The following is a 40,894-nucleotide window of genomic DNA, read 5'->3' on the forward strand; positions in this document are numbered from 1 at the left end:
TACGCCGCGTCCTCGAGGACCGGCTGACCGCCCTGGCCCGCGCCCATCAGGTGCCCGGTGCCCAACTCGCCCTGCACAGCGGCGGAATGACACTCGCCGTGGAGACCGGCGTCCTGGACGCGGACACCGGTGAGCCGTGCACCGCCGACGCGGCCGTGCCCATCGGCTCCATCACCAAGGCGTACACCGCGACCGTGGTGATGCTCCTGGTGGCGGACGGCGATGTGGAGCTGGACGACCGGCTCGGCGACCATGTGCCGGAGCTGCGGCGGTCCGGTCCGCCGTGCACGGTGCGCCAGGTGCTCAGCCACACCGCGGGGCTTCCGTCCGGACCCGACTCCGACCAGGTGGCCTCGCTGACCGCCGCGCGCTATCTGCTGGACCACTGCACCGACCGCACCCTGGTGATGCCCCCGGGGACGGACTTCTCCTACTCCAACGCGGGCTTCGTGGCCGCGGGCCGGCTGATCGAGACGGTCACCGGGATGAGCTGGCAGGAGGCCGTGCGGTCCGTTCTGCTCGATCCGCTGGGCACCGTGCCGTCCTTCATCGGCACGGCCGGCGCTCCGCACCGGCCCACGGCGCGCGGCCACTCGGCCAACAAGACCACCGGCAGAACGCGGCCGGTGCGGCAGAACCTCGCCCCCGCCGAGGCCGCGGCCGGCGCTCTGAGGGCCAGTGCCCTCGATCTGGTGGCGCTGGGCCGGGCCCATCTCGGCGACGGGGCCTCGGGATTGCTGCCCCGCGAGCTCGCGGAGGAGATGCGCCGCCCGGTGCCCGGCGCCGACCCCGGTGTGCTGGCCGACGGCTGGGGCCTGGGCTGGGGGCTCTTCCGGCACGGCGACAGCCTGTGGTTCGGGCACGACGGCAACGCCCAGGGCACCTCCTGCTTCCTGCGGGCCGATCCCGCCACGGGCGCGGTGGTCGGCTTCACCGCCAACGCGGGCACCGGCACCGAGCTGTGGAACGAACTGACCGATGTCCTCGGCGAGATCACCGGCGTCCGGGTGCCCCCCACACCCAGCCCACGGCGCCGGGCCACCCCCATGGCCGTGACCTCGCAGTGCACCGGGATCTACCTCAACGGCGACATCGAGTACCAGGTGACCATCAGCGACGGCGGCGGTCTCGCCCTGTCCGTGGACGGCGACCTCCCCGCGCCGCTGGTCTGCCACGAGGACCTCACCTGCGATCTGGTGGACCCCTCCTCCGGACGCAGGCTCCCCGGCGGGCGCTTCGTCCGCGATCCGCGGACCGGCGCCGTGGACCGGATCCAGCTCTCGGGCCGGATGGCCCGTAAGAGCGCCCTGGTCTGAGGGCCCACCGCCCCGCACACGGCCGTTCTCCCCACATCTCCCCCGGCCGGGCGCGGGCACACCGGCTCGGCGCCCGCCGGCCCGAGCCGCCCCCCATATCCGCCCGTTCAACCGCTCTGAAGGGCCACAACCCACCATGACGGACCACTACGAGACCTCATCGGTGTCCGCAACCCAACCCGTCCCGGACCTCCCTCCGGAGGCGTGGAACGCCACGGACCGCGCCGTCTCCCGCGCACCGCTCGGCGAGCTCTTCGCCGTCTGGGCGGAGCGCACCCCCAAGGCTCCGGCCCTGGTGGCGGACGGGCGCGAGTGGTCCTTCGGGGAGGTCGAGCGCTGGGCGAACCGGCTGGCCCACCATCTCATCGGGCAGGGCGTGGGTCCGGAGCGCGTGGTGGCGCTGGTGCTGCCCCGCTCGGCCGAACTGGTGGTGGCCGAGCTGGCGGTGGCGAAGGCCGGTGGCGCCTACCTCCCGATCGACCCCGCGCACCCCGAGGAGCGCCGGGCCATGATGCTGGCCGACGCCCGGCCGGTGGCCGTGCTGGACGACCCGGCGCGGATCCGGGAGCTGGGGGCCGGGGCGGGCCCGGATCACGCGCCCGGCCGGGGGGAACTGCTCGGCCCGCTGTGCCCCGAGCATCCCGCGTATGTCATCTACACCTCCGGCTCCACGGGGGTGCCCAAGGGCGTGCTGGTACCGCACGCCGGTCTGGGCAACTTCTCGGCCGCGACGGCGGCCCACTACCAGGTCCGGCCGGGCGACCGGGTGCTGCAGTTCTCCTCGCCCAGCTTCGACGCCTCCGTCCTGGAGCTGTGCTCCTCCCTGCTGGCCGGGGCGGCGCTGGTGGTGCCCCCGGAGGGGCCCCTGCTGGGCGCCGAGCTGGCGTCGGTCCTGCGGGAGAGGCGGGTGACCCATGCCCTGATCCCCCCGGCGGCGCTCGCCACTGTGCCCCCGGAGGAACTCCACGACGGGCTGTCCGACTTCCGCACGCTGATCGTGGGCGCGGAGGCGTGCCCCGCCGATCTGGTGGACCTGTGGGCACCCGGGCGGCGGATGGTCAACTCCTACGGCCCGACGGAGGCCACGGTCGTGGCCTCCTGGACGGACGCTCTGGCGGCGGGCTCCGGCGCCCCGCCGATCGGCCGTCCGCTGCCCAACACCCGGGTGTTCGTGCTGGACGAGGCGGCGCGGCAGGTGCCGATCGGGGTCACGGGAGAGCTGTGCATCGGCGGGGCGGGCCTGGCCCGCGGCTATCTCGACCGGCCGGGGCTGACCGCCGAGCGGTTCACCGCCTGCCCCTTCGGCCCGCCCGGCTCGCGGATGTACCGCACCGGTGACCTGGTCCGCTGGAACGCCGACGGCGAACTGGAATTCCTCGGCCGGGCCGACCAGCAGGTCAAGATACGCGGCTTCCGTATCGAACTGGGCGAGGTGGAGGCCGCGTTGGCCCGCCATCCCCAGGTGGGATCCGCCGTGGTCACCGTACGGGAGGACGAGCCCGGTCAGAAGCGGCTGGTCGCCTATGTGGTGCCGCCCAGCGGCGGGACCTCGCCGAAGGCCGCGGAGGTGCGTGCCGCGGTGGCCCGCGTGCTGCCGGCGCATATGGTGCCGTCCGCCTACGTCGTACTGGACGCGTTCCCCCTCACCCCGCACCGCAAGATCGACCGGCAGGCGCTGCCCGCCCCGCGCTCCGCGCCGGACGGCGACTCGCGCCACATCGCCCCGCGCACCCCCGCCGAGGAGGCCCTGGCCCGCATCTGGTCCGAGGTGCTGCCGGTGGACACCGTGGGCGTGGAGGACGACTTCCTGGGCCTGGGCGGCGACTCAATCCTCGGCGTGCGACTGCTGACCCGGATCCGGGCCGAGCTGGGCATGGAGCTCTCGCTGCGCGATCTGCTCGACGCCAGGACGGTGGCGCGGCTGGCCGGCAAGCTGCCCGCCGCGGCGGCCGACACGCCCGAGGCGCCGATCCCGCCCGCGCCGCGCGACCGTCCGCTGCCGCTGTCCTCCGCCCAGCGGCGGCTGTGGTTCCTGGACGATCTGACCTCCGGCGGAACCGAGTACAACACCGGGGCCGGACTGCGGCTCGACGGCCCGCTGGACGCGGCCGCGCTGCGCCGGGCGCTGGACCGGCTCGCCGCCCGCCATGACGCCCTGCGCACCACCTTCGCCACGGTGGACGGACACGGGGTGCAGCAGGTGGCCGCGCACGGGACCGTACCGCTCGAGCAGCTCGACCTCGGCGGGCATCCGGCGCGGCGGCGCGCCGAGGCGCTCGACGCCACGCTGACCGCCGAGCTGAACCGGCCCTACGACCTGAGACAGTCCCCGCTGACCAGGGCGCTGCTGATCCGGCTCGCCGACGAGGAGCACATCCTGCTGCTGGCGCAGCACCACATCGTCACCGACGGCTGGTCGGTCGGGCTGCTGGTGCGCGAACTGGCCGCGCTCTACGCCGCCGAGGTGTCCGGCACCGACGCCGCGCTCCCCCAGCCCGCCCTCCAGTACCCGGACTTCGCGGTGTGGGAGCGGAGCCGTCCCGCCACCGCAGGTGAGGACGCCGATCTGGAGTACTGGCGGGGCCGGCTGGCCGGGATACAGACGCTGGAGCTGCCCACCGACCGTCCGCGCCCGCCGGTGCGCACCACGGCGGGCGCGGTGCACCGCCGTGAGCTGCCCGCCGAGCTGGTGGCGGGGCTGGCCCGGCTCGGCAGGGAGCGGGACACCACGCAGTTCACCCTGCTCGCGGCCGCCGTCGCGGTGCTGTTCTCCCGCTACTCGGGCCAACGGGACATCGCCTTCGGCACCGTGACCGCCGGGCGCCACCGCAAGGAGCTGGAGTCGGTCGCCGGGTTCTTCGTCAACACCCTCGTGCTGCGCGCCGATGTGAACGGGGACAGCACGGTCGAGCGGTTCCTGGACGCGATGCGCGAGACGGTGCTGGACGCCTTCAGCCATGACCGGCTGCCGTTCGAGCGGGTGGTCGAGGAGCTGGCCCCGCGCCGCGACCCCAGCCGCAACCCGCTGGTGCAGGCGCTGGTCGTCCAGCAGAGCGCCATGGTGCCCGCCCAGGAGGCGGGGGGTGTGCGGATCACCGAGCACTCCCTGCCGCGCCCGGCCGCGCGGTTCGATCTGGTGCTGGAGTTCCTGCCCCGCGACGACGGCTCGCTGGGGCTGACCGTCGAGTTCAACTCCGATCTGTTCGACGCCGCCACGATCGAGCGGATGGCCGGGCATCTGCACCGGCTGCTGACCGCCATGGTGGCCGACCCCGGCGCCACCCTGATCGAGCTGCGGATGCTGGCCGACGCCGAGTGGCATGCGATGCTCGACGCCTGGAACGGGCCGGAGCGGCCCGCGGTCGAGGCCACCCTGCCCGGCCTCTTCGCCGCCCAGGTGGCGCGGCGGCCTACCGCCACCGCCGTGACCTGCGGGGACATCAGCCTCTCCTACGACGTGATGAACCGGCGCGCCAACCGGCTGGCGCGGCTGCTCATCGACCGTGGTGCCGGCCCCGAGCGGCTGGTGGCCCTCGCGCTGCCCCGCTCGGCCGAGCTCGTCGTCGTCCTGCTGGCGGTGCTCAAGGCGGGCGCCGGATATCTGCCGGTGGACCCCGAATACCCCGCCGAGCGCATCGCGTTCATGCTGGAGGACGCCGCGCCCTCGACCGTCCTCACCACCACCGGGGCGGCCGGCTGCCTGCCCGCGGACGCCGCACCGCTGCTGCTGGACGACCCGGGGGTACGCGCCCGGCTGGACGGGCTCGCGGACGGCGACATCACCGACGCCGAGCGGCTCCGGCCGCTGGTCCCGGCCCATCCCGCCTATGTCATCTACACCTCCGGATCGACCGGCCGGCCCAAGGGCGTGGTGGTCACCCACCGCAGTGTGGCGGAGCTCGCGGCCTGGGCCGAGGCGGAGCTGGGGCGGGAGCGGCTGACCGACGTGGTCGCCTCGACCTCGCTCAACTTCGATGTGTCGGTCTTCGAGATCCTCTGCCCGCTGCTGGCCGGCGGCAGCGTCGAGGTGGTGCGGGATCTGCTCGCCCTCACCGATCCCGAGGGGCGGCCGCGGGCGACTGGGCTGCTCAGCGGGGTGCCCTCGGTGTTCTCCCGGCTGCTGGGCGAGGATCGCCCGGCGGACTGGGCCCGGACCGTCGTACTGGCGGGCGAGGCGCTGCCCGCCCAGACCGTACGGGACATCCGGGAGGCCATGCCGTCCTGCCGGATCGCCAATCTGTACGGGCCGACCGAGGCCACGGTGTACGCCACCGGCTGGTTCTGCGACGGCCAGGCGCCCGCGCAGGCCCCGCCGATCGGCCGCCCGGTCGCGGGCACCCGCGCGTACGTACTGGACCCGACGCTGCGGCTGGTGCCGCCCGGGGTGACCGGTGAGCTGTATCTGGGCGGGCAGGGCCTGGCCCGGGGCTATCTGCGGCGGCCCGGGCTGACCGCCCACCGCTTTCTCGCGGACCCCTTCGGGGCGCCCGGCAGCCGGATGTACCGCACCGGTGACCTGGTCCGCTGGAACGGCGAAGGCCGGCTGGAGTACGTCGGCAGAACCGATTACCAGGTGAAGATCCGCGGCTTCCGCATCGAGCTGGGCGAGGTGGAGACGGCGCTGCTGCGCCACCCCGACATCGCCGAGGCGGCGGCCGTCGCCCGGGAGACGGACGGCCACCAGCGGCTGATCGGCTATGTGGTGGCCGCCGCGGGCGCGGAGCCCGACCCGGCGGGGCTGCGGCGGTTCCTGCGTCGCTCGCTGCCCGACTACATGGTGCCCGCCTCGGTCGTCGTCCTGGAGCGGATGCCCCTCAACCCCAACGGCAAGCTGGACCGCGGCCGGCTCCCCGAGCCGGACTGGGCCGAGGCCGCGGCACCGGGCTATGTGGCGCCCCGGACCGCCACCGAGCGGACCCTGGCGGCGGTCTGGGCCCGGATCCTGCGCGTGGAGCGCGTGGGGATGGAGGACAACTTCTTCTCCCTCGGCGGCGATTCGATCCTCAGCATCCAGTTGGTCTCCCAGGCACGGCAGGCCGGGCTCGCCATCACCTCGCGCGATGTCTACCGCCATCAGACGATCGCCGCGCTGGCCCTGCACCTGGACACCACCACGGCCCCGGCCGAGCCCACCTCCGAGGGGGACGAGACGGCCACCGGGGAGCTGCCGCTGACCCCCATTCAGCACTGGCTGTTCACCGCCGACCCCGAGCGGGCCGGCCACTTCAACCAGACCATCTCCCTGGTGCTGCCCGAGGATGTGGACGAGGACGCGCTGCGGCACGCCCTGGACGCGCTGGTGGACCACCATGACGCCCTGCGCTCCCGCTTCCAGCGGCGGGACGGCGGCTGGTACCAGCGGATCGAGGACCCGGCCGCCGTCCGCGTACCGCTCCAGACCACCGGCGCCGAGCACCTGGGCCGCTTCGACCTGGCCGAGGGGCCTCTGATGCGGGCGGTGCTCGACCGGGACGCCGGGCCGCGCCCGGTCCTCCACCTCACCATCCATCACGCGGTGGTGGACGGGGTGTCCTGGCGCGTCGTCCTGGAGGATCTCGACAGCGCCTACCGGCGGGCGGCCCGGGACGAGGGCGCCGGGCTTCCCGCGAAGTCCTCGCCGCTGCGCCGCTGGGCGCTGCGGCTCAACACCCATGCCGGGGAAGGCGGGTTCGCCGACGAGGAGGCGCACTGGACCGGTCTGGCCGGGGCCTGCGACCCCTCGCTGCCGACGGACCTGCACGGCACGGCCGGGGTAAGCGCGGTGAACACCTATGCCTCGGCCCGGTCGGTCACCGTCCGGCTCGGCCCGGAGGAGACCGCCGCACTCCTCCAGACGCTGCCCGAGGTCTACCGCACACAGGTCAACGATGTGCTGCTGAGCGCGCTGGCCCGGGTGCTGCGCCGCTGGACCGGGCGCGACCGGGTGCCGGTGGACGTGGAGGGCCACGGCCGGGAGGAGCTCTTCGCGGACCTGGATCTGTCCCGTACGGTCGGCTGGTTCACCACCCGCTTCCCGGTGGCGCTCGACCTTCCGGACGGCGGCTGGGGCGACGTCCTCAAGTCCGTCAAGGAGCAGATGCGGGCCGTACCACGGCGTGGTCTGGGCTATGGGGTGCGGCGCCATCTGCTCGATGACGCGGGCCTCCCCGACGGCCCCACGGCCGGGATCAGCTTCAACTACCTCGGCCGGTTCGAGGCGCCGGGCGGCGGCGACGGGCTCTTCCGCGGTCTGCACCGGGAGCTGGCCCTGGACGCCGACCCCAGCTCACCGCGCCCGCATCCGCTGGAGGTGGTGGGCCGGGCCTGGGGGGACCACCTGGAGTTCACCTGGTTCTACTCCGCGCGGCTGCACCGGGAGGAGACGGTCGCCCGGCTCGCCGGGGAGTTCCGCGAGGCGCTGTGCGAGATCGCCCGGCACGGCAGCGCGCCCGGCGCGGGCGGCCGCACCCCGTCCGACTTCCCGCTCGCCGCCCTCGACCAGGCCGCCGTGGACCGGCTGGCCGGGAACGGCGGCACGGTGGAGGACATCTACCCGCTCACCCCCACCCAGGCGGGCATGCTGTTCCACGCCTTGGCGCAAGGCGACCGGCGGGCCTACTTCCAGCAGCTCACCTTCGTCCTCGACGGGGTGCCGGAGCCGGCGGCGCTGGCCGCGGCCTGGCAGCAGGTCGCCGACCGCACCCAGGTGCTACGCGCCCGGGCGGTGTGGGAAGGGGTGCCGGAGCCGGTCCAGGTGGTGGAGCGCGGGGTCCGGATCCCGGTGGCCCTGCTCGACTGGCGTCATCTGTCCGGCCCGGACGAGCGCCGGCAGGAGCTGGGGAGGTTCCTCGCCGAGGACCGGGAGCGCGGGCTCGACCTGGCCGCCGCCCCGCTGACGCGGCTGGCGCTGGCCCGGCTGTCGGAGACCGAGGTCCAGGTGGTGTGGACGTTCCACCATCTGATCCTGGACGGCTGGAGCCTGTTCCAGGTGCTCTCCGATGTCTTCCACTGCCACGCACGGGCGCGTGACGGGGCGTCCGGCGCGGCCATGGCCACCGGGCTGCCCGGCCGCCGCCCGTTCGGCGACTATGTGGCCTGGCTGCGGGAGCGCGACGGGGCCCTGGCCGAGCAGCACTGGCGGGCCCGGCTCGGCGATCTCACCGAGCCCACCCCGCTGCCGTACGACCGGGAGCCCACCGAGACCCATCACGCCGAGTCCACCGAAGACCTCCGCGTCACCCTGCCCGCCGCCACCACCCAGCGGCTCCAGACCCTGGCACGGGACGAGGGGCTCACCCTGAACACCGTGGTGCAGGGCGCCTGGGCGCTGCTGCTGGCCCGCCGGTCCGGCCGCGAGGACGTGGTCTTCGGGACCACGGTGTCCGGACGGCCGCCGGAGCTGCCGGGCGTGGAGACGATGAACGGGCTGTTCATCACCACCGTGCCGACCCGCCTCACGGTTCCGGCCGGGTCCACCCTGCTGTCCTGGCTGAGCACGGTGCAGTCCGGGCAGACCGAGGACCGGCGGTTCGACTTCGTACCGCTCACCCGGCTGCGCTCCTGGACCGCTCTGCCCGAGCGGGTGAACCTCTTCGACTCCATCGTGGTCTTCGAGAACTATCCGATCGGCGGGGACCTCGCCGCCGCGCACGGCCTCGCCCTGCGCGAGCTGAACGGCGTCGAGACCACCAACTACCCGCTGTCCCTGGTGGTCTACCCCGGCGAGGAGCTGGCGCTGCGGCTCGGCTACGACCCGGCGCTGTTCGACGAGGCCACCGCCCGGCGCATGGCGGAGCACCTGACGGTGCTGCTGACGGCCATGGCCGACACCCCGGACCGGGCGCCCGCACACCTTCCGCTGCTCACCGCCGCCCGCCGCGACCAGGTGCTCCGGGAGTGGAACGACACCGCGGTCCCGCTGCCCGAGTCCACGGTGGCCGGGCTGTTCGCCGAGCGGGTGCGGTGTGCGCCGGACGCGACGGCCCTGGACGGCGAGGCGGGCCCGGTGAGCTACCGGGAGCTGGACATCCGCGCCAACCGGCTGGCCCACCGCCTCATCGGCCACGGCGTCGGCCCGGAGCGCCCGGTGGCCGTCCTGATGGACCGGTCGGTGGAGCTGGTGGTGGCGCTGCTGGCGGTCGTCAAGGCGGGCGGGGCGTACGTACCGCTGGACATCCGCGCCCCCGGGGACCGGCTGCGGAGCGTGCTGGCGGAGGCGGGCGCGGAGGTGCTGCTGACCGACCACGCGTGGGAGCGCACGGCGGCGACCATCTCGGACGCCGCGCGGACCCTGCTCGTGGAGCCCGACGGCGACGACGGCCCGTCGCAGCCGCCGAACGTGGCGCTCTCCCCCGACAACGCCCTGTATCTGATGTTCACTTCGGGCTCCACCGGGCGGCCCAAGGGCGTCGCGGTGCGCCACCGCGATGTGACCGCCCTCGTCGCGGACCGCGCCTTCGCGGACCACGACCGGGTGCTGGTGCACTCGCCCCAGGCGTTCGACGCCTCGACATACGAGCTGTGGGTGCCGCTGCTGCGCGGCGGCCGGGCCGTGCTGGCGCCCGCCGGGGACGTGGACGCGGACACCGTGCGCCGGGCGATCGCCGAGTACGGGGTGAGCTGTCTGTGGCTGACCGCCGGGCTGTTCCGGCTGCTGGCGCAGGAGGCGCCGGAGTGTCTGCGCGGCGCCCGGGAGGTGTGGACCGGCGGTGAGGCGGTGCCCCCGGGCGCGGTGCGCCGGGTGCTCGTGGCCTGCCCGGACCTGACGGTGATGGACGGCTACGGGCCCACCGAGACCACGACCTTCGCCACCCGGCGCCCCTTCCGCGCCGGGGAGGAGCTGCCGCGCTCGCTGCCCATCGGACGGCCGCTGGACAACACCCGGACGTACGTCCTCGACGGCGCCCTCCAGCCGCAACCGCCGGGCATTCCCGGGGAGTTGTACATCGCGGGCGCCGGGGTGGCGCGGGGCTACCATGGCCGCCCCGGCGCCACCGCCGAGCGGTACATCGCCGATCCGTTCGGGCCGCCCGGCTCCCGGATGTACCGCACCGGGGACATCGTGGCCTGGACGGACGACGGTGAACTGCGCTTCGTGGGCCGCGCCGACGACCAGCTGAAGGTCCGGGGCTTCCGCATCGAGCCGGGCGAGATCGAGGCCGCGCTGACCCGTCACGAGGCCGTGGCGGAGGCGGTCGTCGCGCTCTCCCGGGTGGGCGATCGCACGCTGCTGACCGGCTACGCGGTGCCGGTGGTCGGGGCCGAGGTGCCCGACGCCGGGGAGCTGCGGTCCTTCCTGGGCGGCCTGCTGCCCGACTACATGGTGCCCTCGGCGTTCGTCACCCTCGACGCGCTGCCGCTCACCCGCAACGGCAAGGTGGACCGCCGCCGGCTGCCCGCGCCCGACCCGGCGGCGGCCGGGACGGCGGGGTATGTGGCGCCCCGTACCGACACCGAGCGGGCCCTCGCGGAGATCTGGGGCACCCTGCTGGGGCGGGAGCGGATCGGCGCCGAGGACAACTTCTTCCATCTGGGCGGGGATTCGATCCTCAGCATCCAGGTGGCCTCCCGCGCCCGGCAGGCGGGGCTGGCCTTCACCCCCCGCGAGCTCTTCCGGCACCCGACCATCGCCTCGCTCGCCGCCGTCACCACCCCGACCGCGGCGCCCGCCGCCGACACCGGGCCGGTGACCGGTGAGGTGCCACTCACCCCGATCCAGCACTGGTTCTTGCGTCTGCGGACCGACCGGCCCGGCCACTTCAACCAGTCCGTGGTCGTGGAGCTCCAGCGGGAACCGGACCTCCGCGCGCTCCGCGCGGCGCTCGACGCGCTGCTGGTCCACCATGACGCGCTGCGCATGCGGTTCGAGCCCGGCGCCGACGGAAGCCCGCGGCAGTACTGCCCGCAGCCGGACCTGACGGCCCCGGCGCCCCTGCGGGAGCACGACCTGTCGGGGCTCGACGCGGACCAGTGCCGGGCCGTCGAGGACGCGGCGATGGCGGAGGCGCAGGCCGGGTTCGACCTGGCGCGGGGTCCGCTGCTGGCCGCGCGGCTGTTCCACCGCGGAGAGGCGCAGCGGCCGACGCTCTTCCTCACCGCCCACCACCTCGTGGTGGACGGTGTCTCCTGGCGGGTGCTGCTGGAGGATCTGAACACCGCGTACCAGCGGCTGCTCGCGGGCGGGCGGGACGGCCTCGGCCCTCGCACCACATCCGTACGGGACTGGTCCCGAAAGCTCACCGAGCACACCGCCGCCGGTGGTTTCGACGCCGAACTCCCCCACTGGCGGGCGGTGACCGCGGAGTGCGCCGCGGGGCTGCCCGTGGACGGCGAGGGGGACAACACGGTGGCGTCCATGGCCTCGGTCACCGTCCGGCTGGACCGGGAGCGCACCGAGGCGCTGCTGCGGCAGGTCCCCGAGGTCTACCGCACCCGTGTGGACGATGTGCTGCTCGCGGCGCTGGGCCGGGTGCTCGCCGACTGGACCGGGCGGCGCCGGATCGCCGTGGACCTGGAGGGCCACGGCCGGGAGGAGCATCTGCTGGACGGGGTGGACCTGTCCCGCACCGTCGGCTGGTTCACCAGCCTCTATCCGGTCGCCCTGGACGTCCCGGGCGGTGGCTGGGGCGAGACGCTGAAGTCCGTCAAGGAGCAGCTGCGGGCGGTGCCCACACGTGGCATCGGCCACGGCGCGCTGCGCCACCTCTCCCCCGACTCCGGGCTCCGGGGCGCGGCGGAGCCCGGCATCAGCTTCAACTACCTCGGACAGTTCGACTGGTCGGCGGCGGATGACGACACCGGTCTCGTCCGCACCGTACGGGGCGGTCTGAGCGGTGACGCCGCGCCCGACACGGCCCGCGCGCATCTGCTGGACGTCGTGGGCCGGGTGGAGCGCCGGTGCCTGGAGATCACCTGGTACTACGGCTCGGGGACGCACACCGAGGAGACGGTGGCCGGGCTGGCGCGGGGGATGCTCCGCGCGCTGGAGGAGATCATCGGTCACTGCGCCGATCCCGCGGCGGGCGGCCGTACCCCGTCGGACTTCCCGCTGGCCCGGCTCGACCAGACCGCGGTGGACCGGATCGCCGCCGACGGCCGGGCGGTGGAGGACATCTATCCGCTGACCCCGACCCAGGCCGGGATGCTGTTCCACGGGCTGATGGACCCGGCGTCGGACGCGTATGTCAACCAGGTCCAGCTGACGCTGACCGGGGTGGGCGAGCCACAGGCGCTGGCCACCGCGTGGCGGCGGACAGTGGACGCCAATCCGATCCTGCGCACCCATCTGGTGTGGGCGGACACCCCGGAGCCGCTCCAGGTCGTGACAGACCGGGCGGCGCTCCGGATCGTCCACCACGACTGGACGCGGCGGCCCGAGGAGTGGCGCGAGGCCGAGCTGGACCGGATGCTCGCCGAGGACCGGGCCGAGGGGATCGACCTGGCCACTGCGCCGCTGATGCGGCTGGCGCTGATCCGGCTGTCCGCCGACGAGGTGCGGATCGTCTGGACCTTCCACCATGTGCTGCTCGACGGCTGGAGCGCGGCACAGGTCTTCGACGAGGTCTGCGAGCGGTACGCGGCGCTGACCTCGGAACGGGCGCCCGTGGTGCCCGCCCGCCGGCCGTTCCGCGAGTACCTGGGCTGGCTCGGCGACCAGGACACGGCGGAGGCCGAGCGGTACTGGCGTACGGCGCTGGCCGGGTTCACCTCGCCCACCGAACTGCCGCGCGACCGGCCCGCGCCGGAGGCGCACCGCAGCGCCTCCTCGGGCTCGCACCGGGTCACGCTGAGCGCCGAGGAGTCCGCCCGGCTCCGGATGACCGCGCAGCGGGGCGGGCTGACCATGAACACGGTGGTGCAGGGCGCCTGGGCGCTGCTGCTCTCCCGGTACAGCGGGGCTGACGACCTGTGCTTCGGCACCACCGTCTCGGGGCGGCCGGCCGCGCTGCCGGGCGTCGAGTCCATGGTCGGGGTGTTCATCAACACCATCCCCACCCGGGTCCGGGTGGCCGGGGAGAGCGGACTGCTGGACTGGCTGCGGGAGCTGCAGTCGGCGCAGTCGGAGTCCCGGCTCTTCGAGTTCGTGTCCCTGGCGCAGCTGGGGAGCTGGAGTGAGGTGCCCGGCGGGGTGAGCCTCTTCGACTCCATCGTGGTCTTCGAGAACTACCCGTTCGACAGCGAGGCCATCGCGGCCCACGGTCTGGGCATCCGGCAGGAGCGGGATGTGGAGCCCACCAACTACGCGCTCAGCGTGGTGGTGGCGCCCGAGGAGCGGCTGTCGATCTGCCTGGACTACGACCCCGACGCGTTCGACGCCCCGACGATCGAGCGGCTGGGCGGCTGTCTGCGGAATCTGCTGGTGGAGATGGCGGCCGATCCGGAGCGGCGGCTGGATGAACTGCCGCTGGTCGGCGAGGCCGAGACACGCGGCATCCTCGACCGCTTCAGCGGCCCGGTCTCCGCGGCGCCGGACGCGGTGCTGCCCGCGCTCTTCGATGCGCAGGCGGCCCGTACGCCGGACGCGGTGGCGGTGATGGGCGACGGCGGACCGCTGACCTACCGGGAGCTGAACGAGCGCGCCAACCGGCTGGCCCGGCTGCTGATCGCCGCGGGCGCCGGGCCGGAACACTTCGTGGCCCTGGCCCTGCCGCGCACACCGGAACTGGTGGTGGCGGTGCTGGCGGTGCTCAAGAGCGGGGCGGCCTATCTCCCGGTCGACCCGGCGTATCCGGCGGAGCGGATCGCCTTCATGCTCGGCGACATCGCCCCGGACACGGTGGTGACCACCGGGGAGGTGGCGGACCGGATTCCCGCCGGAGCGGGTGGCGGCCGGATCCTGCTGGACGACGCGGAGCTCCGGGGGCGGCTGGCCCAACTGCCCGCCCAGGACATCGGCGACGCCGAGCGGCGCTGCCCGCTGCTCCCCGGCCATCCGGCGTACGCCATCCACACCTCGGGGTCGACCGGAACGCCCAAGGGCGTCGTGGTCACCCATGGGAGCGTGGCCGCCCTGGCGGCGTGGGCGCGGGAGGAGTTCGGCGCCCAGGGGCTCTCCCATGTGGTGGCCTCGACCTCCCTCAACTTCGATGTGTCGGTCTTCGAGATCCTCTGCCCGCTGCTGGCCGGTGGGGCCATCGAGATCGTCCGCGATCTGCTCACGCTGGCCGAGCGGAGGGAAGGCTGGACGGCGAGCCTGATCAGCGCCGTGCCCTCGGCGCTCGGGCAGGTGCTCGGCAAGGGGTCGGTCTCGGTGACGGCGGGCACCGTGGTGCTGGCGGGCGAGGGGCTCGCCGCCCGCACCGTGAAGGAGGTCCGGGCGGCCATCCCCGGCTGCCGGGTGGCGAACATCTACGGGCCCACCGAAGCGACCGTCTACGCCACCGCCTGGACCTGCGACCCCGCCGATCCGGACCGCACCCCGCCCATCGGCGCCCCGGTGGCCGCCACCCGGGCCTACGCACTGGACGCGCGGATGCGGCCGGTGCCGGTCGGGGTGCCGGGAGAGCTCTATCTGGCGGGGCCGGGGCTCGCCCGGGGGTACTTCGGCCGGCCGGGGCTGACCGCGCAGCGGTTCACGGCCGATCCGTTCGGCCCCGCGGGCGGCCGGATGTACCGCACCGGCGACCTGGTCCGCTGGGACGAGCGGGGGCAGCTGGAGTACCTGGGCAGAACCGACGACCAGGTCAAGGTGCGCGGTTTCCGTATCGAGCTGGGCGAGGTCGAGGCCGCGCTGGCGCGCCATCCCGGTGTCGCCGGGGCGGCCGCGGCCGTCGTCGACACCGGCGGTCACAAGCGGCTGGCCGGCTATGTGGTGCAGGTCCCGGGCTCCCCGCCGGTGGACACCGCCGCGATCCGCGCCTTCCTCGCCACGAGTCTGCCGGACCATATGGTCCCCTCGGCCGTGGTCGTCCTGGACCGGCTGCCGCTGGGGTCCAGCGGCAAGCTGGACCGGCGTGCGCTGCCCGCGCCCGTCTGGGCGGCCCGCGCCACCGGCCATGTCGAGCCGCGCACGGAGACCGAGAAGGCCCTCGCCGCCATCTGGGCGGAGGTGCTCGGTGTGGAGCGGATCGGCGTGGAGGACAACTACTTCGCCCTCGGCGGCGATTCCATCCTCAGCATCCAGATCGTCTCCGCCGCCCGGCGGGCCGGGATCGAGCTGACCCCGCGCCATCTCTTCGTTCACCAGACCGTGGCGGACCTGGCGGCGGCCGCGCGGGAGGCCCCGGCCACGGCGACCGCGACCGAGCGGGGTCCGGTCGTCGGGGAGGTGCCGCTGACCCCGATCCAGCACTGGCTCTTCGACCAACTCGACGCCACGGCGGGGCACTTCACCCAGTCGGTCTCGGCCGAACTGACCGCGCCGGTGGACGAGGGCGCGCTGCGCACCGCCCTGTCCACGGTGCTGACCCACCATGACGCCCTGCGGCTGCGCTTCGAGCGGACCGAGAACGGCGCCGTGCGCCAGCACAACGCCCCGCCGGACGCGGAGCCGGCTTGGGACGTCCACGATCTGTCCGTCGTGGCGCCGGAGCGGCGGGACGCGGTGATGCGGGAGACGGCGGGGCGGATCCGGGCCGGGTTCGATCTGGCCCGGGGACCGCTGCTGCGCGCCGTGCTCTTCACCCGGGGCGAGGCGGAACGGCCCGTACTGTTGCTGACGGCCCACCACTTGGTGGTGGACGCCGTCTCCTGGCGCATCGTGCTGGAGGATCTCGACACCGCCTACCGGCAGATCGTCGCGGGACGGACACCGGAGCCGGGCCCCAAGACCACGTCGTTCCGCACCTGGGCGCTGCGTCTGACCGAGCACACCGCCGCCGGGGGCTTCGACGCCGAGCGCGACCACTGGGCGGCCTCCCACGGCGCCGCCGACCTCCCCACGGACGGCGAGGGCCCCAACACCGCCGCCTCGGAGGAGCAGGTGACCGTCCGGCTCGACGCCGAGGAGACCCGTCTGCTGCTGCAGGAGGTGCCGGGCGCGTACCGGACCCGGGTCAACGACGTGCTGCTGTGCGCCCTGGGACGGGTGCTGGCCCGCTGGACCGGCCGGGACACGGTGGCGGTGGCCCTGGAGGGGCACGGCCGGGAGGAGATCTTCGGCGGGGTCGATCTGTCCCGTACGGTCGGCTGGTTCACCAGCATGTTCCCCGTCGTACTGGAGGCCCCCGCCTCCTCAGGGCTGGAACGGACGCTGAAGGCCGTCAAGGAACGGCTGCGGGCGGTCCCCGGGAACGGCCTGGGCTACGGCGCGCTGCGCCATCTGTCCGGCTCGGCCGCCGCCGGGCTTCCCGCCGCCCCGAAGATCAGCTTCAACTACCTGGGCCAGCAGGACTGGGAGCCCCCGGCGGGTGGTCTGCTGCACGCCCTGACCGGTGGGCTGGAGGGCGATATGAGCCCGGAGGCGCCCCGGCCGCATCTGCTCGATGTGATCGGCCAGGTGGCGGACCGGCGGCTCGAACTCAGCTGGTCCTACTCCCGGTCGCTGCACCAACGCGCCACGGTGCGCCGGCTCGCCGAGGAGATGGCGGAGGAGCTGCGGGCGATCGTCCGGCTGTGCACCCGCCCGGACGCGGGCGGGCGGACACCGTCGGACTTCCCGCTGGCCGCTCTTGACCAGGAGACCGTCGACCGGTTGGCGGGCGACGGCCGGGACGTGGCCGATATCCATCCGCTGACCCCGACCCAGTCCGGGCTGGTCTTCCATGCCCTGGCCCAGCGGGGCCAAGGGCTCTATGTGGAGCAGGCGACGTTCGTCCTGGACGGGGTCGGCGACTCCGGAGTGCTGGCCGCCGCCTGGCAGCATGTCGTGGACCGCACCCCGGTGCTGCGCGGCGCGGTGGTGGTACACGATGTGCCCGAGCCCCTGATGATCGTCCGCCGCACCGCGGCCGTACCGGTCGAGGAGCTCGACTGGAGCGGCCTCACGGAGGACGAGCGCACGGCCGAGCTGGAGCGGCTGCTGGACCGGGACCGCGCCCGCGGGATCGAGCTCACCGCGGCCCCGCTGCTCCGCGTCACCCTGGCCCGGCTCTCCCCCGGTGAGGTGCGGGTGCTGTGGACCTTCCACCATGTGCTGCTGGACGGCTGGAGCGTCTTCCAGGTGCTCGGCGATGTCTTCGCCGCCCATGCCGCCCTGGCCGCCGGTGAGCAGCCGAGACTGCCGGCCCGCAGGCCGTTCGCCGACTATGTGGCCTGGCTCGCCCGTCAGGACCGCACGCGCGCCGAGGCGCACTGGCGGCAGGCCCTGGGAGGATTCACCTCTCCCACTCCCCTCCCCTATGACCGCAGGCCGACGCCGGAGATCGCCACCCGGTCCTCGCGCTGGCTGTCGCACCGGCTCGGTGAGCGGGACACCGCCGCACTCCAGGACTTCGCACGGCGGCACCGGCTCACGCTGAATACGATCGTGCAGGGCGCTTGGGCCTTGCTCGTATCTCGCTTGAGCGGTGAGTCGGACGTCTGCTTCGGGACGACGGTCTCCGGGCGGCCGGCGGAGCTGCCCGGCGCGGACGACATCACCGGCATCTTCATCAACACCCTCCCGGTGCGGTGCGCGGTGGACGGCACCGCCGGTACCGCCGCCTGGCTGCGCGAGCTCCAGGCCGAGCAGGCGGACGCGCGCGGCTTCGGCCAGGTGCCGCTGGCCCAGCTGCGGGGCTGGAGCGAACTGCCCGCCGGGGCGGACCTCTTCGAGAGCCTGGTGGTGTTCGAGAACTACCCCATCAACAGCTCCGCGGCGGCCGAGCACGGGCTGCGGGTGCGCGATCTGAACGCCCTGGAGTCCACCAACTACGCGCTGACCGTGGTGGTCTCGCCCGGATCCGAACTGTCCGTGGAACTCGGCTACGACCCACGGCTGTTCGAGGAGTCCACCGCCGGGGCGCTGGCCGACCGGCTCACCCATCTCCTCGGCGCGCTGGCCGCGGCCCCCGACGAACTGCCGCTGGACCGCATCGACATCCTTCCGGCCGCCGAACGCCGCCGCCTCCTGGTGGACTGGAACGACACCGCCCGGCAGCTGCCCCGGGCGACCTGGGCCGAGCTCGTCGAGGCGGCGGCGGACCGCCGGCCCGACGCGACGGCGGTGGACTCCCCCGGCCTCCGGCTGACCTACGCGGAGCTGGACGGCCGGGCCAACCGCCTGGCCCATCACCTCATCGGGCAGGGCGTGGGCCCCGGCCGGATCGTCGCGCTGGTGCTGCCCCGCTCGGTGGAGTCCGTCGTCGCCCGGCTCGCGGTGGCCAAGGCCGGTGGCGCCTATCTGCCCATCGACCCCGACTACCCGGCCGAGCGCGTCGAGCTGATGCTCAAGGACTCCGCCCCGCATCTGGTGATCGAGCGGGCCGCCGAGGCCGAGGCGCCGGACGGCCCGGCGCACCGCCCCACGGACGCGGACCGGCTCACCGCCGTCCACCCGGACGACCCCGCCTATGTGATCTACACCTCCGGGTCCACCGGAATGCCCAAGGGCGTGGTCGTCACCCACCGCGGGATCGCTGGGTTCGCCGCCGCCGAGGCCGAGCACTTCCAGGTGCGGCCGGGCGACCGGGTGCTGCGGTTCTCCTCGCCCGGTTTCGACGCCTCCGTGCTGGAGCTGTGCATGGCGCTGCCGTCCGGGGCCACGCTGGTGGTGCCCGAGCCCGGCCCGCTGCTGGGCGGCCATCTCGCGGACGTGCTGCGGCGGCAGCGGATCACCCACACCCTCATCCCGCCCGCCGCCCTCGCGACACTGCCCCCGGGGACCGAGCGGGAGCTGCCCGATCTGCGGACGCTGATCGTGGGAGGGGACGCCTGCGGCGCGGACCTGGCCGCCCGCTGGGCGCCGCACCACCGCATGATCAACGCGTACGGACCGACCGAGACCACCGTGGTGGCCACCTGGTCCGAGCCGCTCCACCCCGACGGCACCCCGCCGCCGATCGGGCGGCCCATCCCCAACACCCGAGTGCATCTGCTCGACGCGCGGCTGCGCCCGGTGCCGGTGGGGGTGGCCGGCGAGCTGTGGGTCAGCGGTCCGTCGCTCGCCCGCGGCTATCTGGGCCGTGCCGGGCTGACCGCCGCCCGGTTCGTCGCCGACCCGTTCGGACCGCCCGGCTCCCGGATGTACCGCACCGGTGACCTCGCCCGCTACGACGCGGAAGGCCGCCTGCACCATCTGGGACGCGGCGACCACCAGCTCAAGCTGCACGGCCATCGCATCGAGGCCGGTGAGGTGGAGACCGCGCTGTGCGGCCACCCCGCCGTCGCGGAGGCCGTGGTGACGGTGCGGGAGGACGAGCCCGGGGTGCGCCGGCTGGTGGCCCATCTGGTCCTCGCACCCGGGGCCGGTGCCCCGGCCGACACCGAGTTGCGCACCCATCTGGGCCGGACGCTCCCCGGCCCGATGGTCCCGTCGGCGTTCGCCGTGCTGGACCGGCTGCCGCTTAACGAGAACGGCAAGACCGACCGCGCGGCGCTGCCCGCGCCCGGCCCCGCCACCATCACCGCCGCACCGGCCGCCCACATCCCCCCGCGCACCCCCACCGAGGAGGTCATCGCGGAGATCTGGTCGGAGGTGCTGGAGGTGTCGCCGGTCGGCGCGGAGGACGAGTTCTTCGCCCTGGGCGGTGACTCGGTCCGCAGTCTGCTGATCGCCTCCCGCGCCAAGGAGGCGTTCGCCGTCGATCTGACCCCGCGGGACATTCTGACCGCGCGCACCGTCTCCGCCCTCGCCGACCTGGTCGAGGAGCACATCCTGCGCGAACTCGAAGACGCCGCTTCCGGCGGCAGCGACCACGACGACCGGTGAGGAAGGACGACATGACGTCTTCGAGGAAGGACCGCGCTTCCGCCCTGCCCGAGGAGCTGCGGGAGGCGCTGCGCCGCCGCCTCGCGGGCAAGGCCGGGCGCGCCGACGCCATCCCCCGCGCGGACCGCGCGCGGCCGCTGCCGCTGTCCTTCGCCCAGGAGCGGCTGTGGTTCCTGCACACCCTCCAGCCGGAGGAGGCCGGGTACAACAGCGCGCTGGCGCTGCGGCTGACCGGCGCGCTGGACGTGGCGGCGCTCTCCCGGGCGCTGGATGCCCTGGTGGAGCGCCATGAGGCGCTGCGGACCACGTTCGACGACCTCGACGGCCGGCCCGCCCAGGTGGTGCGCCCGGCCGCGCCCGTCCCGCTGCCGGTGGCCGGCCTCACCGGCGACGACCGGGATCCGGAGGCGCTGGACCGGCTGCTGCTGGCCGAGTACGCCCGGCCGTTCGAGCTGCGGACCGGTCCGGCGCTGCGGGCGCTGCTGATCCGCCTGGCCGAGGACGCGCATGTGCTGCTGCTCACGGCCCATCACATCGTCACCGACGGCTGGTCGATGGGGGTGCTGCAGGACGAGCTGTGCGCGCTCTACGACGCCGGGCCCGGCGCGGACCCGCTGCCCCCGGTGCCGGTGCAGTACCCGGACTTCGCCGTGTGGCAGCGGGAGCGGCTCTCCGGGGCCGCCCTGGACCGCCAGCTCGACTACTGGAAGGGGCGGCTGGACGGCGTCGTCCCGCTGGAGCTGCCCACCGACCGGCCCCGGCCCGCTGCGCCCACCTCGGCGGGGGCGATCCACGAGTTCACCGTGGGCCGCGCCACCGCGGACCGGCTGCGGGCGCTCGCGGCACACGAGCGGACCACGCTGTTCACGGCGCTGGTCGCCGCCTGTCAGGGGCTGTTCGCCCGCTGGTCGGGACAGGACGACATCGCCATCGGCACCGTCACCTCCGGCCGTGGCCGCACCGAACTCGAGCGCGCCGTCGGCTTCTTCGTCAACACGGTGGTGCTGCGCTCCGCGGTGGACACGGCCCGTTCCTACCGTGAGCTGCTGGCCGACGCCGGGGCCACGGTGCTGGACGCCTTCGCCCATGACGAGGCGCCGTACCAGCGGCTGGTGGAGGCCGTGGGGGCGCGCCGGGAGGCGGGCCGCAATCCGCTGTTCGATGTGATGGTCCTGCTGCACAGCGCCCCGAGGAGCGCGCCCCGGCTGTCCGGCCTGGCCGCGACGAGCGTGGCCGTGCCCCGGCGGTCGGCCACCTTCGACCTCAGCGTCGAATTCGTCGAGGACGGGGAGGAGTTGCGGGGGCTGCTGGAGTACAGCACCGAGCTGTTCGATCAGGCGACCGCCGAGCGGATGGCGGGACATCTGCTGGTGCTGCTGGACGGGGTGGCCGCCGAACCGGACCGGCCGGTGCGCGAGCTGCCGCTGCTCACCGACGGGGAGCGACGGCGGATGACGGCCGTCGGGCACGGCCCCGCGCTCGCGGTCGAACCGGCCGCGTTCCCGGCGGTGTTCGAGGCGGCGGCGGCCCGTACCCCGGAGGCCACGGCGCTGGTGGCCTCCGACGCCACCTACGACTTCGCGGAGCTGAACGCCGCCGCCAACCGGCTGGCCCACCATCTGATCGCCCAGGGCGTGGGCCCGGAGCGCGTCGTCGGGGTGAAGCTGCCCCGGACCTCCGACATGATCGTGGCGATCCTGGGTGTGCTCAAGGCGGGCGGGGTCTATCTGCCTCTCGATCCCGGACTGCCCGCCGAGCGCCTCGCGTTCCTCCTCGCCGACGCCGAGCCCGCGCTGGTGCTCGACGAGACCGCCCTGCGCGCCGTCCCGGCCACGCTGCCGGTGGCGAATCCCACGGACGCGGACCGGACCGCCGCACTGCACCCCGACAGCGCCGCCTACGTCCTGTACACCTCGGGCTCCACCGGCCGCCCCAAGGGGGTGGCCGTGGAGCACCGGTCGCTGGTCAATCTGCTGGTCGGCCACCGCGAGGGCTTTGTGGCCGAGGCGGGCGGCGGACCGCTGCGCGCGGCGCTGACCGCGTCGTTCTCCTTCGACACCTCGCTGGAGGGATTGCTGCTGCTGGCCGACGGCCATGAGCTGCACCTCATCGACGAGGCCAACCGGCTCGACCCGGCCGCGCTCGTGGCGCGTGTCGCCGAGCACCGTATCGACTTCCTCGACCTCACACCCTCGTATCTGCGGCAGCTCCTCCCGGCCGGGCTGCTGGACCACCCCCGGCACCGGCCGCGGGTGCTGATGCTGGGCGGCGAGGCCATCGGTTCGTCGCTGTGGTGGCGGCTGGCGGACACGCCGGGGACGACGGCGTACAACTTCTACGGTCCGACCGAGTGCACCATCGACGCGCTCGCCGCCCGGATCGGCGGCGCGGGGCGTCCGGTGGTGGGCCGCCCGCTGGGCAATCTGCGCGCCCATGTGCTCGACTCCCGGCTCCAGCCGGTGCCGGTGGGGGTGGCGGGTGAGCTGTATCTGGCGGGTGAGCAGGTGGCCCGGGGGTACCGGGGCCGTCCGGGGCTGACCGCGTCCCGCTTCGTGGCCGATCCGTACGGGCCCGCCGGGAGCCGGATGTACCGCACCGGGGACCTGGCCCGCTGGACCGCGGACGGGGAGCTGGACTACCTCGGCCGGGCCGACGACCAGGTGAAGATCCGGGGCCACCGGATCGAACCGGGCGAGGTCGAGGCGGCGTTGCTCGATCTGCCGGCCGTCGCGGAGGCGGCCGTCGTCGCGGTGACCGACGACCGCGGCCACGCCCGGCTGGCCGCCTACTACGTGCCCGCGCCCGGTGGTGAGCCGCCCGCCTCCGGTGAGTTGCGCGCGGCTCTCGGGCGCACCCTGCCCGGCCATATGGTCCCCGGTGCCTTCGTCGCCCTCGACGCCATGCCGCTCAACACCAGCGGCAAACTGGACCGCCGGGCGCTGCCCGCCCCACGGCTGGACGCGGACCGGCCGGAGCGGGACACCACCGCGCCGCGCACCGAGGCGGAGCGGGAGCTGGCGCGGATCTGGGCCGAGGTGCTGGGCGCCCGGACGGTGGGGGTGAACGACAACTTCTTCGAGCTGGGCGGCGATTCGATCCTCAGCATCCAGATCGTCTCCCGCGCCCGCCAGGCCGGACTCGCGCTCACCTCGCGGGATGTCTTCCTGCACCAGACCATCGCCGAGCTGGCCGCCGCCGTGGCACCGCGCAACGCGCCCGAAGCCGCCGGGGACGAACCGGCGGAGGTGGCGGGCCCGGCGCCGCTCACCCCGATCCAGCACTGGTTCTTCGCCACCCATGGCCCGCTGCGCCACTTCACCATGTCGATGGTCCTCGATCTGCCGTCCGACCTGGACGAGGGCGCACTGGAGGCCGCGCTGGACGCCGTGGTGGCGCACCACCCGGCCCTGCGCACCCGGTTTGTCCAGGGCGACGGCGGCGGGTGGCGGCAGCTCGCGGACGGCGCGCCGGGCGGACCGGTGCTGCGCCGCCACGATCTGTCGGGGCTCGGCGGTGCCGAGGAGACGGCGGCGGCCGAGGCGGCCGCCGAGGCCGCCCGCGCCGAACTCGACCTGACCACAGGGGCGTTGCTGCGGGGCGCCCTGCTGCTGCGCGGGGCGGGGGCCCGGCCGCGGCTGTTCCTCACCGTGCACCACCTGGCCGTGGACAGCGTCTCGTGGCGCATTCTGCTGGGCGATCTGGAGAGCGCCTACCGGCAGGCGGCCGCCGGGGAGCCGGTGCGCCTGGAGCCCGCCTCCACCCCCTTCACCACCTGGGCCCATCGGCTGGGCGAGCGGGTGCGGGAGGGCGAGCTGGACGGCGATCTGCCGTACTGGGAGGGCGTACGGCGGGCGGGCGGCGCGGACCTTCCGGTGGACCGTCCCGGTACGGCCACCGCCGGGTCCACCCACACCGTGCGTGTGACGCTCGACCGCGAGGTCACCGACGGGCTGCTGCGCCGGGTGCCCGGCGTGTACCGGACACAGATCAACGATGTGCTCCTCGGCGCGCTGGGGCGGGTGCTCGCCGGGTGGACGGGCGAGGACCGGGTGCTGGTGGCCATGGAGGGCCATGGCCGCGAGGAGCTGGACGCGGCCGTCGATCTGTCCCGGACCGTGGGCTGGTTCACCACGCAGTACCCGGTGGCGCTGACGCTGCCCGGGGACGGCTGGGGCGCGGTGCTGAAGTCGGTGAAGGAGCAGCTGCGCGCGGTGCCGCACCGGGGGCTGAGCCATGAGGCGCTGGCGTATCTGAGCGCCCCGGACTCCCCCGCGCGGGCGCTCGCCGACGGGCCGCTGCCGGGCATCTGCTTCAACTACCACGGCCAGTGGGACTCGGGCGGGGACGGCGGCGCGTTCACGCTCACCGGGGAGAGCCTGGGTCGGGATCTGGCCGCCGACGAGCCGTCGGTGTATCCGCTCGATGTGTCCGCCGTGGTGGCGGACGGTGAGCTGGAGCTGACCTGGCTGTACTCCGACCGGGTCCACGACGTGGCCACGGTGCGGGGGCTCGCGGACGGGATGCTCACGGCGCTGCGGGAGATCGTGGCGCACTGCGACGGACCGGACGCGGGCGGCCGTACCCCTTCCGACTTCCCGCTGGCCCGGCTGGACCAGGCCGCCGTCGACCGGCTGGTGGGCGACGGACGCCGGATCGAGGACGTCTATCCGCTGACCCCGCTTCAGGAGGGCATGCTCTTCCACCGGCTGGTCGGCGGCGAGGAGGACGTCTACCTCGACCAGGCCACGCTGATCCTGGACGGGGTGGGCGACCCGGAGGCGTTCGCCCGCGCCTGGCAGGAGACGGTGGACCGCACACCGGTGCTCCGTACCGGCGTCGTCTGGGAGGGTGTCGGGCGGCCGCTGCAGATCGTCCGCCACCGGGCCGAGGTGCCCGTGACACAGCTGGACTGGCGCGGGCTGCCGGAGGAGCGGCGCGAGGCCGAGCTGGAGCGGTTCCGGGCCGAGGACCTGGCCCGGGGCATCGATCTGACCGCACCGCCGCTGATGCGGCTGGCCATCGCCCGGCTGACCGGCGCCCGGGTGGCGCTGATGTGGACCTCGCACCATCTGGTCCTGGACGGCTGGAGCCTGGCGCAGGTGTTCACCGAGGTGTGCGAGCGGTACACCGCGGCCGCCCAGGGCCGTGCTCCGGCGCTCCACGCCCGCCGCCCGTTCCGCGACTATCTGCAGTGGCTGGACGGGCGGGACGGACAGGAGGCCGAGCGCCACTGGCGGGATGTGCTCGCCGGTTTCACCGCCCCGACCCCGCTCCCCGCCGACCGCAAGGCCGTGGAGTCCCACCGGGCCCGGTCCTCGGCGACCGTGGCGGTGTCGCTCACCCCCGAGGTGTCGGAGGAGCTGCGCCATACGGCCCGCAGCGGCGGCCTGACCGTCAACACGATCGTGCAGGGCGCCTGGGCGCTGCTGCTGTCCCGGTACGTCGGCGAGGAGGACGTGGTCTTCGGCACCACGGTCTCGGGCCGCCCGGCGGAGCTGGCCGGGGTCGAGTCGATGGTGGGGATGTTCATCAACACCCTGCCGACCCGAGTGCGGGTGGACGCCGCCCGCGACACCGGGGACTGGCTGCGGGACCTCCAGATGGCGCAGTCCGCCTCCCGGCGCCATGAATCCGTCTCGCTGGCGCAGGTGGCGGGCTGGAGCGAGATACCGGCCGGGACCCCGCTCTTCGATTCGATGGTGGCCTTCGAGAACTACCCCTTTGACGACTCCTCGGCGCGCGAGGCGGGCCTGCGGATCGTCGAGGTCCGCTCGATCGACGCCACCAATTTCGGCCTGAGTCTGCGGGCCCGTCTCTCCGACCGGCTGGGCTTCGACCTCGGCTATGACCCGGGGCTGTTCGACGCCCGGACCGCGGCCGCGCTCGCCGACCGGCTGTGCCTGCTGCTCACCGCGATCGCGGCCGACCCCGACCGTCCGCTGCGGGCGCTTCCGTGGACCACCGCCGAGGAGCGGCGGCGGATCCTGGTGGAGTGGGGCGGCGACGCGGCCCCGGAGGCGCCGGAGCGGACGCTGGTGGACCTGTTCGAGGAGCAGGCCGCCCGCACCCCCGGGGCCATCGCCGTCTCCTGCGCCGGGGTGTCGCTGTCGTATGCCGAACTCGCCGCGCGGGCGGGCCGGTTGGCGCATCGGCTGATCGCCGAAGGCGCCGGGCGGGAACGGTATGTGGCGCTGGCGCTGCCCCGTTCGCCGGAGATGATCGTGGCGATCGTGGCGGTGCTGAAGACGGGGGCGGCCTATCTGCCCCTCGACCCGGACCAGCCGTCCGGCCGGATCGCCCGGATGCTCGCCGACGCCGAACCGGTGGCCCTGCTGACCACCTCGGCCCTCGCGGCACGGCTGGGTGCGGACGACGACGCGGACACCGCCGTGGCCCGGCTGTGCCTGGACGACCCCGCCCTGATCGCCGATCTGGAGCGCCGGCCCGCCGCCCTCCCGGCCGGTTCCGGGCCGCTCCCGGAGAGCCCCGCCTACGCCATCTACACCTCCGGGTCCACGGGCGTGCCCAAGGGCGTGGTGATCCCGCACTCCAATGTGGTCCGGCTCTTCTCCCGGACCCGGGAGTGGTTCTCGTACGACGCGAGCGATGTGTGGACGCTGTTCCACAGCTACGCCTTCGACTTCTCCGTCTGGGAGATCTGGGGGCCGCTGCTGCACGGCGGCCGGCTCGTGGTGGTCCCGTACGCCGTCTCCCGCTCCCCGGAAGACTTCCTGCGGCTGCTGGCGGACGAAGGGGTGACGGTGCTCAGCCAGACGCCGTCCGCCTTCCAGGGGCTGATGCGCGCCGACGAGGAGCACCCGGGGGCTCAACTCGCGCTGCGCCGCGTGGTGTTCGGCGGCGAGGCGCTCGACGCGCGGCGGCTGGCGGGCTGGTACGCGCGGCATCCGGACACCGCGCCGGTGCTGGTCAACATGTACGGGATCACCGAGACCACCGTCCATGTCACCTACGCCCCCCTCGACTCCGCGGCGACGTCCGTCGCGGCGGCCACCGCGAGCGCCATCGGTACCGGCATCCCCGATCTGCGGGTGTATGTGCTGGACGAGCGGCTGGAGCCGGTGCCGCCGGGGGCGGCCGGCGAACTGTATGTGGCGGGGGCCGGGCTCGCCCGGGGCTATCTGCGCCGCCCGGGGCTGACCTCGTCCCGCTTCGTGGCCGATCCGTACGGGCCCGCCGGGAGCCGGATGTACCGCACCGGCGACCGGGCCCGGTGGAGCGCGGACGGGGAGCTGGAGTATCTGGGCCGCGCCGACGACCAGGTGAAGATCCGCGGCTTCCGGATCGAGCCCGGGGAGATCGAGGCCGCGCTGGCCGCCCATCCGGAGGTCGGCGACGCGGTGGTGACCGTGCGGGAGGACCAGCCCGGGGTGCGGCGGCTGGTGGCCTATGTGGTGGCCGCCGGTTCGGCCGCGCCACCGCGGGCCGGTGAGTTGCGGGAGTTCCTCCAGCGGTCGCTGCCCGCGCAGATGATCCCGGCGGCGTTCGTGGCGCTGGACGCGCTGCCGCTGACCGCCAACGGCAAGCTGGACCGGCGCGCGCTGCCCGCGCCCGGCCTGGACGGCTTCGCGGCGAGCGCCGAGCGGATCGCCCCGCGCACCGAGGCCGAGCGGACGGTGGCACGGGTGTGGGCCGAGGTGCTCCCGGTCGAGGAGGCCGGGGCGACGGACGACTTCTTCGCCCTGGGCGGCGATTCGATCCTGGCCATCCGGGTGGCCTCCCGGCTGCGGACGGCCTTCGGCACCGAGGTCACCCCGCGCGCGCTGTTCACCCACACCACCGTGGCCGAGCTCGCCGCCGCGCTGAGCGCGCCGGAGGACGGCGGGACGGCGGAGGTTGGCGCGACGGCGGAGGTTGGCGGGGCTGCGGACACCATCCCGGCCGTGCCACGGGACGGGGAGCTGCCGCTGTCCTTCGCGCAGGCGCGCCTGTGGTTCCTGGACTCCTTCGACGGTGGCGGCACGGAGTATGTGACGCCGTTCGCGCTGCGGCTGCGCGGCCGCCTGGAGACCGCCGCACTGCGTACCGCCCTGGACGCCCTGGTGGCCCGGCACGAGCCGCTGCGCACCACCTTCGCCGAGGTGGACGGCCGCGGGGTGCAGCGGGTGCACGACCCGTACCCGGTGGCGCTGCCGGTGCACGACCTCACGACCCGCCCCGTGGCCGAGCGCGAGCGGGAGCTGGAGCGGCTGCTGGAGCGGGAGGGCGCCACCCCCTTCGATCTGCGCACCGGGCCGCTGCTGCGGGCGTCCCTGATCCGGCTGGACGACGAGGAGCACGTCCTCACCCTGACGATGCACCACATCGTCACGGACGGCTGGTCCACGGCCGTCATCAGCGCCGATCTGAGCGAGCTGTACGGCGCGGCGGTCAGGGCGCGGCGACCCGCCCTCGCCCCGCTGCCGCTGGGGTACGCCGACTACGCGGCGTGGCAGCGCGATCCGCTCGGCGGCGCGGCGCGGATGGCGCCGCAGCTGGAGTACTGGCGGGCGCGGCTGGCGGATCTGGCGCCCCTGGAGCTGCCGACCGACCGTCCGCGGCCGGCCGTACAGACCAGATGCGGGGCGCTGCTGGAGCTCACCCTGCCCGCCGCGCTGGTGGAGCGGCTGCGCGCGGCCGGGCGGCGGCGCGACGGCACCCTCTTCATGACGCTCCTCGCCACCTGCCAGGTGCTGCTCGCCCGCTGGTCGGGGCAGGAGGACATCGCGGTGGGCACCGTGACCTCGGGACGGGAGCGGCCCGAACTGGAGCATCTGGTCGGGATGTTCGTGAACACGCTGGTGCTGCGCACCCGCGTGGCGGCCGACGAGTCGTTCGAGGAGCTGCTCACCCGGGTGCGGGGCACCGTGCTGGATGCCTTCGCCCATCAGGACGTGCCGTTCGAGCGGATCGTGGACGCGCTCCAGCCGGAGCGGGACACCAGCCGCACCCCGCTCTTCCAGGTCATGGTGGCGTTGCACAACGTGGGCGCCGAGGTGCCCGACCTGCCCGGTCTCACCGTGGAGGCCGTCCGGGTCCCGGGCCGGACCGCCGGTTTCGACCTGGGCTTCGACTTCGTGGCGGGCCTCGGCGGCCTGACCGGCTTCGTGGAGTACAACACCGATCTGTTCGACGCGGCCACCGTGGAGCGGATGGCCCGTCAGCTGCGGCTGCTGCTGGAAGCTGTGGCCGAGGACCCCGCGCTCCGGGTGGGCGAACTGCCGCTGCTGACCGCCGGGGAGCGGCGGACGGTGCTGGAGGAGTGGAACGACACCGCGCTCGCCGTGCCGGACACCACCTTCCCCCGGCTCTTCGAGGAGCAGGCCGCCCGCACCCCGGGCGCCACCGCGATGGTGGCCTCCGACGCCACCTACGACTTCGCGGGGCTGAACGCGGCCGCCAACCGGCTGGCCCACCATCTGATCGCCCTGGGCGTGGGCCCGGAGAGGGTGGTCGCGGTCAGGCTTCCGCGCACCGCCGCGCTGATGGTGGCCCTGCTCGCGGTCCTCAAGGCGGGTGGTACCCAGCTGTACGTGGACCCGGGGCTGCCCGCGACACGCGCGCGGTTCCTGCTGGAAGACGCGGCACCCAAGGTCGTCCTCACCCCGGAGGTCCTGCGCGACGCGCCCCTCGACGGGCTGCCGGACACCGATCCCACCGATGCGGACCGGCTGTGCCCGCTGCTGCCCGGGCACACCGCGTACATCACCTACACCTCGGGGTCCACCGGCCGCCCCAAGGGCGTCGCCGTCGAACACCGTCAGCTGGTCAACCTCTGCCTCGACCACCGGGCCGGGCTCATCGCCCCGCACCAGGCCGAGGCGGGCCGTCCGCTGCGCTCGGCGCTGACCGCCGCGTTCTCCTTCGACACCTCCTGGGAGGGCGCGGTGTTCCTGGCCTCGGGCCAGGAGGTGCACTTGGTGGACGACGCGGTACGGCTCGACCCGGCCGCCCTCGTGGCCCTGGTCGACGCCCGTGGCCTGGACTTCCTCGACGTCACCCCGTCGTATCTGCATGAGCTGATGGCGGCCGGGCTGTTCGCCGGGGACCGCCACCGCCCCCGGATCGTCATGGTGGGCGGCGAGGCCCTCGGGGCGGCGCTGTGGCGGGAGCTGCGCGCGGTGCCGGGCGTGGCGGCGTACAACTTCTACGGGCCCACCGAATGCGCCGTGGACGCGGTCTACGGCGACCTGGCCGGTCTCGGTGACCGTCCGCTCATCGGACGGCCCGGCCGCAATCTGCGGGCGTACGTCCTGGACGGCGCGCTGCGGCCGGTGCCGCCCGGCGTCCCCGGTGAACTCCATCTGGCCGGGGCACAGGTCGCCCGCGGCTATCTGCGCCGCCCTGGGCTCACCGCGGCGCATTTCGTCGCCGACCCGTACGGCCCTCCCGGCAGCCGGATGTACCGCACCGGTGACCGGGCGCGCTGGACGGCGGACGGGACGCTGGAGTTCCTGGGCCGCGCCGACGAACAGCTCAAGATCCGTGGGTTCCGGATCGAGCCCGGCGAGATCGAGGCCGCGCTGCTGGGCCATCCGGCGGTCCAGGAGGCGGTGGTGGTGGCCCGCGAGGACACCGGCCACCGGCGGCTGGTGGCCTATCTGGTGACCGCCGAGTCCCACGATCCCGCCGAATCCCGCGATCCCCTCGACTCCCCCGATCCGGTGGAACTGCGCGCCCTGCTCAAGCGCACCCTGCCCGACTACATGGTCCCGGCCGCCTTCGTGACGCTGGACCGGATGCCCCGCACCGACAGCGGCAAGGTGGACCGGCGCGCACTGCCCGCTCCCCCGGACCGGCCGGAGCGGGGCTCGCCGTATGTGGCGCCCCGGACCCCCGCCGAGACCGTGCTGGCGGGCGTGTGGGCCGAGGTGCTGGGCGTCCCCGAGGTGGGGGTGGAGGACAACTTCTTCGCCCTGGGCGGCGATTCCATCCTCAGCATCCAGATCGTCTCCCGCGCCCGCCAGGCCGGGCTGACGCTCACCTCCAAGGACGTCTTCCGCCACCAGACCATCGCGGAACTCGCGCTGAGCGTCGAGACGGCCCGGCGGCAGCCGCTCGCCGAGCCGTCCGGGGCGGTGGCCGGACCGGCGCCGCTGACGCCCATCCAGCACTGGTACCTGGACGGGCGGCGGCCCGGCGACCGGCACCACTTCACCATGAGCCACCGGCTGGAGCTCACCGGCGACCTCGACGAGGCCGCCCTGCGGCAGGCGGTGGACGCCCTGGTGGCGCACCACGCCGCGCTGCGCACCCGCTTCCTGGTCGTCGACGGGCAGTGGCGCCAGGAGGTCCTGCCCACCGCCCCCGGCGGTGTCCTGGAGCGGCACGACCTGTCCGGTCTGGACGACGCGGCACGCGCCGAAGCCGTACGGGGGGCCACGGTCGCGGCCCAGACGGGGCTGGACATCGCCGAGGGGGCCGTGCTGCGGGCGCTGCTGTTCACCTTCGGCCCCGGGCAGGCGCCCGAGTTGCTGCTCACCGCTCACCATCTGGTGGTGGACGGCGTCTCCTGGCGTGTCCTGCTCGGCGATCTGGAGACCGCCTACCGCGGCGCCGCCGCCGGTGGCGCGCCCACCCTGCCCCCATCGAGCAGTGCCTTCACCCAGTGGGCCGCCCGGCTGGCGGACCATGTGCGCTCCGGCGGGCTCGACGCCGACCTGGAGTACTGGACGGGCGTGGCACGCTCCGCGCCCGCCGCGCTCCCCGTCGACCATGAGGGCCCCAACACCCATGAGACGGCGGCCACGGTGACCACGGTCCTCGGCCGTGCCGAGACCGAGGCGCTGCTGCGCCAGGTCCCCGGTGTCTACCGGACGCGGATCAACGACGTACTGCTCGCCGCGCTCGGCCGGAGCCTGGCGCGCTGGACCGGCGGGGACACGGTGCTGATCGGAGTGGAGGGGCACGGCCGCGAGGATCTCTTCGAGGACCTGGACCTCTCCCGTACGGTCGGCTGGTTCACCGCCGAGTACCCGCTCGCGCTGGCCGTCGACGCCGGGGCGGGGTGGCGCGACACCCTCCGGTCCGTCAAGGAGCAGCTGCGGGCCGTTCCGCACCACGGGCTCGGCCACGGAGCGCTGCGCCATCTGGCCCCCGAGGACTCCCCGGCCGGGGAGCTGCGGGGCGGTCCATCGCCGCAGATCGTCTTCAACTACCACGGCCAGTGGGATGTGGCCGCGCCCGGCGAAAGCGCCCCGGTCCTGTACCGCACCGCCCTCCCCGTGACCGGCCAGGACGCCGCGCCCGGGGAGACCCGCCCGTGTCTGCTGGAGGTCACCGGGGCGGTCCAGGACGGGCGGCTGGAGCTGGGCTGGAGCTATCCGGCCCGGATGTACGACGAGGCCACCGTGCGCCGGGTCGCGGAGGACTGTCTGACCGCGCTGAAGGAGATCGTCGCGCACTGCGCGGAGCCCGGCGCGGGCGGACGCACCCCGTCCGACTTCCCGCTCGCCCGGCTCGGCCAGCGCCAGGTGGATCTGATCGCCGGTGACGGCGGCGCGGTGGAGGACGTGTATCCGCTGACCCCGCTCCAGGCGGGCATGCTCTTCCACGGTCTCGTGGACACCGGTGGCGCCTACTTCGACCAGATCGCCATCCGGATCGGCGGGGTCGCCGACCCGGACGCCTTCGCGGCCGCCTGGCAGCGGGTGGTGGACCGTACGCCGGGCTTACGCAGCTCCGTCCGCTGGGAGGGGCTCGCCGAGCCGGTCCAGGTCGTCCACCGCCGGGCCGACCTGCCCACCGTCCGGCTGGACTGGCGGGAGTTGACGCCGTCCGCGCGGGAGGAGGCGCTGCGGCGGCTACTGGCCGAGGACCGCGCCGCCGGGATGGAGCTCACCTCGGCCCCGCTGAGCCGGATCGCGGTGGCCGGGCTGCCCGATGACGAGGTCATGCTGGTGTGGACCTCGCACCATCTGATGCTCGACGGCTGGAGCACCGGCCAGATCTTCGCCGAGGTGTGCGAGACCTACGCGGCCCTCGTGGCCGGGCGCTCACCCCAGCCGCCCGCCCGCCGGGCCTTCCGGGACTTCCTGCGCTGGCTGCGTGAGCAGGACCAGGAGCGTGCGGAGCAGCATTGGCGCGAGGTGCTGTCGGGGTTCGGCACCCGCACACCGCTGCCGTACGACCGGCCGCCGCGGGAGGCGCATCGCACCACCTCGACCGCGCTGACCCGGCTGGAGCTGACCGAGGAGGTGTCCGCCCGGCTGCGGGAGACCGCGCGCGGCGGCGGGCTGACGGTCAACACGGTGGTGCAGGGCGCGTGGGCGCTGCTGCTGTCGCGGTACGGCGGTGTGCGCGACGTGGTGTTCGGCACCACCGTCTCGGGCCGTCCGGAGGGGCTGCCGGGCGTGGAGACGATGGTCGGCATGTTCATCAACACGGTCCCCACCCGGGCCGTGGCCGAGGGCGGCCGTGAGGTCGTGGCGTGGCTGCGGGAGCTCCAGGAGCAGCAGACCGAGTCCCGCCGCTTCGACTTCGTCGCACTCCCCAGGATCCAGGCCCTCAGCGCGGTCCCGGCCGGTGAGGCGCTCTTCGACAGCATGGTGGTGTTCGAGAACTACCCCTTCGACGAGGCGTCGGCGGCCGGTGCCGGAATCCGGGTGCTGGAGGTGCGGGCCGAGGACTCCACCAGTTTCCCGCTATGTCTGCGCGCCTATCTCGGCGACCGGCTGGGCTTCGACCTCGCCTACGATCCGGCGCTGTTCGACGCGGCCACGGTGGAGCGGGCGGCGGCCCATCTGGCGACGCTGCTCACCGGGATCGCGGACGGCGCCGGGCGGTCGCTGGACGAGCTGCCGCTGCTGACGGAGGCGGAGCGCCTGCGGGCGGCCGGCGAGTGGAATGCCACCGCCCGGCCGCTGCCGGAGGGTTCGCTGGCGGAGCTGTTCGCCGAGCGGGTCCACCGGGCCCCGGACGCCGTCGCCGTCACCGACGGCGCCACCTCGCTCAGCTATGCCCAACTCGACGGATGGGCAGGGCGGTTGGCCGGACATCTGCTGCGGTCCGGGGTGCGGCCTGAGGACCGGGTGGCGCTGCTCATGGACCGGTCGGTGGAGCTGGTCGTGGCCCAGCTCGCGGTGGTCAGGGCCGGTGGGGTGTATGTACCGGTGGACGTCCGTGCCCCGCGCGATCGGCGGCGGACGCTGCTGGACCAGGCGGGCGCCGCGGTCGTGCTGGCGCCGGAGGAGGTGGCCGCCGCCCGGGAGGGCGAGCCGGTGGCGCCCGCGGTCCCGGTGCACCGGGACCAGCTGGCGTATGTGATGTTCACCTCCGGGTCGACGGGTGTGCCGAAGGCCGTGGGGGTGCGCCATCGCGATGTGGCGGCGCTCGCCCTGGACCGTGCCTTCGCCGGTGGCGGGCATGAGCGGGTGCCGCTGCACTCGCCGGTGGCGTTCGACGCCGCCACCTACGAGATGTGGGTGCCGCTGCTGAACGGTGGCCGGGTGGTGGTGACATCGGACGAGCTGGACGCCGCCGCGGTGCGCCGCCTGGTGGCCGAGCAGGGGGTGACGGGGCTCTGGCTGACCGCCGGGCTGTTCCGGCTGCTGGCCGGGGACGCGCCGGACTGCTTCACGGGGCTGCGCGAGGTGTGGACCGGCGGCGATGTGGTGCCCGCGGCCTCGGTGCGCCGGGTGCTGGACCGCTGCCCCGGGCTGACCGTGGTGGACGGCTACGGACCGACCGAGACCACGACCTTCGCCACGTACTTCCCGATGTCCCGCGCCGGCGAGGTGCCCGAGGTGGTGCCGATCGGCCGGCCGCTGGACAACATGCGGGTCCACGTCCTGGACTCCAGGATGCGGATCGTGCCGCCGGGTGTGGTCGGCGAGCTCTTCGTCGCCGGGGAGGGGGTGGCGCGTGGCTATCTCGGCCGTCCCGGTCCGACCGCCGCGGCGTTCCTCCCCGATCCGTACGGGCCGGCCGGGGAGCGGATGTACCGCACCGGCGATCTGGCGCGGCGACGCCCGGACGGCACGGTGGAGTTCCTCGGCCGCGCCGATGACCAGGTCAAGATCCGTGGCTTCCGGATCGAGCCGGGCGAGGTGGAGGGGGTACTGGCCGGGCATCCCGAGGTGGCGGATGTCGCGGTGGTGGCCCGCGCGGACGGCCCAGGCGGCAAGCGGCTGGTGGCCTATGTGGTGGCCGCCTGCGACGCCCCGGTGGAGGGTGACCTGTTGCGGGCGTACGCGGCCGAGCGGCTGCCGGACTACATGGTGCCGTCCGCCGTCGTCCCGCTGGAGGCGCTGCCGCTCGGCCCCACCGGGAAGCTGGACCGCGCGGCGCTGCCCGCCCCGGCCCCGGACACCCGCCGCACGCCCTACCGGGCGCCGCGCGAGGGGGCCGAACGGGCCGTGGCGGCGGTCTGGGCCGAGGTGCTGGAGGTCGAACGCGTCGGCGCCGGGGACAACTTCTTCGAACTCGGCGGCGACTCGATCCTCTCCATCCGGCTCACCTCACGGCTGCGTGAGGTGCTGGGGGTGGAGCCGTCGCCCCGCCTGGTGTTCACCCATCCGACCGTCGCCGCCCTGGCCGAGGCGCTCGGTCGCGCGGACGGCCGCGGCGCGGACCGGCCCGCCCCGATCACACCGGTGGCCCGGGACGGCGAGCTGCCGCTGTCGTATCCGCAGCAGCGGCTGTGGTTCCTGGACTCCTTCGCCCCCGACAGCGCCGAGTACATCACCCCGCTGGCGCTGCGGATACGGGGAGCCCTCGATGTGGCCGCGCTCAGCGCGGCGCTGACCGCGCTGGTGGCCCGGCACGAGTCGCTGCGGACCACCTTCGACGCGGTGGACGGCCGCGGGGTGCAGATCGTGCACGACCCCCGGGAGATCCGGCTCGACCCGTACGATCTGTCCCATCTCCCCGCCGCCGAGCGGGAGTCGGAGCTGCGGGAGCTGCTGGCGTACGAACGGGCGCGCCCGTTCGATCTGCGGCGCGGCCCGCTGCTGCGGACCGGGCTGATCCGGCTCGGCGCCCAGGAGCACATGCTGAGCCTGACGCTGCATCACATCATCACGGACGGCTGGTCCACCGGTGTGCTCACCGGCGATCTGCGGGAGCTGTACCGGGCGGCGCTGAGCGGTGAACCCGCGGCGCTGCCCCCGCTCCCGGTGAGTTACGCGGACTTCGCCGCCTGGCAGCGCACCGAACTCACCGCCCCCCGCACCAGTGAGGAACTGGCCTACTGGACAAGGCAGTTGGCCGGGGTGCCGCCGCTGGAGGTGCCCACCGACCGGCCCCGCCCGGCGGTGCGGACGAAGAACGGCGCCACCGTGGAGTTCGCGGTGCCCGCCGGGGTGAGCTCGCGCCTGAAGGAGTTCGGGCGGACGCGGGGCACCACCCTGTTCATGACGCTGGTGGCGGCGGCCCAGATCCTGCTGGCGCGGCTGTCGGGCGGGCGGGACATCGCGGTGGGCACCGTCACCTCGGGGCGGGAGCGCCCCGAGGTGGAGCGGCTGATCGGCTTCTTCGTGAACACCCTGGTGCTGCGCTCCACCGTCGATCCGCACGCCCGCTTCGGCGACTTCCTGGCCGAGGTGCGCGGCACCGTCCTGGACGCCTTCGCCCATCAGGCGGTGCCGTTCGAACGGGTGGTGGACGAGGTGCGGCCGGTGCGGGACACCAGCCGGACACCGCTGTTCCAGGCGATGGTGGTGCTCCAGAACGCCCCGGGCCGGACACTGGAGCTGCCCGGTCTGGAACTGGCGGACGTGGAACTCGACACCCAGACCGCCGCCTTCGACCTCACCTTCGAGTTCGCCGAGGCCGAGGAGGGTGTACTGCGCGGGCTGATCGGCTACAGCACCGACCTGTTCGACGCCTCGACGGTGGAGCGGATGGGCACGGCCCTGCGGGCGCTGCTCGCCGGGATCGCCGAGGATCCGGACCGTCCGGTGGGCGCGCTGCCGTTGACCACCCCGGCCGAGCTGCGGCGCACCCTGGTCGAGTGGAACGACACCCGCCTGGAGGTGGACCGGGCCACGCTGCGCGAGCTGTTCGAGCGGCAGGTGGCCGTCTCCCCGGATGCCACGGCCGTGCGGTACGGGAAGGGCGATCTCACCTTCGCCGAGCTGGAGGTGGCCGCGAACCGGCTGGCGCACCGGCTGATCGGCCGGGGCGTGGGGCCGGAGCGGCTGGTGGCGCTGGTGCTGCCGCGTTCGGTGGAGATGCTGGTGGCGCAGCTGGCAGTGGCGAAGGCGGGCGGTGCGTTCCTGCCGGTCGACCCCGGCTATCCGAAGGAGCGGGTCGCGTTCATGCTGCGGGACGCCGCGCCCTCGGTGGTGCTCGACGACGCGGCCTCGGTGTGGGCCGAGGAGGGCCCCGCCGGGCCACCGCCACTCCGTGGCCTGACGCCGGACCATCCGGCGTATGTCATCTACACCTCCGGGTCCACCGGTGTGCCCAAGGCGGTCGTGGTCACCCATGCCGGGCTCGCCAGTTTCTCGGCCGCCGCGGCCGCGCACTACGACGTGCGGGCCGGGGACCGGGTGCTGCAGTTCTCCTCGCCCAGCTTCGACGCCTCCGTCCTGGAGCTGTGTGTCTCGCTGCCCCGTGGCGCGGCGCTGGTGATCGGCGACGAGGGCCCGCTGCTGGGCGAGCGGCTGGCCGAGGTGCTCCGCGGGCGGCGGATCACCCATGCGCTGATCCCCCCGGCCGCGCTGGCCACCGTGGAGGAGGCGGATCGGCGGACGGGGCTGCCGGATCTGCGGACCCTCATCGTCGGCGCCGACGCCTGCTCCGCGGAGCTGGTGGACCGCTGGGCGCCGGGGCGGCGGATGGTCAACTCCTACGGCCCGACCGAGGCCACGGTGGTGAGCACCTGGTCCGGGCCGCTGACCGCCGGGTCGGGGGTGCCGCCGATCGGCCGGCCGATCCCGAACACCCGGGTCTACGTACTGGACGAGGCGCTGCGCCCGGTGCCGGTGGGCGTTGCCGGGGAGCTCCATGTGGCGGGCACGGGCCTGGCGCGGGGCTATCTGGGCCGTCCCGGGCTGACCGCCGCACGGTTCGTGGCCGATCCGTTCGGCCCGGCCGGCGGCCGGATGTACCGCACCGGCGATGTGGTGCGGTGGACCGGCGACGGTGAGCTCGTATTCCTCGGCCGGGCCGACGACCAGGTCAAGGTGCGGGGCTTCCGGATCGAGCTCGGCGAGGTGGAGAGCGCGCTGCGGCGCAGCCCGGAGGTGCGGGAAGCGGTGGTCGCCGTACGGGAGACCGCCCCGACCCCGGAGCAGCCCTCCGGCGGGAAGCGCCTGGTGGGCTATGTCGTCCCGGCGCCGGGTACCTCGCCGACCGCCGCCTCGCTGCGCGACGTCCTGGGGCGGACCCTTCCGTCCCATATGGTGCCGTCGGCGTTCGCCACTCTGGACGCCCTTCCGCTCACGGCCAACGGCAAGGTGGACCGCCGGGCGCTGCCCGATCCGGATCCGGCGCCCGTCACCTCCGGTGCGGGCCATGTGGCCCCGCGCACCCCGATGGAGCGCCGGATCGCGGACATCTGGGCCGATGTGCTCGGTCTGGAACGGGTGGGCGTGGAGGACAACTTCTTCGAGCTCGGCGGGGACTCCATCCTCAGCATCCAGGTGGTCTCCCGCGCCCGGCAGGCCGGGCTGCGGCTGACCACCAAGGATCTGTTCACCCATCAGACGGTGGCGGGGCTCGCCACCGTGGCCACGGCCGAGCGGGACGAGGGCCGTGCCGGGCCGGTGACCGGATCGCTTCCGCTCACCCCGATCCAGCGCTGGTTCTTCGCCACCCACACCGTGAATCCGCGCCACTTCAACCAGTCCACGCTGCTGGAGCTGCACCAGGAGCCGGACGAGAAGGCGCTGGAGGGGGCACTGGCCGCGCTCCTGGTCCACCATGACGCACTGCGCACCCGGTTCACCGAGGACGGCGGCGAGTGGCACGGCCACGTCCCGGAACCGGATGGCGACGGCGCCGTCCTGGACCGCCACGACCTGTCCGGTCTGCCGGCGCGGGAGGCGGACGCGGCGATGGAGAAGGCGGCCGACGCCCTCCACGCGGGCTTCGACCTGGGCCGGGGGCCGCTGCTGCGGGCCGCGCTGTTCCGGTTCGGCGAGGCCCGGCGGCCGTTCCTCTTCCTGACCGCACACCACCTGGTCATCGACGGGGTGTCCTGGCGGATTCTGCTGGACGACCTGGACATCGCCTATCAGCAGGGCGTGCGGGGCGATCCGGTGGACCTCGGCACCAGGACCACCGCGTTCCGCGACTGGGCGCGGCGGCTCGCGGAGCATGTGGCCGAGGGTGGCCTGGACCATGAGGCCGACCACTGGTGCGAGGCACTCGACTCCCGGCCGCTGCCGGTCGACCATCAAATGGCCACGCCCGGGCCCGAGATCGGTACGCTGCCGGTCGAGTTCGACGAGCGGGACACCGAGGCACTGCTGCGCTCGGCGCCCACGGCCTACCGCACCCGCATCAACGATGTGCTGCTCGCCGCGCTCGCGCTGGCGCTGTCCCGCTGGACGGGCCAGGAGCGGGTGTCGGTGGAGCTGGAGGGCCATGGGCGCGAGGACATCCTGGACGGTGTCGATCTTTCCCGTACGGTGGGCTGGTTCACCACCATGTATCCGGTCTCCTTCGAGCTGCCGGACCTCCCCGACGGCGGGCCGGCCGACTGGCGAGGGCTGGTCAAGTCGGTGCGGCGGCGGCTGCGGACCGTCCCGGGCAACGGCTTCGGCTTCGGGGCGCTGCGCGCCTTCGGCCCACCCGAGCTGCGCGAGCGGCTGTCCCGGCACGGCGCCGGGCCGCAGATCGTGTTCAACTACCTCGGCCAGTGGGACGCCCGGTCGGCCGAGTCCCAGGGCGGTCTGGTCCATGCCGAGCACGGCTCGTTCGGCCAGGACCACGATCCGCGCGAGGGCGGTTCCCATCTGCTGGAGGTGGTGGGCGCGGTGCAGGACGGCCGGCTCGGCTTCACCTGGCGCTACCGCCCCGATGTGCACGAGAGGGCGACCGTGGAGGCGGTGGCCGGGGACTTCGCGGAGGCGCTGCGCCGGATCGCCGGGGACTGCCGGGGCGCCGTATGACCGCGGCCCCGCCGGTGTCGCCGCCGGTGCCGCTGTCGCGCAACCGGGACTACCGGCTGCTGTGGGGCGGTCAGGCGCTCTCGGAGTTCGGCTTCCACACGGCGCTGATCGCGTTTCCGCTGCTGGTCCTCGCGCTCACCGGCTCGGGCGCAGCCTCCGGTCTGGTGATGGGCACCATCGCCGCCGCGCAGATGGTGGCCGGACTCCCGGCGGGTGTCCTGGTGGACCGCTACGACCGAAAGGCCATCATGCTGGGCTGTGAGGCGGCCCAGTCGGTCTCCGCCATCAGCCTGGTGGCGGCCGTGTGGGCGGGCGCGGCCACCGTCTGGCACATGGTGGCCGTGGCGGCGGTGTTCGGGGCGAGCGCGGCGCTCTTCGAACCGGCGGAGAGCGCTTCGCTGCCCAGCCTGGTGGCGGAGGAGCATCTGCCCACGGCGGTGGCGATGAACACCGCACGTGCCTCGATGGGGCAGCTGGCGGGCACCGCGACCGGCGGGTTCCTGTTCGCCGTGGGGCGGTTCGTGCCCTTCCTGGTGGACGCCGTGACACACACGCTCTCCTTCGTCGCGCTGCTCTTCGTCCGGCTGCCCCGGCGCGAGCGGTCCGCCGCCGGGGTGGGCCCGCTGGGCCGGGAGGCGCTGGCCGGGCTGCGGTGGGTGTGGCGGGAGCGCCGGATCCGGGTCACGGTGGTGTGCGCGGTGGTGCTCAACCTGTTCTTCAGCGCCTTCTACCTCGTCGTCATCGTGCTCGCCGAG

Annotated in this window: 4 protein-coding genes; all 4 read left to right on the forward strand. The window is 74.4% G+C overall.

Annotated elements, in window-relative coordinates; all coding sequences use genetic code 11:
- Nucleotides 1–1,316 (forward strand): serine hydrolase (locus GWI24_RS07675; protein WP_247616030.1); only part of this gene is annotated, 1,316 nt, incomplete at its 5' end.
- A gap of 136 nt (nucleotides 1,317–1,452) precedes the next feature.
- The gene (locus GWI24_RS07680; RefSeq protein WP_210945141.1) at nucleotides 1,453–20,082 is read left to right on the forward strand and encodes a non-ribosomal peptide synthetase; all 18,630 of its coding nucleotides are present in this window, start codon (nucleotides 1,453–1,455) and stop codon (nucleotides 20,080–20,082) included.
- A gap of 11 nt (nucleotides 20,083–20,093) precedes the next feature.
- Complete coding sequence (locus GWI24_RS07685) at nucleotides 20,094–40,139, forward strand: non-ribosomal peptide synthase/polyketide synthase (protein ID WP_210945142.1); 20,046 nt, start codon at nucleotides 20,094–20,096, stop codon at nucleotides 40,137–40,139.
- Nucleotides 40,136–40,894, forward strand: a 759-nt coding sequence (locus GWI24_RS07690; RefSeq protein WP_210945143.1) for an MFS transporter, incomplete at its 3' end; no start/stop codon positions are given. The genes GWI24_RS07685 and GWI24_RS07690, both read left to right, overlap by 4 nt.

It is taken from the genome of Streptomyces sp. MK37H, from assembly GCF_018035285.1.
Lineage (GTDB): Bacteria > Actinomycetota > Actinomycetes > Streptomycetales > Streptomycetaceae > Streptomyces > Streptomyces endocoffeicus.

What these genes read in the sequence shown, in the direction of transcription:
- GWI24_RS07680 (WP_210945141.1), top strand. Translation starts at nt 1,453, where the DNA reads ATGACGGACCACTACGAGACCTCATCGGTGTCCGCAACCCAACCCGTC.
- GWI24_RS07685 (WP_210945142.1), top strand. Translation starts at nt 20,094, where the DNA reads ATGACGTCTTCGAGGAAGGACCGCGCTTCCGCCCTGCCCGAGGAGCTG.